At 72.6% G+C, this 55,407-nt stretch carries 55 protein-coding genes and 1 tRNA gene (1 of these 56 only partly in view); 35 read left to right on the top strand and 21 right to left on the bottom strand.

The window, feature by feature from the left end; genetic code table 11:
- Positions 1-96 precede the first annotated feature (96 nt).
- Positions 97-900, bottom strand: a complete 804-nt coding sequence (locus tag ACIBAD_RS26340) for a DUF6227 family protein (protein WP_398908861.1) — start codon at positions 898-900, stop codon at positions 97-99.
- A 192-nt stretch (positions 901-1,092) separates the two neighbouring features.
- Between ACIBAD_RS26340 and ACIBAD_RS26345 the strand changes: the two genes are divergently transcribed.
- Positions 1,093-1,734, top strand: coding sequence for a vitamin K epoxide reductase family protein (locus ACIBAD_RS26345; RefSeq protein WP_398908863.1), 642 nt, complete (start codon positions 1,093-1,095; stop codon positions 1,732-1,734).
- 107 nt (positions 1,735-1,841) lie between these two features.
- On the opposite strand, the gene ACIBAD_RS26350 is transcribed toward ACIBAD_RS26345, so the two are convergent.
- Positions 1,842-2,252: a rodlin gene (locus ACIBAD_RS26350; protein WP_134073608.1), complete on the bottom strand. Its 411-nt coding sequence runs from the start codon at positions 2,250-2,252 to the stop codon at positions 1,842-1,844.
- A gap of 271 nt (positions 2,253-2,523) precedes the next feature.
- Between ACIBAD_RS26350 and ACIBAD_RS26355 the strand changes: the two genes are divergently transcribed.
- A complete protein-coding gene (locus ACIBAD_RS26355) occupies positions 2,524-3,156 on the top strand; it encodes a hypothetical protein (RefSeq protein ID WP_134073610.1) in 633 nt (210 codons plus the stop codon).
- Between the two features lie 167 nt (positions 3,157-3,323).
- Positions 3,324-3,563 carry a chaplin gene (locus ACIBAD_RS26360; RefSeq protein ID WP_134073612.1) on the top strand — a complete coding sequence of 80 codons (240 nt, stop codon included), beginning with the start codon at positions 3,324-3,326 and terminating at the stop codon, positions 3,561-3,563.
- Between the two features lie 115 nt (positions 3,564-3,678).
- On the opposite strand, the gene ACIBAD_RS26365 is transcribed toward ACIBAD_RS26360, so the two are convergent.
- The 5 genes from ACIBAD_RS26365 to ACIBAD_RS26385 all read right to left on the bottom strand — a co-directional run bounded on the left by ACIBAD_RS26365 (position 3,679) and on the right by ACIBAD_RS26385 (position 6,691).
- Complete coding sequence (locus ACIBAD_RS26365) at positions 3,679-4,026, bottom strand: hypothetical protein (protein WP_134073614.1); 348 nt, start codon at positions 4,024-4,026, stop codon at positions 3,679-3,681.
- Positions 4,027-4,193: 167 nt separating this feature from the next.
- Positions 4,194-5,336 (bottom strand): chaplin, encoded by a 1,143-nt coding sequence (locus tag ACIBAD_RS26370; RefSeq protein WP_398908866.1) that lies wholly within the window; start codon positions 5,334-5,336, stop codon positions 4,194-4,196.
- Between the two features lie 118 nt (positions 5,337-5,454).
- On the bottom strand, positions 5,455-5,688 hold the full coding sequence (locus ACIBAD_RS26375; protein WP_134073616.1) for a chaplin: 234 nt from the start codon (positions 5,686-5,688) through the stop codon (positions 5,455-5,457).
- A gap of 219 nt (positions 5,689-5,907) precedes the next feature.
- A complete protein-coding gene (locus tag ACIBAD_RS26380; protein WP_134073618.1) occupies positions 5,908-6,318 on the bottom strand; it encodes a rodlin in 411 nt (136 codons plus the stop codon).
- 130 nt (positions 6,319-6,448) lie between these two features.
- A complete protein-coding gene (locus tag ACIBAD_RS26385) occupies positions 6,449-6,691 on the bottom strand; it encodes a chaplin (RefSeq protein WP_398908869.1) in 243 nt (80 codons plus the stop codon).
- Positions 6,692-6,793: 102 nt separating this feature from the next.
- On the opposite strand from ACIBAD_RS26385, the gene ACIBAD_RS26390 reads away from it, so the two are divergent.
- Genes ACIBAD_RS26390 through ACIBAD_RS26430 form a run of 9 tightly spaced genes read left to right on the top strand, consistent with a single transcriptional unit; the run spans position 6,794 to position 17,771 of the window.
- Complete coding sequence (locus ACIBAD_RS26390) at positions 6,794-7,990, top strand: DUF3344 domain-containing protein (RefSeq protein ID WP_134073622.1); 1,197 nt, start codon at positions 6,794-6,796, stop codon at positions 7,988-7,990.
- A 19-nt stretch (positions 7,991-8,009) separates the two neighbouring features.
- Positions 8,010-9,227 (top strand): glycosyltransferase, encoded by a 1,218-nt coding sequence (locus tag ACIBAD_RS26395; RefSeq protein WP_398908871.1) that lies wholly within the window; start codon positions 8,010-8,012, stop codon positions 9,225-9,227.
- Positions 9,224-10,741 carry an exopolysaccharide biosynthesis polyprenyl glycosylphosphotransferase gene (locus ACIBAD_RS26400; RefSeq protein ID WP_398908873.1) on the top strand — a complete coding sequence of 506 codons (1,518 nt, stop codon included), beginning with the start codon at positions 9,224-9,226 and terminating at the stop codon, positions 10,739-10,741. The genes ACIBAD_RS26395 and ACIBAD_RS26400 overlap by 4 nt, the downstream gene beginning before the upstream one ends.
- Complete coding sequence (locus ACIBAD_RS26405) at positions 10,741-12,153, top strand: O-antigen ligase family protein (RefSeq protein WP_134073626.1); 1,413 nt, start codon at positions 10,741-10,743, stop codon at positions 12,151-12,153. Before ACIBAD_RS26400 ends, ACIBAD_RS26405 begins: the two co-directional genes overlap by 1 nt.
- Positions 12,150-13,904 (top strand): murein biosynthesis integral membrane protein MurJ, encoded by a 1,755-nt coding sequence (gene murJ / locus ACIBAD_RS26410; protein ID WP_398908876.1) that lies wholly within the window; start codon positions 12,150-12,152, stop codon positions 13,902-13,904. Before ACIBAD_RS26405 ends, murJ begins: the two co-directional genes overlap by 4 nt.
- A complete protein-coding gene (locus ACIBAD_RS26415; protein ID WP_134073628.1) occupies positions 13,894-14,670 on the top strand; it encodes a polysaccharide deacetylase family protein in 777 nt (258 codons plus the stop codon). Before murJ ends, ACIBAD_RS26415 begins: the two co-directional genes overlap by 11 nt.
- Positions 14,671-14,675: 5 nt before the next feature.
- Entirely contained in the window at positions 14,676-15,905 is a 1,230-nt protein-coding gene (locus tag ACIBAD_RS26420) for a glycosyltransferase (RefSeq protein WP_398909015.1), read from the top strand.
- Positions 15,898-16,632 (top strand): lipopolysaccharide biosynthesis protein, encoded by a 735-nt coding sequence (locus tag ACIBAD_RS26425; RefSeq protein ID WP_398908878.1) that lies wholly within the window; start codon positions 15,898-15,900, stop codon positions 16,630-16,632. The genes ACIBAD_RS26420 and ACIBAD_RS26425 overlap by 8 nt, the downstream gene beginning before the upstream one ends.
- The gene (locus ACIBAD_RS26430) at positions 16,629-17,771 is read left to right on the top strand and encodes a GNAT family N-acetyltransferase (RefSeq protein ID WP_134073630.1); all 1,143 of its coding nucleotides are present in this window, start codon (positions 16,629-16,631) and stop codon (positions 17,769-17,771) included. Before ACIBAD_RS26425 ends, ACIBAD_RS26430 begins: the two co-directional genes overlap by 4 nt.
- A 5-nt stretch (positions 17,772-17,776) precedes the next feature.
- On the opposite strand, the gene ACIBAD_RS26435 is transcribed toward ACIBAD_RS26430, so the two are convergent.
- Entirely contained in the window at positions 17,777-19,399 is a 1,623-nt protein-coding gene (locus ACIBAD_RS26435; protein WP_134073632.1) for a glycosyl hydrolase, read from the bottom strand.
- Positions 19,400-19,693: 294 nt separating this feature from the next.
- On the opposite strand from ACIBAD_RS26435, the gene ACIBAD_RS26440 reads away from it, so the two are divergent.
- From ACIBAD_RS26440 to ACIBAD_RS26460, 5 genes are all read left to right on the top strand, one after another.
- Positions 19,694-21,037, top strand: coding sequence for an ATP-grasp domain-containing protein (locus ACIBAD_RS26440; protein WP_398908880.1), 1,344 nt, complete (start codon positions 19,694-19,696; stop codon positions 21,035-21,037).
- A gap of 91 nt (positions 21,038-21,128) precedes the next feature.
- Positions 21,129-22,403, top strand: a complete 1,275-nt coding sequence (locus ACIBAD_RS26445) for an NAD(P)-binding domain-containing protein (protein ID WP_398908882.1) — start codon at positions 21,129-21,131, stop codon at positions 22,401-22,403.
- A gap of 18 nt (positions 22,404-22,421) precedes the next feature.
- The gene (locus ACIBAD_RS26450) at positions 22,422-22,709 is read left to right on the top strand and encodes a hypothetical protein (protein WP_134073638.1); all 288 of its coding nucleotides are present in this window, start codon (positions 22,422-22,424) and stop codon (positions 22,707-22,709) included.
- 12 nt (positions 22,710-22,721) lie between these two features.
- Entirely contained in the window at positions 22,722-24,809 is a 2,088-nt protein-coding gene (locus ACIBAD_RS26455; protein WP_134073640.1) for a SpoIIE family protein phosphatase, read from the top strand.
- 107 nt (positions 24,810-24,916) lie between these two features.
- Positions 24,917-25,096: a hypothetical protein gene (locus ACIBAD_RS26460; RefSeq protein WP_134073642.1), complete on the top strand. Its 180-nt coding sequence runs from the start codon at positions 24,917-24,919 to the stop codon at positions 25,094-25,096.
- Positions 25,097-25,151: 55 nt separating this feature from the next.
- On the opposite strand, the gene ACIBAD_RS26465 is transcribed toward ACIBAD_RS26460, so the two are convergent.
- Entirely contained in the window at positions 25,152-25,592 is a 441-nt protein-coding gene (locus ACIBAD_RS26465) for a DUF6299 family protein (protein WP_134073644.1), read from the bottom strand.
- A 165-nt stretch (positions 25,593-25,757) separates the two neighbouring features.
- On the opposite strand from ACIBAD_RS26465, the gene ACIBAD_RS26470 reads away from it, so the two are divergent.
- Together ACIBAD_RS26470 and ACIBAD_RS26475 are read left to right on the top strand one after the other, a co-directional pair.
- On the top strand, positions 25,758-26,348 hold the full coding sequence (locus ACIBAD_RS26470) for a DUF4352 domain-containing protein (protein WP_134073646.1): 591 nt from the start codon (positions 25,758-25,760) through the stop codon (positions 26,346-26,348).
- Positions 26,349-26,404: 56 nt separating this feature from the next.
- Entirely contained in the window at positions 26,405-26,896 is a 492-nt protein-coding gene (locus tag ACIBAD_RS26475; RefSeq protein WP_134073648.1) for a DUF5949 family protein, read from the top strand.
- Between the two features lie 108 nt (positions 26,897-27,004).
- Here ACIBAD_RS26475 and ACIBAD_RS26480 read toward each other — a convergent pair whose 3' ends face one another.
- Positions 27,005-28,273, bottom strand: coding sequence for a cytochrome P450 (locus ACIBAD_RS26480; RefSeq protein WP_398908887.1), 1,269 nt, complete (start codon positions 28,271-28,273; stop codon positions 27,005-27,007).
- Between the two features lie 62 nt (positions 28,274-28,335).
- Positions 28,336-29,490 (bottom strand): low temperature requirement protein A, encoded by a 1,155-nt coding sequence (locus ACIBAD_RS26485; RefSeq protein WP_134073652.1) that lies wholly within the window; start codon positions 29,488-29,490, stop codon positions 28,336-28,338.
- 398 nt (positions 29,491-29,888) lie between these two features.
- Here ACIBAD_RS26485 and ACIBAD_RS26490 point away from each other — a divergent pair, with 398 nt between their 5' ends.
- Positions 29,889-30,122, top strand: a complete 234-nt coding sequence (locus ACIBAD_RS26490) for a hypothetical protein (protein WP_134073654.1) — start codon at positions 29,889-29,891, stop codon at positions 30,120-30,122.
- A 4-nt stretch (positions 30,123-30,126) separates the two neighbouring features.
- Here the strand turns inward: ACIBAD_RS26490 and mscL are convergent, their stop codons facing one another.
- The 6 genes from mscL to ACIBAD_RS26520 all read right to left on the bottom strand — a co-directional run bounded on the left by mscL (position 30,127) and on the right by ACIBAD_RS26520 (position 36,075).
- Positions 30,127-30,696 (bottom strand): large conductance mechanosensitive channel protein MscL, encoded by a 570-nt coding sequence (gene mscL / locus ACIBAD_RS26495; protein ID WP_134073656.1) that lies wholly within the window; start codon positions 30,694-30,696, stop codon positions 30,127-30,129.
- A gap of 123 nt (positions 30,697-30,819) precedes the next feature.
- Positions 30,820-31,278 carry a hypothetical protein gene (locus tag ACIBAD_RS26500; protein WP_398908890.1) on the bottom strand — a complete coding sequence of 153 codons (459 nt, stop codon included), beginning with the start codon at positions 31,276-31,278 and terminating at the stop codon, positions 30,820-30,822.
- Between the two features lie 279 nt (positions 31,279-31,557).
- A complete protein-coding gene (locus ACIBAD_RS26505) occupies positions 31,558-32,391 on the bottom strand; it encodes an S-methyl-5'-thioadenosine phosphorylase (protein ID WP_134073660.1) in 834 nt (277 codons plus the stop codon).
- An 84-nt stretch (positions 32,392-32,475) separates the two neighbouring features.
- Positions 32,476-32,775: an FmdB family zinc ribbon protein gene (locus tag ACIBAD_RS26510; RefSeq protein WP_134073662.1), complete on the bottom strand. Its 300-nt coding sequence runs from the start codon at positions 32,773-32,775 to the stop codon at positions 32,476-32,478.
- A 67-nt stretch (positions 32,776-32,842) separates the two neighbouring features.
- Complete coding sequence (locus ACIBAD_RS26515) at positions 32,843-34,177, bottom strand: MFS transporter (protein ID WP_398908894.1); 1,335 nt, start codon at positions 34,175-34,177, stop codon at positions 32,843-32,845.
- 440 nt (positions 34,178-34,617) lie between these two features.
- Positions 34,618-36,075 (bottom strand): potassium/proton antiporter, encoded by a 1,458-nt coding sequence (locus ACIBAD_RS26520; RefSeq protein WP_398908896.1) that lies wholly within the window; start codon positions 36,073-36,075, stop codon positions 34,618-34,620.
- Between the two features lie 289 nt (positions 36,076-36,364).
- On the opposite strand from ACIBAD_RS26520, the gene ACIBAD_RS26525 reads away from it, so the two are divergent.
- Complete coding sequence (locus tag ACIBAD_RS26525) at positions 36,365-39,217, top strand: penicillin acylase family protein (protein WP_134073668.1); 2,853 nt, start codon at positions 36,365-36,367, stop codon at positions 39,215-39,217.
- 7 nt (positions 39,218-39,224) lie between these two features.
- Here the strand turns inward: ACIBAD_RS26525 and ACIBAD_RS26530 are convergent, their stop codons facing one another.
- The gene (locus tag ACIBAD_RS26530) at positions 39,225-39,839 is read right to left on the bottom strand and encodes a 5-formyltetrahydrofolate cyclo-ligase (RefSeq protein ID WP_134073671.1); all 615 of its coding nucleotides are present in this window, start codon (positions 39,837-39,839) and stop codon (positions 39,225-39,227) included.
- Positions 39,840-39,935: 96 nt separating this feature from the next.
- On the opposite strand from ACIBAD_RS26530, the gene galU reads away from it, so the two are divergent.
- The 9 genes from galU to ACIBAD_RS26575 all read left to right on the top strand — a co-directional run bounded on the left by galU (position 39,936) and on the right by ACIBAD_RS26575 (position 47,487).
- Entirely contained in the window at positions 39,936-40,838 is a 903-nt protein-coding gene (gene galU / locus ACIBAD_RS26535; RefSeq protein ID WP_134073674.1) for a UTP--glucose-1-phosphate uridylyltransferase GalU, read from the top strand.
- Positions 40,839-40,842: 4 nt separating this feature from the next.
- On the top strand, positions 40,843-42,183 hold the full coding sequence (glp, locus tag ACIBAD_RS26540; protein ID WP_208329029.1) for a gephyrin-like molybdotransferase Glp: 1,341 nt from the start codon (positions 40,843-40,845) through the stop codon (positions 42,181-42,183).
- 74 nt (positions 42,184-42,257) lie between these two features.
- A complete protein-coding gene (gene moaC, locus ACIBAD_RS26545) occupies positions 42,258-42,737 on the top strand; it encodes a cyclic pyranopterin monophosphate synthase MoaC (protein ID WP_134073676.1) in 480 nt (159 codons plus the stop codon).
- Positions 42,734-43,354, top strand: coding sequence for a molybdenum cofactor biosynthesis protein B (locus ACIBAD_RS26550; RefSeq protein WP_398908900.1), 621 nt, complete (start codon positions 42,734-42,736; stop codon positions 43,352-43,354). Before moaC ends, ACIBAD_RS26550 begins: the two co-directional genes overlap by 4 nt.
- Before the next feature lie 17 nt (positions 43,355-43,371).
- Positions 43,372-43,962 (top strand): GNAT family N-acetyltransferase, encoded by a 591-nt coding sequence (locus tag ACIBAD_RS26555; protein WP_134073678.1) that lies wholly within the window; start codon positions 43,372-43,374, stop codon positions 43,960-43,962.
- A gap of 154 nt (positions 43,963-44,116) precedes the next feature.
- Positions 44,117-45,142, top strand: a complete 1,026-nt coding sequence (locus tag ACIBAD_RS26560; RefSeq protein WP_134073680.1) for a hypothetical protein — start codon at positions 44,117-44,119, stop codon at positions 45,140-45,142.
- A 76-nt stretch (positions 45,143-45,218) separates the two neighbouring features.
- Positions 45,219-45,292, top strand: a tRNA-Ala gene (locus ACIBAD_RS26565).
- Between the two features lie 446 nt (positions 45,293-45,738).
- The gene (locus ACIBAD_RS26570) at positions 45,739-46,620 is read left to right on the top strand and encodes a hypothetical protein (protein WP_398908902.1); all 882 of its coding nucleotides are present in this window, start codon (positions 45,739-45,741) and stop codon (positions 46,618-46,620) included.
- A gap of 30 nt (positions 46,621-46,650) precedes the next feature.
- Positions 46,651-47,487: a S1 RNA-binding domain-containing protein gene (locus ACIBAD_RS26575; protein WP_134073682.1), complete on the top strand. Its 837-nt coding sequence runs from the start codon at positions 46,651-46,653 to the stop codon at positions 47,485-47,487.
- 160 nt (positions 47,488-47,647) lie between these two features.
- Here the strand turns inward: ACIBAD_RS26575 and ACIBAD_RS26580 are convergent, their stop codons facing one another.
- Positions 47,648-48,145, bottom strand: coding sequence for a GNAT family N-acetyltransferase (locus ACIBAD_RS26580; protein WP_398908905.1), 498 nt, complete (start codon positions 48,143-48,145; stop codon positions 47,648-47,650).
- A gap of 38 nt (positions 48,146-48,183) precedes the next feature.
- On the opposite strand from ACIBAD_RS26580, the gene ACIBAD_RS26585 reads away from it, so the two are divergent.
- Positions 48,184-48,987, top strand: a complete 804-nt coding sequence (locus ACIBAD_RS26585) for an exodeoxyribonuclease III (RefSeq protein WP_134073686.1) — start codon at positions 48,184-48,186, stop codon at positions 48,985-48,987.
- On the opposite strand, the gene ACIBAD_RS26590 is transcribed toward ACIBAD_RS26585, so the two are convergent.
- Positions 48,969-49,664 carry a MerR family transcriptional regulator gene (locus ACIBAD_RS26590; protein WP_134073689.1) on the bottom strand — a complete coding sequence of 232 codons (696 nt, stop codon included), beginning with the start codon at positions 49,662-49,664 and terminating at the stop codon, positions 48,969-48,971. The two genes, ACIBAD_RS26585 and ACIBAD_RS26590, sit on opposite strands and share 19 nt — an antisense overlap.
- A gap of 148 nt (positions 49,665-49,812) precedes the next feature.
- Here ACIBAD_RS26590 and ACIBAD_RS26595 point away from each other — a divergent pair, with 148 nt between their 5' ends.
- The 4 genes from ACIBAD_RS26595 to ACIBAD_RS26610 all read left to right on the top strand — a co-directional run bounded on the left by ACIBAD_RS26595 (position 49,813) and on the right by ACIBAD_RS26610 (position 53,477).
- Positions 49,813-51,363, top strand: coding sequence for a flavin-containing monooxygenase (locus ACIBAD_RS26595; protein WP_398909017.1), 1,551 nt, complete (start codon positions 49,813-49,815; stop codon positions 51,361-51,363).
- The gene (locus ACIBAD_RS26600; protein WP_398908908.1) at positions 51,360-52,337 is read left to right on the top strand and encodes an alpha/beta fold hydrolase; all 978 of its coding nucleotides are present in this window, start codon (positions 51,360-51,362) and stop codon (positions 52,335-52,337) included. Before ACIBAD_RS26595 ends, ACIBAD_RS26600 begins: the two co-directional genes overlap by 4 nt.
- Positions 52,334-53,227 carry an SDR family oxidoreductase gene (locus ACIBAD_RS26605; protein ID WP_398908910.1) on the top strand — a complete coding sequence of 298 codons (894 nt, stop codon included), beginning with the start codon at positions 52,334-52,336 and terminating at the stop codon, positions 53,225-53,227. The genes ACIBAD_RS26600 and ACIBAD_RS26605 overlap by 4 nt, the downstream gene beginning before the upstream one ends.
- Before the next feature lie 76 nt (positions 53,228-53,303).
- Positions 53,304-53,477, top strand: a complete 174-nt coding sequence (locus ACIBAD_RS26610; protein WP_166682087.1) for a hypothetical protein — start codon at positions 53,304-53,306, stop codon at positions 53,475-53,477.
- Between the two features lie 81 nt (positions 53,478-53,558).
- Here the strand turns inward: ACIBAD_RS26610 and ACIBAD_RS26615 are convergent, their stop codons facing one another.
- Positions 53,559-55,407 carry the 3' portion of a S41 family peptidase gene (locus tag ACIBAD_RS26615; RefSeq protein WP_134073695.1) on the bottom strand. It continues 1,475 nt past the right edge of the window, so 1,849 of the gene's 3,324 nt are visible here — the last part of the coding sequence; its start codon lies off the right edge, out of view — the gene reads right to left on this strand; its stop codon occupies positions 53,559-53,561.

The raw sequence follows: 55,407 nt of genomic DNA on the forward strand, positions 1-55,407 counted from the left end.
CGCTCCTCGTCCGACAACGTCAATTCGGCCTTCGGCCGTCCCGTCCGTACCACAGGGCAAGCTTATACATCTGAACAGAATTCCCGACTCAGAAGGCTAGGGGGTGTCCGCGAAGTCCTGCCGGGCTCGCGCGCGCAGCTCCATCGCCCCGCGGGCGGCCGCCTCGCTCTCGTACACCTCGCACATGTGCCGCCCGTCCGGCGTCGCCGTGTGCTCGACCTCCCACAGGCTGAGCTCGTTCCCGTCCAGTAATACGAACGAGTGCTCGTACAGGTTGAACCCGGCGCCCCGCCCGTCCGCCGTGAACGGCCGACTGCCGAACGCCTGGGTGATCTGGTGCGCGTACGCCGACCTCAGCAGCCCCGCCGTCCCCTCGCCGGGCCGGTCCGGATTCTCCGCCCGCCGCAGCACCCGGCGGGCGTGGTCGGCGGACTCCTCCACCGCGTACTCCCGGCGTCGCCGCGCCGGCGTGCTGGCCGCGAACAGCGCGCTGAGCGCCGCCACACCGGTGTCCGGCTCCTCCTCGGCGGCGGCGAGCGCCGGATCCAGAGCCGGGTCGAAGGCCGCCTCCGCCGGGGCCTCGCCGAACAGCCGGGCCACGGCCAGACAGGCTTCCGCCTTGCTCACGAAGACCTCGTGCCGGATCGTCCGGTCGTCCACCAGTCGGTACACCAGCTCCCACAGAGACACCGAGCCGCCGTCGGCCAGCAGGTACGTGTGCCGGTGGGTCTCCCGCCACAGTCCCGCCGCCGGGCTGTGGTGGGTGGTGTACAGCGATGAGCTGTGGGCGAGCGCCGTGCCGAGGCGCTCGACCAACCGGTCCGGCAGGTCGAAAGAGTTGAGGGCGCGGCCCAGGAGTCGGCCGAGGTGCGCCTCGGTTGTCTCGTACGGATCGCTCAAGGTGGGTCTCCAGGCCGTCGCAGCTTGTGACTTCGCGGAAGCTCAACGTAGCCCCTGGCTCTGACATCACGTCCGGGGTTCGGTAAAACGTCCGGGAAGCATCAGGGGTTCCCGCCACCCCTTCAGGTCAACTTGCCCCGGGATGAGCATGGTTCGCCCGGGTCTGTGCCGGAGCGCGGGAACATGGCCCGTATGGCAACGAAAACAGTGGGCCTTCCCCGCCAGCAGGGGCTGCCCCACAGCAGACACGACGGCGAACCGGAGGCCGGCCCGCGGGCGTTGGCCTGGCTGCTGGCGCTCACCGGGGCCGCCGGGGTGCTGGCCTCCTGGGTGATCACCCTCGACAAGTTCCTCCTGCTGGAGGACCCGGACTTCAAGCCCGCCTGCAGTCTCAACCCGGTGGTCTCCTGCGGCAGCGTCATGAAGAGCGACCAGGCGGCGGCCTTCGGCTTCCCCAACCCCCTGCTGGGGCTCGTCGCGTTCGGGGCCGTCGTGTGCGTCGGCGCGGGTCTGCTGGCCGGCGCCCGCTACCGCGGCTGGTTCTGGCTGGGACTGGACGCCGGGATGCTCTTCGGGGTCGGCTTCTGCACCTGGCTGATGGTCCAGTCCCTGTACGAGATCAACGCGCTCTGCCTGTGGTGCTGCCTGACCTGGGCGGCCACCCTGCTGATGTTCTGGGCGGTCACCGCGCACAACGTCCGTACGGGTGCACTGCCCGCGCCCGGCCCCGTGCGGACCTTCTTCACCGAGTTCGGCTGGGCCCCACCCGCCCTGCACATCGGTGTGATCGGGATGCTGATCCTCACCCGGTGGTGGGAGTTCTGGACCGGGTGACGGCCCGGCGCGCGCGAGGGCCCCGGCAGCTGGAGGCTGCCGGGGCCCTCGTCACATCGCTTCACGGGCGGGGCGGGCCCGGACCGCGGAAGGCAGAGGAGCGGAGATCAGCTGCCGACGGCGCCGTTGCCCGACAGGACCGGGATGTTGTCCAGGATGTGCGAGAGAGCCTCGTCGCCCTTGGCCTGGGTGGAGTTCTCGGTGCACTGCTGGTTCTGCGGGTTGGACAGGACGTTGATGTCCTGGAGGCCGATCGGGACGGCGCCGATCAGCGACTGGACGTTCACCTTCACCGGCAGGGCGACGCAGGGCTTGTTGAGCGTGCCCTGAACCAGGCTGAGCTGCGGGCTCATGTCGCCTTCGGTCTTCTGGTTGCCGTAGATCTGCGAAGCGCCGTTGCCGTTGACGGTGTTGATCCCGTTGTCGTTGCCGATGGCCATGGCCGGGGCCGCAACAGCAGCGCCCGCGCCGACGGCGGCGGCGGTGACGGCGGCAGCAGTCATGATCTTCTTGAACATCATTGGTCCTTTTGTCGCACGAGTGCCCGCTAGTGGAGCGTCCTGGTCAACTGCCCTGCCGGGTGGTTGGTTCCGCGGCTTCACTCAAACGGCCGCTCGGACCGAGGTTTTTCGCCGCCCCGGGTGAGCCTTCTGCGGACGCGTGCGCGAAGCCCGCACGGCCGGCCCGGACGATCAAGCTCCGGTTGCGCTCCGTAGATGGTGTTCGCACGGTGGGTAAGGAGACGGATCACTCGGGTCCGCCTCTGTGCGACCACCGTAAGGAACCGCCATGCACCGCACGAAGCCGTCCCGCGTCCGCGTCCTCGTCCCGTCGGCCCTCGCCGTCGTCATACTCTCCGGCGCGGCCGCCCCCGCGGGCGCCGCGGACGGTGGTGCGGCCGCCGCCGGGAAACGAGTGGTGGCCGCCCAGCAGCAGATCGACCGCCGCGTGGCGGCGGCCGGCCCGGTCGACGACCTCCTCGCGCAGGTCGGCGCGATCCTCGACGGAGTCACCAAGTCCCTTGAGACGCTCCTGCCCGGGGTGACGCTCCCGCCGATCAAACTGCCGACCCTGCCGAACCTCCCGGCTGTCCCGGACATCCCGGCGCTGCCGATCCCCGCCATCCCCGAGATCCCTTCCGTCCCGGAGATCCCGGAGATCCCTGAGATCCCTGAGACCCCTTCCATCCCGGAGATCCCTGAGATCCCCGCGATTCCGGAGATCCCCGAGATCCCCGACGTCCCCGTCTCCAAGCCGGCCGCCCCTGTGCCCAAGCCGGCGGTTCCGGCGGTGCCCGCGGCGCCGGCCGTACCCGCAGCGCCCGCGGCGCCGGCCGTCCCGGCGAAGCCGGTGGTGGCCAAGCCGGCCGGCCCGGTCCTGACGCCGGTGGAGATCGTGCCGGAGGTCCCCGGCCTCCCTTAGCGGGCAGGTCCTATAGCAGAGGAGGGCCCGAAAACCCTGCGCGATTACGACAATTGAGCTGAACAGGTCTGATCGCGTGCGAGGCCGTGTCGTCCGGGAAGCTGGACCGTTTCGCTCGGTGTGAGCCCCGCGTCGGGGCAGAACATCGAACAGAAGGTGCACTTCCCATGAACTCTGCCAAGAAGGCCGCCCTGGTCCTGGCCTCCGCCGGTCTCGTTGCGGCCGGTGCCGCCGGCTCCGCCATGGCCGACTCGTCGGCCGAGGGCGCGGCCGTGGGCTCCCCCGGTGTCCTCTCGGGCAACCTGGTCCAGGTCCCGGTTCACATTCCGGTCAACCTCTGCGGCAACACCGTCAACGTGATCGCCCTGCTGAACCCCACGTTCGGCAACGTCTGCGTCAACGACTGACGTCAGTCGGCGTACCTGACCGTGGGCGCCACCGGCATCGCCGGTGGCGCCCACGTTTTTTGCTCCCACGGATCCCGCGGCTCCCGCCTGGGCGGGGGCGGGGGGCCCGACCGGCTCAGTGAGCCCCGCCGTTGAGCTTCACACCGCCGAGGAGCGGGGACGCCTGCGTGGCCCCGTCCGCCACCTTGAGCACCGCGCCCGGCGCGTCGTTGCGGACCCTGTTGACGCTCTGCGCGGTGTCCACGACCTTGGCGACGGTGTCGCCCTGCTCGGCCACCCCGTTGTTCAGGGTCTCCGGGAGCGACTCGGTGACCGGGGCGAGCGAGTTGACGGCTTCGGTGGCCCCGCCCGTGAGACTCATGGGCGGCATCGCGACCGGCGCGGCGGCGGCGAAGGCGGGAGCGGAGGCGCCGAGCGCGGCAACGGAGCCGGCGATGACCGCGGCGACCTTCGTGAGCTTCATTATCGAAATCCTCTTCTTTCGTGGACAGAGGCGTCGGCGGCGACCGTCGCGCCGCTTTCGCCCTGCGTAACGATTCCCCGCCGCTCCGGAAACGCGTACGGCAACGGCCGGAGAATCCGACGACGGATTCTCCGGCCGATGTTTCTTCCGATTACCGGCATTGCCGGTCAGGCGATCCGGGACCTCCGGTACAGAATGGCGCCGCCCAGGATCAGTGCCGAGGCGAGGGCCGCCGCCGCACCCGGCTGACCCGCGCCGGTCTCGGCGAGCGCCGGTGCCGACACCTGCGCGGGGGCGGGCAGCGGAGCGGGTACGGGTGCCGGGGCCGGCGGGGCCGCCGGGGCCGCCGGGGTCACCGGGAGGGGTGCCGGCGCCGGCGCCGGACCGAGGTGGATCGGGGTGTCACCGGCGGGGGCGGCCGGCGGCTGGTCGGCGGGACGGACGGCCTCGGGCGCCGGCGCGGGAGCCGGGTGCTCCACGAAGTGGCTGCCGTGCGGTGGCGCCGGTGCGGGGGCCTCCTCGGCGACCGGCGCGGGGGCCGGGAGCGGCCGGGGCGCCTCCTCCACCGGGGCGGGCAGCGGTACGGGCGCCTCGTGGACCGGAGCCGGCAGGGGCGCCGGCGCCGGGACCGGCGCGGGCTGCGGAGGCGCGTCGACCTCGTGGACCGGGGGCTTCGGGGCCGGGTGGGGGATGGGCTTCGGCGCGGGGTGGGGCCGTGGCTGCGGCCGCTCGGGCGCCGGGGGAGCGTGGTGGGCCACCGGCGCCGGGGCCGGGAGGGTGTGCGGATGGTCGTCGCACTCCTCCTCGTCCGAGCTTCCGGACCGGCTCGACCCGCTCGACTCGCCCGATCCGCCGTAGCCGCCCTCGTCGCGCGACTCCTCGTGCCGGGGGGCCGCGTGCCGGGGCGCAGGGCGGCGGGGCTCCTCGCGGCGCTCCTCCGGCATCGCGTGCCGGCCGCCCCGCTGCTCTTCGAGGTAGCGCTCGATGGCCTCGGAGTGCTCGGGGCTGAGGTAGCGCTCGTAGTCGCGGTCGGCGTGGTGCGCGTCCGAGCCGGTCGTGGTGGCGCAGGTGTTCCCCATCGCGGGGTTGAGCGCCGCACCGCCGTCCACGCTGTTGCCGCACACGTTCGGCGAGAGGGTGATCGGTACCGAGACGCTGTTGCCGGACAGCACGCCCGGCGAATGAGAGGCCTCGGCCATCGCCCCCGAGTGCGCGTAGGCCGCGCCGGTCGCGATCGACAGCAGGCTTGAGGCGGCCGCCGCCGTGAGCACCCCCTTGCCCAGTACCTGTCGGCTCAGTACCTGTCGCATGGGTCCTTCCCTGTCTACCGGCTCTCCCGCCGGTGCTGAATCGAAGGTGGCCTCGGAGTGCACCGCCGTGCACTCCGAGGCCACCCCGAGGAGGTTGCCCTTGCGGGCAGGCGCTTCGTCAGGCGTTGACGCAGACGTTGCCGAACGTGGGGTTCAGCGCTGCGATCACGTTGACGGTGTTGCCGCAGACGTTGACCGGGACGTGCACCGGAATCTGGAGCAGGTTGCCGGAGAGCACGCCGGGGGAGCCGATGGCCTTTCCGTCGGCGACCGCGTCGGCCATGGCGGGGGAGGCGGCACCGGCGGCCACGAGAACGCCGGCGGCCAGCACCACTGCCTTCTTGTACGTCATTTGTTTTCAATCCTTCCCGCAGGGGCGTGTCCACTGCAGAAATAACAACGAGTGGGTCCGGAAAAAGAAACCGCAGATTTTCGCGTGCGGCTCCGCAATTCACCCCAACGTACGCCGCCCAGAATTCTCGGCGGATTTACGCGGTATTTGCGGAGCCGGCAAGCGGCGAGGCCGCCGCGACCCGACCGGGTGCGACGGCCTCGCTGACGCCGGGTGCGATCAGCTGCCGGCGGAGAGGTTGCCCGAGAGGATCGGGATGTTGTCCAGGATGTGCGAGAGGGCCTCGTCGCCCTTGGCCTGGGTGGAGTTCTCGGTGCACTGCTGGTTCTGCGGGTTCGACAGGACGTTGATGTCCTGGATGCCGATCGGGACGGCGCCGAGCAGTGACTGGATGTTGGCCTTCGCGGGCAGGGCGATGCAGGGCTTGTTGAAGGAGCCCTGGATGAGCGCCATTTGGGGGCTCATGGTGCCGTAGGTGGCCTGGTTGCCGTAGATCTGCGAGGCGCCGTTGCCATTGACGGTGTTGACGCCGTTGTCGTTCCCGATGGCCATCGCCTGCGGGGCCATGGCGGCACCGATGCCCACGACCGAGGCTGCGGCAGCCGCAGTGGCCATCATCTTCTTGATCATTGTCGTCCCTTTTTTGCTGGATTGCCCGGTAGTGGAGCATCCGGATCAACGGCCGGGATCCGTCGCGGGTTGCGTGGATTCACCCGGATGCCGCCGTTTGGGGTGGCGCGGTTGACGATCCCGCTGACGGTCAGGCGTTGACGCAGGTGTTGCCGAACGCGGGGCTCAGGAGGGCGATCACGTTGACGGTGTTGCCGCAGACGTTCACGGGGACGTTGATCGGGACCTGGACCAGGTTGCCGCTCGCCACGCCGGGGGACCCCGCCGCGAGGCCCTCCGCCGCCGAGTCCGCGGAGGCGAGGCCCGCGCCGCCCATCACGGCCGCAGCGCCGGCGACCGCCAGGGTGGCGGCGCTGATCAGCCTCTTCTTCATCTCCGTTTTCCCTTTCGGTTCGAACGATGGTGCACCGCATAACGACCCGCCGCCTGCGAGGGTGCGTGTTATCGCCCAAAAGGCCGTACGAGCGAGTCCGGCGTGATTTCCGGCCTGATTTCTGACAAAGTTCACTCCTGTTTTGTCCCCTTGATCGAAAATGGAGACAGGGTCATGGGTTCGTCCCGCAGAATCCTCGGCACGCTCGGTCTGCTGTCCTGCCTCGTACTTTCGGCGAACGTCCCCACGGCTTCCGGGGCCGCGGCCGCTCCGCCGGGTCCGGCCGCTCCCGCCGCGCGGGAAATGGCCAAGATCCCGTTCACCCAGCGTTATCAGGCAGTCCAGCGCGGCGGGCTGGTCAGGGCCTCCAACTCCTCCATCGCCTGCCGCCGGGAGGAGGCGCCGGACGCCGAGCCGTGCGCCGAGGTCAAGCGGGGCGCGGCGGGGGTCAACAGCGATTTCGACATGTTCTACAGCGAGGTCGACAAGGACCCGGACACCTACAACTCCACCCGGGCCGAGCTCAAGGTCCCGCAAGGGGCGAAGGTCTCGTACGCCCGCCTGTACTGGGGCGGGAACCTGCGGGTGGGCGAGCAGAAGCCGCCGGAGGACAACGGCAGGGTGCTGGTCGCCGAGCCGGGCGGGGCCTACAAGGAGGTCCTCGCCGACACGGTGATCGGCCACCGGTCGGACGCGGGCAGCGATGCCTACCAGGCCTCCGCCGACGTGACCCCGCTCGTCCGCAAGGGCGGCGCCGGGATGTGGACGGTGGCCCAGCTGAACATCGCGATGGGCCACTCCGAGGTGGGTGCCTGGGGCGGCTGGACGCTGGTCGTGGCGTACGAGCACCCGCAGGAGCCGGTGCGCCGGATCTCGCTGTGGGACGGCTTCGAGTCGATCGCCGAGGGTACCGGCGCGGGGGCCGGCGAGACGGTCGAGATCGCCGGGCTGGACGTGGCCGCGGGGTCGGCCGGCAAGGTCGGGGTGGTCGCGTACGACGGGGACCGCGGGGTCCTCGGTGACTCACTCACCGTGACCTCCGACAGTGGCCGCCGGGTCGACATCAGCGATGCAGAAAATCCTTTTAATGATGTTATGAATTCCACGATCACGGAATTCGGGGATCCCTCGTTCGTGCGACAGCCCGAACATATGAATAATCTCGGATATGACGCGGACGTGTTCGACCTGAGTCCCGCCCTGTCCGGTGGTGCCCGCAGCCTGAGCTTCAGGTTCACGGGTGAAAGCCAGGGTCAATTCCTCGGTGTGCTCTTCGTTCAGACAGACGCGCGCCGCTGAACGTAGGAGACCACTCCGCGTGCCGACACAGCCTCCCCCTGCGCAGTCCTCCCCCGCGCAGGCTCCGATTCCCCGCCCCCTGTCCGTCCTGCACCTCGTCCAGCCCGTGGACGGCGGTGTCGCCCGCGTCGTCCTCGACCTCGTCCGCGCCCAGACGGCCGCCGGCCTGCGGACCGCCGTCGGCTGCCCGCGCGGCGGACAGCTCGCCGACGCCGCCCGCGAGGCCGGGGCCGAGGTGCTCACCTGGCGCGCCGGCCGGGCACCCGGGCCCGATCTGCCCGCCGAAGTCCTCGCCGCCCGGCGGATCGTCGGCCTGGTCGGGCCCGACGTCCTGCACGCCCACAGCGCCAAGGCGGGCCTCGCCGGGCGGCTCGCCGTGCGCGGGGCCGTGCCCACCGTCTTCCAGCCGCACGCCTGGTCCTTCGACGCCGTCGGCGGGGCCACCGCCGCGCTCGCGCTGCGCTGGGAGAGGTTCGGGGCGCGCTGGGCCGACCGGGTGCTCTGTGTCAGCGAGGCCGAACGCCGGGCCGGGGAGGCCGAGGGCATCGCCGCCCGCTGGTCGGTGATCCGCAACGGCGTGGACCTGGACCACTTCCGCCCGGGCGGCCCCGACCGCGAAACCGACCGGGCCCGGGCGCGTACCGAACTCCCTTTGCCCGCCGCCTTCCTGGGCGACGGGCCGCTCGCCGTCTGCGTGGGCAGGCTCTGCCAGCAGAAGGGCCAGGACATCCTGCTCCGAGCCTGGCGGGAGGTGCTCGGAAACGTCCCGGAAGCCCGTCTCGCGCTCGTCGGCGACGGCCCCGACGCCGAGCGGCTGCGGCGCAGCGCCCCGCCCGGGGTGCTCTTCGCGGGGGCCGCCCCCGACATCCGACCGTGGCTTCGGGCCGCCGATCTCGTTGTACTGCCGTCGCGGTGGGAGGGCATGGCGCTCGCCCCGCTCGAAGCCATGGCCTGCGGCCGACCGGTCCTGGTCTCCGACGTCAGCGGTGCCCGGGAGAGCCTGCCGCCCGGCCAGGGGCGGCTGTGCCTGGTACCGCCGGAGGACCCGACGGCCCTGGCCAAGGCCATGGGACGGCTGCTCGCGGAACCGCGGCTGCTCGCCGAACTCGGGGAGCAGGCCGGGCAGCACGCCCGGACCGACTTCGACGTACGGCGGACCACGGACGCGGTCACCGGCCTGTACCACGAACTGCTGGGCAGGCCCCGGCCCTTGAACCAGGAGCGCATCAGCCGATGACGATGGACAGCGCACCCGCCCGGCACACCGGGCAGGGCGGCACGGGGCCCGCCGGCGGCACCGCCGGCACCGCAGCCGTCCGACGGTCCGTGACCGCCATCCACCCCCCGAGGCGGCCCCGGGCCGACCCGGCCAGGCCCCTGGTGCGGCCACAGCGGGTCCGGCGCCGCGACGGGGTCCTCCCGCTGCTGACCGCCGATGCGCTGGCCGCCGTACTCACCACGACGGCCGTCTCCGCACCCGGGACGGCCGTGCCCGCCGGGGCGGCGGTCCCGATGGCCGTGCTGGCCGCCGCGCTGCACGCGCAGGCCGGGCTGTACCGGCCGCGGCTCGCGCCCTACGCGCTGCTGGAGCTGCCCGCGCTGGCCGGGCGGGCCGCCGCACTGTGGTGCGCCTTCGCCGCCGTCGTGGCCGCCGCGGCGCCGGGCCGGGCCCTGAGCTGGCCGGCCCTGCTGGGCGCCGTCTGTCTGCAGACCGTACTGACCTGCGCCGGGCGCGGGTTCGCCAACCAGCTCCGCCGCCGCGCGGCCCGCCGCCGGCCCGCCTCGGCCCTCGTCGTCGGCCCCGGCTCCGGGGCGAGCGCGGTCGCCGCGGCCCTGCACGGGCGCCCCGAGTACGGGCTGCGGCCCGTCGGGATCGCCGCCACCGCCGGCCCCGAGGAGGGCGGCGGCGCCGTACCGGTGCTCGCCACGCACGAGGACATCCGGCGCGCGGTCATCCAGAACTCGGTCCGGCACGCGGTGTTCACCCGTCCGCCGGAGGCCGACGAGCGCACCGCCGCCCTGGTCCGCCTCTTCCACGACCACGGCTGCCGGCTCTGGCTCGCCGACCCGGCCGGCACCGCCAAGGTGACCGGCATGCGGGTGGCCCGGCCCGCCGACCAGCTGTGGGGGTACGCCGTACAGCCGCTGCTGCCGCGCCCGTCCCGTCCGGTGGAGCGCTGGGTGAAGCGGGCCATCGACGGGCTGCTGGCCGCGCTCGCGCTGATCGCCGCAGCGCCCGTCATGGGCGTGTGCGCGCTGGCCGTCCGGATCTCCGACGGGCCCGGGGTGATCTTCCGGCAGGAGCGCGTCGGCCTGTACGGGCGCCCCTTCACCCTGCTGAAGTTCCGCACCCTGCGCGCCGACGAGCACGAGTCCGCCACCCGGTGGACGGTCTCGGGCGACAACCGTATGAGCCCGGTCGGCTCCTTCCTGCGCAAGTCCTCGCTGGACGAGCTGCCGCAGCTGTGGAACGTCGTACGGGGGGACATGAGCCTGGTCGGACCGCGGCCGGAACGGCCCTTCTTCGTCGCCAAGTTCAGCAGCGTGCACCCCGGCTACGAGGCCCGGCACCGGATGCCCGTGGGCATCACCGGGCTAGCCCAGATCAACGGCCTGCGCGGGGACACCTCGATCGAGGACCGGGCCCGCTTCGACAACCACTACATCGACACCTGGTCGCTGTGGCAGGACCTGTGGATCCTCGCCCGCACCGCGGCCTCCTTCTTCCGCTTCCGGCTGGGGGGCAGCTGATGAGTCTCGCCGTATCGCCGGTCGGCGTCCGGCCCGACACGGCGGGGCTGCTGCGGCGGCACTGGCCGCTGCTGCCGCTCGCCGCGACCGTCCTGCTGCTCCTCACCCCGATCGCGGCGGGCGACGCGAGCACCTCCGGCAAGGTCGGCCCGGCCGACGCCGCCTCGCTGGTGCTGGTGCTGGTCTGCGCGGTGCAGGCGCTGCGCGGCCGGGTGCGGGAGCTGACCCCGCTGGGCGTGCTGGCGCTCGGCGTGCCCGCCGTGGGGCTGGCGGTGGCGACCGCGACCGCCGGGGACCCGTACGCGGCGCTGCCCGGGTTCGTGCGCTACCTCCAGGTGTTCGTGCTGGTCCCGGCGGCGATCGTGCTGCTCGTGCGCGACGCCGGGGAGTTCCGGCTGGCCGCCGGGTGCTTCGTGGTGCTGGCGCTGGTGCAGGGCGCGGTGGGGGTCGTGCAGTTCGCGACCCACACCGGGGCCTCGTACCAGGGCGAGGACATCCGGGCCGTCGGCACCTTCGGGCCCGGCGACGTGATGGGCATGGCCACGGTGGTGGCGTACGGGCTGGTCGTGGCGACCGCGGTGGCGCTGGCTCCGGGACTGCCGGGCCGGGTACGGCGGATGGCGGGCGGTGCGGCCCTGGTGCTGGTGGTGCCGCTGGTGCTGTCGTTCAGCAGGGGCGCGTGGATCGCCACGGTGGGCGCGGCGGTGCTGGTGATGCTGCTCGCCGGGATCCGGCGGGCACTGAAGGTGCTGCTCGCGCTGGCCGCGGCCGGGGTGGTCCTGGTGGGCGGGCTCGGGGTCGGCTCCGAGATGGTCGCGGAGCGGCTTACCTCGATCACCCAGGTCTCCAGCGCCCCCGACCAGTCGGTGACCGACCGCTACACGATGTGGGCCGCCGCCGAGTCGATGTGGCGCGAGCGGCCGGCCGTCGGGGTGGGCCTCAAGGGCTTCCCGGCCAACCGGGACGGGCACTCCTCGCTGGGGCTCTCCTCCGGCAGCGACACCGGCGGCGCGGGCCAGGCGTACATCCGCCAGCCGCTGCTCTCCCCGCACAACATGTACCTGCTGGTGCTGAGCGAGCAGGGGCTGATCGGGCTGACCGCACTGGCGGGCGGCTGGGCGGCGCTGCTCGTCGCGGGTCTGAGGCGGTGCGTCACCGGCGGTTCCGCGCTGCGGGACTGCGGGCTGATCGCGATCGGGCTGTTCGTCTGGCAGCTGACCGACTTCCTGTACGCGGACATCGGCGGGCCGTCCACCGTCCTGACCGGGGTGATCATCGGCCTGGCGGCCTGGTGGGCGCTTCCGTCCCGTGCGGACGCCGGTCCGGACTCCGCCGGCCCCGCATCCGCCGCGGGCGGGCGCACCGGGCCCGCGGCCGGCCTGCGCGCCGTACCCGGTGCGGCCGGCCGGTGACGGACACGACGCCCTGGCGGCGGCCCGCGGCCGCGGCGACCGAAGTCGCCGCGGCTGCGGGCCGTCCGCCGCGCCCGGCCCCGGCACCCGCCGACCGCACCGGCCCCGCCGGGGCCCCCGACGGCGGCGGCTCGCCGGGCGGCGCCGGGCCGGCGCCGCTCGGCCGGTTCCTGGCCAAGGCCGCCGCCGTCACCGCCGGACTGACCGCCGCCGGAGCGGTGTTCGGGCTGTTCCGGGACCAGGCGATCGCGCACCTCTTCGGGGCCGGGCACGACAGCGACGCCTTCCTGATCGCCTGGACCGTGCCCGAGATGGCCTCGACACTGCTCATCGAGGACGCCATGGCGCTGCTGATGGTGCCCGCGTTCAGCCAGGCCCTGGCCCGGCGGGCGGCCGCGCGCGCCGGGCTCACCCGCAAGGAGGCCCGCACGCAGGACCCCGTACGGCTCCTCGTGGGCGCGACCCTGCCGCGGCTGACGGTGTTCCTGGCAGCCGTGGCCTCCCTGCTCGTCGTCGCCGCGCCGCTCGTCGTCGCCGTGCTCGCGCCCGGACTGCCCGACCCGGCGCTGGCCGTGGAGTGCACCCGGATGACGGCGCTGACCGTGCTGTCCTTCGGGATCGCGGGGTACTTCAGCGCCGCGCTGCGGGCACACCGCTCGTTCGTGCCGCCGGCCGCGATCTACGTTTCGTACAACGTCGGGATCATCGGGACGATGATCGCCCTGCACGCGGTGTGGGGGGTGCGGGCCGCCGCCGCCGGGGTCGCCGCGGGCGGGCTGCTGATGGTGCTCGTCCAACTGCCCGCGTTCATCCGGAACGTGGGCTTCGGGCCGTCCCGCGCCAAGGGCGCGCCGCGCAGCGAGCGCGACCGGGACCGGCCCACCCTCATCGCGTTCGGCCTGATCGCCCCGGTGATCTTCTTCGCGGTGTTCCGGCAGTCGCAGGTGCTGGTCGAGCGGTTCCTGGCCGCCTCGCTGCCGCCCGGGGCCATCTCGCACCTGAACTACGCGCAGAAGGTCGCGCAGATGCCGATGGTGCTGTCGCTGATGATCTGCACCGTCACCTTCCCCGTCGTCGCCCAGGCCATGGCCGGCGGAGAGCCCGAGAAGGCCCGGCGGCGCGTCGAACAGGACCTCGCGCTGGCCGCCCTCGCCGTCCTGGTGGGCAGCGCCCTCGTCATCGGGTACGCGCCCCAGATCATCCAGGTGCTCTTCGAACGCGGCGCGTTCACCCACCGCGACACCGCGGCCACCGCCTCCGTCATGCGGGTCTACGCCCTCGGACTCCTCGGCCACTGCCTCGTCGGGGCGCTGTCCCGGCCCTTCTTCTCGACCGCCCGGCCCACCTGGTTCCCGGCGCTCGCGATGGGTGCCGGGCTCCTCGTCAACATCGTGGCCGGAGCCTTGGCCGTCCGCTGGTGGGGCACGTACGGCATCGCCGCCGCCAACGCCGCCGGCATCTCCACCACCGCCGCCCTGCTGCTCACCGGGCTCGGCTCGCGGATCATCGCCATTCAAGTCCGGCGGGTCGCGCTCAGCATCGGCCGGCTCTCGGTCGCCGGAGTCGGCGCCTGCGGCACCGGCTGGATCGCCGGGCCGATGATCCCCGACCCGCTGCTCAGCACCGCGCTCGGCTGCCTGCTCGTCCCCGCCATGTTCGGCGCCTGCGGCATGGCCATACGGGCGATAGAGATCACCGCCATCCCCGCCCAGATCACCCAGATGACCCAGAGGTACCGCAATGCCCGCTGACACCCGCACGGCGCCCGCCGCCGCGACGGTCCCCGCCCGCCGGACCGCCTCGCCGTGGGTCCTGATGTACCACTCGGTCGCCGAGTTCACCGACCCCTCCGAGGACCCGTACGGCATCACCGTCACCCCGGGCACGCTGGAGGCGCAGCTGCTGTGGCTGCGCTCGCGGGGCCTGCGCGGGGTGTCCGTCGGCGAACTGCTCCGGGCCTGCGCGGCCGGGCGCGGCGCCGGGCTGGTCGGGCTGACCTTCGACGACGGCTACACCGACTACCTGACCCGGGCGCTGCCGCTGCTGCGCCGCCACGACTGCACCTCCACGCTGTTCGTGCTGCCGGGACGGCTCGGGGTGGACAACGTGTGGGACCCGCTGGGCCCGCGCAAGTCCCTGCTGAACGCCGAGGGCATCCGCGAAGTCGCCGCCGCGGGGCAGGAGATCGGCTCGCACGGCCTGCTCCACCAGGACCTCACCGCGACGGCCGACGACGTCCTCCAGCAGGAGCTGCGGGGCAGCCGGGAGCTGATCCGGGAGCTGACCGGGACCCTGCCCGAGGGGTTCTGCTACCCGTACGGGCACCTCGACACGCGGGTCGTCGCGGCGACGCGGGCCGCCGGGTACGGGTACGCGTGCGCCATCGACCCCGGCCCGCTGGCCGGGCCGCACGCCCTGCCGCGCACCCACGTCAGCCAGGCGGACGGGCCCGGGCGGCTGCGGATCAAGCAGCTGCGGTACCGGGTGCGGGAGCTGCGGCGGGCGGTGCGCCCGTGAAGTCGCTGCGGGCGCTGCACATCATCACCGGGCTCGGGGTCGGCGGCGCCGAGCAGCAGCTCCGGCTGCTGCTGCGGCACATGCCGATGCGCTGCGACGTGCTGACGCTGACCAACCCCGGGCCGGTGGCCGAGGGCCTGCGGGCCGACGGGGTCCGGGTGGTGCACCTGGGGATGCGCGGCAACCGGGACCTGGGGGCGCTGCCGAGGCTGGTGCGCTTCATCCGGCGCGAGCAGTACGACCTCGTGCACACCCACCTGTACCGGGCCTGCGTGTACGGGCGTCTCGCGGCCCGGCTCGCGGGGGTCGGGACCACCGTGGCCACCGAGCACTCGCTCGGCGACGGCGAGATCGAGGGCCGTCCGCTGACGGGCGGCGTACGGGCGCTGTACCTGGCCAGCGAACGGCTGGGCGCGGCGACCGTGGCCGTGTCGGAGACCGTGGCGGCGCGGCTGGAGGGCTGGGGGGTGCCGGCCGCGCGCGTGCACGTCGTACCGAACGGGATCGAAGCCGGCCGCTTCCGCTTCGACGAGGGGGTGCGCCGGGCCACCCGGGCCCGGACCGGGCTGCCGGAGCGGGCGTTCGTGGTCGGCGGGGTCGGCCGGCTGGTGCCGGGCAAGCGGTTCGACTCGCTGGTGCGGGCGGTGGCGGCGCTGCCGGGGGCGCACCTGCTGCTGGCCGGGGAGGGGCCGGAGCGGGCGGCGTTGCGGCGGCTGGCCGCCGAGCTGGGCGCGCAGAGCCGGATCCACCTGCTGGGGGAGCGGGACCCGCTGGGCGACAGCGCGGACGGGCGGACGCCCGGGATCCCGGCGCTGCTGGCCGCCATGGACGTGTTCGTGTCCCCGTCGCGGGAGGAGGCGTTCGGGCTGGCGGTGGTGGAGGCGCTGGCCGCGGGGCTGCCGGTGCTGCACGTCACCTGTCCGGCGATCGACGACCTCCCGGCCGCCCAGGCACCCGGAGCGCGGCGGATCGGGACCGGAACGGAGGAACTGGTCGCCGCCCTGCGCGGGCACATGGAGGCGGGGACCCGGCGCCTGCCCCAGCCCCCGGTGGCCCGCCGCTACGACATCGCGCGCAGCGCGGAGCGCCTCCTCGGGGTCTACGCACTGGCCCTGTCAGGGTCCCGCCCCGCCCCGACGCCGGGGGGCGCCTTGATCGAAGCACCACCGACGGGGTCCCCCGAGCAGGGGCCCGAAACCACTCCCATCCCTCCAGGAAGGCACGTACATGGCTGACACCGCCGATCAGAAGAAGGCCGAGAGGGCCGAGAAGAAGGCCGATCAGAGGAAGGCCGACCGCCGCCGTCGCAAGGTGCGGCTGCTGCCGCCGCCCGCTTGGTGGCCGTTGCCCGTGGCCGCCGTGCTGGGGCTGGCCGCGGGCGGGGCGTACGGGGTGCTGAAGGCCCCCGAGTACGCCGCCACCAGCTACGTCGTCGCCGTCCCGAACGAGACCACCGAGCCGGCCACGGCCCTCGGCTTCGCCCAGGCGTACGCCCGCATCGCCACCAGCAGTTCCACCCTCGCGTACGCCCAGCCGCGCGCGGGCATCAGCGCCGGCCGGCTCCGTACGCAGGTGCGCGCCGAGACCTCCCCCGAGTCGCCGATGATCGCCATCACGGGGACGTCGAAGAGCGCCGCCGAGGCCGCCGACATCGCCAACGCCGTCGCCGACGCGCTCTCGCTGAGCAGCAATCAGGCCGCCAAGAACACCGGCGTCCAGCTGCTGCTGTTCAACCAGGCCGTCGCGCCGAGCGAGCCCGCCTCGCCGTCCGCCGCCATCAGCGGGGCCGTCGGGCTGTGCGCCGGCGGACTGCTCGGCGGACTCTGGCTGCTCGCCCGGCCCGCCGGCCGCACTCGGCGGCCCGAGGAGCAGCCCGTCGCCGGGCCCGTCGTCGAGGAGTACGCCTCCCTGCCCGCGCAGGGCGACCACACCGAGACCAAGGAGAAGGAGTCCGTGCGATGACTACGGGCTCCACCGGGGCCCTGTCGGTGACGCTGTGCCGCGATCCCCGGCAGTTCGCCGCGCTGGAAGAGCCGTGGAACCGGCTCTTCCGGGCCTGTCCCACCGCCACCCCTTTCCAGAGCCACGCCTGGCTGCACTCCTGGTGGCTCTCGTACGGCCGGGACGGGCGGCTGCGGATCGTGCTCGTACGGCGGGGCGCGGAACTCGTCGGCGCGTGCGCGCTGATGCTCGTCCACCGGCCGCTGCCGCTCCTGGTGCCCCTCGGCGGCGGGATCACCGACTACTTCGACGTCCTGGTGGCGGCCGAGTACGCCGACCAGGTCGTCCCGGCGCTGGCCCGCGGCCTGCACCGGGCCGCCCGCGGCGCGGTCGTCGACCTGCGCGAGGTACGCCCCGGGGCCGCCGCCGAGGCGCTGTACGGCCAGTGGCCGGGGATCCGGAGCAAGCTCACGGACTCCACCTGCATGGAGCTGCCCGCGCTTCCCTTCGACGAGCTCGTGAAGCGGATGCCGGCCTCCGGGGCCCAGCGGGTCCGGGCCAAGCTGCGCAAGACCGACGCGGCCGGGATCGAGGAGCGCGAGGTCACCGAGCAGGAGGTGCCGCGCGCCGTACGGACGCTGCTGCAGCTCCACGAGAAGCAGTGGCGCGGGCGGGGGGTGACCCCGGAGCACCTGAGGCCCCGCTTCGCCGAGCACCTGACCCGGGCCACCCGGCGGATGGTGCGGGTCGGCGAGGGCCGGCTGACCGAGTTCCGGCTGGACGGGAACGTGGTGGCCGCCAACGTGACCCTGCTGTCGGGGGCGTTGAGCGGCGGCTACCTGTACGGGGCCGACCCGGACCTGCGCACCCGCAAGGTGGACGTGGCCACGCTGCTGCTGCGCTACGAGGCGGGCCGCGCCCTGGCGGAGGGCCGCCCGGTGGTGAGCTTCCTGCGCGGCAACGAGCCGTACAAGAACCACTGGCGGCCCGAGACCGTCGTGAACCAGCGGTTCCTGCTGGCCAGGACGGCGCTCGCGCCCCTGCTCCGCCTGCACCAATCGCAGGTGACGGGGCGCGAGCGGGCGGTGGACGCGCTGCGCGAGGCGCTGCCGGCCGCCAGGGACTGGCGGGCGCGGCTCAACGAACTGCGGGTCCGATGACGGCTCTACCAGGGCCAGAAGCCGGAGTCCTTGCCCCAGTCGATCTTGATGCAGAGCGACTGCCTGCCGACCAGCTTGGAGAGCCACTCGCCGAAGTTGACCGGCACGCACCACTCCGTGCTGTTGGCGGGCGGATCGGCCGGCTCGGGCTTCGGCACGGCAGGGACCGGGGGCAGCACCGGCGACGGCGACGGCTCCGGGACGGGCACGGGGGCCGGGACGGGGTCCGAACTCGGGCTCGGGGCCACCGGCGAGGGCACGGGGTCGGGAACCGGCGCGGGGGACGGGCTCTCGGGAGCCGGGACCTGCGGGCTCGGCTCGACCGGCTCCGGGGACACCGGGACGGGGACGGGGGCCGGGACCTCGGGCGACGGAACGGCAGGCGAAGGGACGGGCTCGGGCACGGGCACCGGCTCGGGGACGGGCACGGGGCTGGGGCTGGGGCTGGGGCTCGGAGTCTCGGGCGACGGGACCGGCACCGGGATCTGCGGGCTCGGGACCACCGGCGAGGGCACGGGGATCTCGGGAGTCGGGATCTCGGGCGTCGGGACCGACGGGGTCGGGATCACCGGCGTCGGGATGACCGGCGTCGGGATGACCGGCGTCGGGACCACCGGGGTCGGAATCACCGGGGTCGGGACCACCGGGCCCGGCCGCTCGGGTGCGAGCGCGGCCCGGAAGGCCTTCGCGGACCGGGGGTTCTGCTTGCACTGCCACACGCCGTGCGGGCAGTAGTCGGTGATGGTGTGGTAGAGCGGCTTGTGCTGCTCGATCCACTTCAGCATGCGCTGTACGTACACCGGGTTGTCCCCGTGGCGGAACAGCCCCCACTCCGGGTACGAGAATTCTTTGCCGTGCGCTTTCGCGAAGTCGACGTGCTGCTGGAGCCCGTACGGCTGGCTGACCATCTCGTCGAAGGTCTTGCCGGGAGCCTGGTCGTACGAATCCATGCCGACGACGTCGACCACGTCGTCGCCCGGGTAGCACTTGGTCCAGCCGATCGCGTCCGAACCGCGGTTGGGGGCGAAATCGAACTTGAACTCCTGTCCGGGAACGGAGCGCATCGTGTTGACGATGCGGTTCCAGTACTCCTTCCAGCCCTCCGGGTCCGGCGCGCAGCGGTGCGTGTAGGTGGCGCCGTTCATCTCCCAGCCGAGCACGATCACCGTGTCCGGGACGCCCAGCTCCACCAGCCGGTGGGCGAGCTTCTCGAAGTGGTGGTCGAACTTCCCCTCCGCGCCCGCCCGGATCAGCCGGGCCACCTCGCGGTCGGGGACGTGGTCCTCGTTGTGCTCCTGCATGGGCACGTTGAGGACGAAGAGCCGGTCCGGCTTGGCCCGGCGCCACTGCGCCCAGGCCTCCAGGAAGTCGGGGTTCTCGATGCGGGCCCACCGGTCTCCGGGCAGATAGGTGTGCCCGACCCGGATCTCCTTGCCGCCCAGCCAGCGCGACAGCTGCGGGATCCGGGCGACTCCGGTCTGGCCGGAGTCGAGAAACGCGCCCATGGCGATGTCGGAACCCTTGGGCTGCTCCTTCTCGGGGGCCGCGAGCGCGGCTCCGGTGGCGAGCAGCCCGGCCGTCACCGTACCGATGCAGGTGCTCGCCAGTCGGCGGTGTGGTCTGGGCATGGCGTCTCCCGAACTTTCCTGAATCGGTGTGCTTGTCAAAGACGTTAGGCATCACATCTGACGAATGGCCTGTCCGGTGACCGCCGCGTAGGCCATTCGCAGCTGCGTATCCTCCCCGCTTGCTCCGACTAGGTGAAAGACACCGTTCCCATGCACGCGTTCGACGGCCATGTGCCCGCAGTAGTGCTCAGACTCGATCGGAATCCGTTCCACCACGGAACCCTCGGCGCCGTCAGATCGCTCGGGCGCAGAGGCGTGGAGGTCCATGCCGTCGTCGAGGCCGGGGGAGGTCCCATGGGGCGCTCGCGCTACCTGCGCGCCGTACATCCCGGGCCGGCCGGGGGGTTGGACCCCGAGGCCCCAGAGACGCTGCTGGAGTGCCTCGTCGGGGTGTCGGAGCGGATCGGCCGGCCTGCGGTGCTCGTGGCGATGGACGACCTGAGCGCCATCGCCGTCGCGCGCATCGCGTCGATGCTCGACGGCCGGTTCCGGATCCCCCATCAGCCCGACGGGCTGCCGGCCCGGGTGGCGGACAAGGCGGAGCTGTCGCGGCTGTGCGCGCGCTGGGACATCCCGCACCCGGAGACGGTGATCCCGGAGAGCGGGGCCGAGGCGGCGGAGGCCGCGTGGCGGCTCGGCCTGCCGGTGGTGGCCAAGTGGAGCCGGCCCTGGCTGCTGCCCGCGGGCGCCGGACTGCGCAGCACCACGCTCGTGCACACCGCCGCCGAGGCGCGTCGGCTGTACGAGCGCACGGAGGAGGCCGGGAGCCGGCTGCTGCTCCAGCGGTTCCTGCCGGCCGGGACGGACACCGACTGGTTCTTCCACGGCGCGTTCGGCCGGGGCGGGCACCCGCTGCTCGCGGGGTCGGGCCGCAAGGAGCTGTCCTGGCCGGTGCGGACGGGGCTGACGGCGGTGGGGCGCTGGCTGCCGGACCCGGCGGTGGAGGAGGCGGGGCTGCGGCTCGCCCGGCGGCTCGGCTACCAGGGGATCCTGGACCTGGACTTCCGCCGGGACGAGGAGGGCTGCTTCCGGCTGGTGGACTTCAACCCCCGGCCGGGCGCGCAGTTCCGGCTGTTCACGGACGAGGGCGGGCTGGACGTCGTCCAGGCGATGTACCTGGACCTGACGGGTCAACGGGTCCCGGAGCCCGCGGGCGGTCCGGGCCGGGTGTTCGTCGCGGAGAACTACGCCCTGCTGGCGGCGGTCCGCGGCCGCCAACTCCCGTGGCGCTCCTCGGCGGGCGGCCGGGACGCCGTCCCCCCTCCGGCGCGGGCCGAGGGCACCGGGGCCGGGCAGGGCCGCACCGCGGGCGAGGGGTCCGGCGGCGAGGGGCCCGGCGGCGAGCGGCCCGGGTCCGTACGGGTGGCGCCGCGGGCTGAGCGGGGGCGGGTGGAGGCGGCCTGGTTCGCCGCCGACGACCCGATGCCGTTCTTCGCGATGCTCGCCGCGTTCCTCGGCCGGGGCGCGGGGAAGGGCGCGCGCGCCCTGCGCGGTGTCCCGGCGCACGGCCGGCGCACGGCCCGCGCCGTGGTGCGCGCCCCGCGCCAGCGCGCCCGCGATCTGACGCCGCCGGCCGCCCCGGCCGCGCCGAACCACCCGGCCGCCCCCGCCGAACCGGACGAGCTGGTGACCCGATGACGCCCCGCCACCGGCCTCCGCCCCCGCCCACCGCTGGAGGCCCGGGCAGGGGCGCGGGGCCCACGAGACTCGAGGGACAGCGGTGACGCGGATGGACGATCTGGTCGTGGTCGGCGCCGGGCCGTACGGGCTGTCGATCGCCGCGCACGCGGCGGCGGCCGGGCTCGGCGTACGGGTGCTCGGACGGCCCATGGCCTCGTGGCGGGACCACATGCCCGAGGGCATGTACCTGAAATCGGAGCCCTGGTCCTCCAACCTGTCCGCGCCCGACGGCCGGCACACCCTCGCCGCGTACTGCGCCGGCCGCGGCATGGCGGCCGAGCACGGCAGCCCGCTGCCGATCGACGTGTTCAGCTCGTACGGCCTGTGGTTCGCCCGGCACGCCGTGCCCGAGGTGGAGGAGGTGACGGTCACCGAGGTCTCCCCGCAGGGCGAGGGATTCCTCGTCCGCACCGCCGAGGGGCCGCCGCTGCTCGCCCGGACGGTCGCGCTCGCCGTCGGGGTGATGCCGTTCGTCCACCTCCCCGGGCCGCTGCGGGAGCTGCCGCCCGGGCACTGCTCGCACAGCAGCGGCCACCGCGACCTGGCCCGGTTCGCCGGCCGGGAGGTCGCCGTGATCGGGGCCGGGCAGGCGGCGCTGGAGACCGCCGCCCTGCTGGCGGAGAACGGGGCCCGGCCCTGCCTGGTCGCCCGCCGGTCCCGGCTGAACTGGAACACCGTGCCCCAGCCGCTGGAGCGACCGGTGCTGCGCGCCCTGCGCGATCCGCACAGCGGCCTCGGCACCGGCTGGCGCAGCTGGGTGTGGTCGGAGCTGCCCTGGGCGGTGCGCCGGCTCCCCGCGCCGACCCGGGAGCGGATCGCGGCGACCGCGCTCGGGCCCGCCGGGGCCTGGTGGCTGCGGGACCGCTTCGAGCGGAGCGTCCCAGTGCTGCTGGGCCACCGGCTGCACCGGGCGGTGGCGGTGGGCGGGCGGACCCGGCTCGGGCTGACGACCGCGGCCGGGGAGTCCGTCGTACTGGACGTCGCGCACGTCGTCGCGGCCACCGGGTTCACCCCGCACCTGGGGCGCCTGGAGCTGCTCGACGCCAGGCTGCGGGCCGCCCTGGACACCGTCGGGGACGGCGGCACCCCGGAGCTGAGCGCCGGGTTCGAGTCCTCGTGGCCGGGACTGTTCTTCGCGGGGCTGCTGACGGCTCCCTCATTCGGCCCTTCCATGCGATTCGTGCACGGTGCGGGGTTCACGGCGGGGAGACTGGTTGCAGGAGTCCGAAAGCGCCTCGGCGCCCGGGGCAGGCCGGCGGCCTCCACCGGGACCGTACGGCCCGACCGGGCCGGTGCCGGGCATCCGAAGACGTCTCTGCGGTGAGGTCGAGAGGGGACCGCGATGAGTGCGGAGCAGCGAGCACAGGGTGGCCGCGGCTGGGTGCGCATTCCCGCGAGCCGGGCGGAGCAGCCCGGGGCGGCCAGGCCCGGGCCGAGGGCCGCGGCCAGGCCCGCCGCCTCGCCGTACGCCCCTCCCGCGCACACCCCTGCCGGGCACGCGGCACCGGACCAGCCGACGATCTACTTCTTCCTCGTCAAGCGCTGGCAGGAGGCCGGGCGCACCCTTCCGGGGCATCCTGACGAGGAGTGGGAGCGGTTGATCTCCCAGCCGTGCTGGCCCGGCCGTTAGGTGGTGTGTCTCGTGGCAGCGGCGGAGCGCGACAGATCCGGGCAGGGCAGCCGGGAGCCGGTGACGGGGCCCGGCGAGCGGCTCGCGCTGAACGGCATGGGCAGCTTCGAGTGGGACCTGGCCGCCGGGACGCTGATGCTCGACGAGTCCGGGCTCGTGGTCTTCGACCTGGAGCGGGAGGAGTTCGACGACACCCCGGAGGCGCTGGGGCTGCGGATCCCGGCCGACGACGGCGCCCGGCTGGCGGAGTCCACGCAGGCGGCCCTGGACGGCGGCATGGAGACGTACGGCTCGTACTTCACCGTGCAGCGGCGCGACGGCGTCGACCAGTGGACGCACACGCAGGGCCGGATCCTGCGCGACGCCGACGGCAGGGCCCTGCGGATCGTCGGGATCGTACGGGACGCGACGGCCGAGCTGGCGCACGCCACCGTGCTGCGGAAGCTGGAGTCGGCGCGGGCCCAGCAGGCCACGATCGTGCAGCGGACGACGGAGGCCCTGTCGCGGGCGGTGACGGTCGACGACGTCACGGCCACGCTGACCGGGGCGGGGGCGCTGGAGCGGCTCGGTGCGGACGGGCTGGCCCTGGGGCTGGTCGAGAACGGCGCCATCAAGATCATCGCGCTGAGCGGGGAGTCGCTGGAGATCCTCAGCGAGCGGCGGTTCACCCGGCTGGACGGCTCGCTGCCGCTGTCGCAGGCGGTGCTCACCCGCAAGGCGCGGTTCGTCACCTCCCTCACCGAGCTCGCGGGCGAGTTCCCGCTGCTCGCTGACTACCTGCGCCGCATCCGCTTCGACGCCGCCGCCTATCTGCCGCTGATCGCGCAGGCCAAGGCGATCGGCGGGCTCGTGCTGTTCTACCGGCGGCGCAGCGAGTTCAGCCCGGAGGAGCGCAACCTGTGCCTGGGCCTGGCCGGCATCGTGGCGCAGTCCCTCCAGCGGGCGCTCCTGTTCGACCAGGAGCGGGAGTTCGCCACGGGCCTGCAGGCCTCGATGCTGCCGCGCCGGATCCCCGAGATCAGCGGCGGGGAGATCGCGGTGCGCTACCACTCCGCGTGGAGCGGGCGGGAGGTCGGCGGGGACTGGTACGACGTGATCGCGCTGCCCCGCGACCGGGTCGGCATCGTCGTGGGCGACGTACAGGGCCACGACACGCACGCGGCGGCGATCATGGGCCAGCTGCGGATCGCGCTGCGGGCGTACGCGGGGGAGGGCCATCCGCCGTCCACCGTCTTGGCCCGGGCCTCCCGCTTCCTGGCCGAACTGGACACCGAGCGCTTCGCGACCTGCATGTACGCACAGGTGGACCTGGAGACCGGCGGCGTACGGGCGGTCCGCGCGGGCCATCTCGGGCCGCTGATCCGGCACACGGACGGGCGTACGGGCTGGCCCAACGTACGGGGCGGCCTGCCCCTCGGGCTGGCCTCGGTCTTCGAGCAGGAGGAGTTCCCCGAGACCCGGCTCGACCTGGTCCCGGGGGAGACGCTGGTGCTGTGCACCGACGGCCTGGTCGAGGAGCCCGGCACCGCCATCACCCAGGGCATGGAGGCCCTCGCCCACGCCGTGCGCAGCGGTCCGCAGGAGGCGGGCGCGCTCGCCGACCACCTCTCGGACCGGCTCTGGGAGCGCTGGGGATCCGGGGACGACGTGGCCCTGCTGGTGCTGCGCCGGGCCCCCGACCCGGGCACCCACCGGGCCCCGCGGATCCACCAGTACATCCACCAGGCGGACCCGGAGGGCCTCTCGGAGGCCCGCTACGCCCTGCGCCAGGCCCTGCGCGACTGGGGCATGCCCGAGCTCGCCGACGACGTGGAACTGGCCGCCGGGGAACTGCTGGTCAACGCCCTGCTGCACACGGACGGCGGGGCGGTGCTGACCATGGAGGTGCTGCCGGAGCCGGTCCGGCGGATCCGGCTGTGGGTCAAGGACCGCTCCAGCGTCTGGCCGCGCCGGCGCACCCCGGGGGAGGCCGCCACCACCGGGCGCGGGCTGCTGCTGGTGGACGCGCTGGCCACGCACTGGGGCGTGGAGTCCCGGGGCGACGGCAAGGCGGTGTGGTGCGAGTTCGACGTCGCGGGCACGACGCGGAGCGTCGGGTGACCGCATACCGGAAGGTGACCGGGCCGTCACGCCGAGTTGCGGCATGCGGGGGTCGGAGTGATGATGCGGTCCATGGAACGGACGACCACACGGACCGGGACCCCGCCGTGCACCGGCTGAACAAGCGGCCGGGCAGGGGGGCCGCGACCGCCCTCCTCGCGCTGCTCCTGCTGGCCGTCGGCGTACCGGAGGCCGTGCACCGTACGGCCGGGAGTCCGCACGCGGATCCCGGTTGCCGGACCGTCGCGTTCATGTCGATGACCGGCGTGGCCCCCGCCTGCCGGTAGCGGCGGCTACCGGCCGCGGGAGGTCCGGTCGGTCCGGCGGTGGCCCGGCCGCGGCTCAGCGCTGCTTCTCCTCCAGCCAGACGTCCCGCTCGGCCTGCGCCAGGTAGGACACGCGCACGCTGAACCCGGAGTGCAGGCTCGCCGACTGGAGCTTGGCCTCCGCAGCGGCCGCCCCCGGGTGCACGGTCACCAGTTTCAGCGAGGTGGACGCGGACCAGTCGTGCTGCTGTCCGTCGCAGGCGGCCTCCTCGCCGCCGAAGCCCAGGCGGGTCGAATCCTGGGCGAGCGTGACCTGGATTTGCACTCCACGGGGTGACGAGGGCTCGCACCTGTAGGTCCCGAAAAGGGTGACGCGGCCGTCTTCGGAAATGTGACCGACTTCCTGTACGGAAATCTCATTGCCGTGGGAGCGGGCGTCGGCAGGGGCGGTGAGCGCGGTGGCGGCGGCCAGTGCGGAAAGCGCCGTCACGGCCACGCGACGGGTGGAAACTCGCATGAATCCTCCATGGGGGGTGGGGTCGGCACAAAAGCGCCGAAACGCATTGTGCTGGCAGATGGCGGGCAACTCCTTCCGCACACTCGTGTCGGTGTGTGCAATTGCCCGCTCGGGCGCGTGAGACTGGCCGAAATACCTCACCGAAGGTCCCCGAAGGGATCATGTATGCGCCAGTCCGCTTCCGTTCTCGCCGCCGCCCTCCTGCCCCTCCTGCTGTTCGGTGCCACGGCCTGCTCCGGTGCCCCCGAAGGGGCCGCGCTCGCCCCCGCCGCGGCGCCGGCCGTCCCGGTGGACGACGGCGCGCCCGGAGCCGGGGAGGATCCGGCGGCCCGGGCCGCTTCGAAGGACGCCCATGTGGGCGACGCCGTACGGGTGCGCGGGCGCCAGGTGGGCCGGCACCTGCAGGCCGTGCTCAACGCGTACGTCGACCCGGCGGTCAGCGTGGAGAAGGACTACGCCCCGCCCGCGGGCAAGCGCTGGGTGGCCGCCTCCATGTCGTTCGCCAACGTCGGCGGGGACTCGTACGGGGACCTCGGGCAGATGTGGGCGTACGACAGCGCGGGCGGTCGCCACCCGGTGGTTCCGACCGGTGAACTGACCACCGGCAAACCCCTCGTCTTCGATTCCCTCGCCGTCGGACAGCGGGCCGAGGGATGGGTGGTGTTCGAAATCCCGGAAAAGGCCAGCATCGTGCGGCTCCAGTACCAGGACGCGAACATGCAGGCGAATTCCGGAGAGGGATTCTGGGTCGTGTAGCCCGCGCGGGTGAAAGGCCGAAAAGGCGCGGCGGAGAGAGCACTAGGGTGCGGCGCATGACTTCAACTCAAGCCGAAATCGACCGGTCCCACCTCGGCACCCTTTCCGTGCTCGCCTGGATCGGTGACCCCTCCGAGGGCCACGACATCCCCTACCTGCTCGCCTACAGCCTCGGCGACGGGCCGCAGGGGCGGGAGGCCGGCGAGAAGGCCGCCCGCGGGCTGCTGGAGGAGATCGGTCTGCCCATCGGTGACGTGGTCATGGACGGCACCCGCAACCCGACCGGCTTCCCCGTGCAGATCGTGCTCGCGGACAACCAGGTCGCGCTGACCATGCCGGGACTGAACGCGACCTGCACCGCCCCGAACGAGTGGGTCGCCGCGGCCGTCGAGAGCGGCCAGGCCTACTTCCTGTTCGCCACGCGCGCCTGGCCCGAGGCCGTCCCGGGCCAGCCGGTGGACCCGAAGACCCTCCAGGAGTTCGCGGGCGACGAGTCCGTGCTCACGAGCAGCGCCCACTGCGTACTGGCGGTGCGGCGCCTCCAGTAGGGCGCTCCCGGGATCCGCTCCGGGGATCCGCTCCCGGGATCCCCGGGGGCCCGCCCCCCCTCGCCGGCCGCCGGGCTCCCAGCCCGCCCGGTGGCCGGCCGCGTCCCCTCAGGGGCGCTCGAAGGCGAACTTGAGCGAGCGGACCCGGTTGTCGAAGTTCGAGCCCGCCAGGTCCGGCAGCCCCACCGCCCGCAGCCCCACCGGCCGGGTCAGCAGTTCGCGGAACAGGGCCTTCATCTCCACCCGGGCCAGGTGCGCGCCCAGGCAGAAGTGCGGGCCGCCGCCGCCGAAGCCCAGGTGCGGATTGGGCGAGCGGGTGATGTCGAAGGCGTCGGGGTCGGGGAAGACCGCCTCGTCGCGGTTGGCGGAGGCGTAGTACAGCACCACCTTGTCCCCGGGCCGGAACAAGTGCCCGCCCAGGGTGTGTTCGGCGGCCACCGTCCGGCGGAACTGGATGATCGGCGTCGAGTGGCGGATCATCTCGTCCACCGCGCCGTCCGCGTACGCCTCGAAGTCCCCGAGCAGCAGGTCCCGTTGGGCGGGGTGGTCGGTCAGCAGGGTCAGCCCGTGGGTGATCGCGTTGCGGGTGGTCTCCACCCCGGCCACCATCAGCAGCGAGAAGAACGCGCCGAGCTGGCGGGCGTTCAGCGCCTGCCCGTCCACGTCCGCGGTGACCAGGGCCGAGATCAGGTCACCGGTGGGGTTCTTGCGCCGCTCCCGGCCGATGCCCGCGACCATCCGCTGCATCTTGGCCAGGGCCCGCAGCCCGCGCCCGGGCATCCGCAGCCGCGAGGCCAGGCCCCGCTCGACGCCGATGTTCTCCGAGGCGTGGTTGACGCGGTCGGCGATCTCGGCGCGGTAGCGCTCCGGGATCCCCATCATGTTGCAGATGACCTCCAGCGGCAGCCGGGACGCCACGGCCGTGACGAACTCGTCGGGCTCCTGCGCCAGTACGTCGTCCACGATCCGGGCGGCCACCGCGTGGACGTCCGCCTCGGCCGCCGCCAGCAGCCGCGGAGTGAACGCCCGCTGCACGATCTTGCGCAGCCGGGCGTGGTCCGCACCGTCCAGGTTGACCATCGAGTCCCCGAACAGCGCCCGCACCCACCGGGCCGGCTCGGGCGTGGTCACCCCGGGCGCGCTGGCGAACACCTTGGGCAGCCGGCTCGCCTCCTGCACGTCCGCGTGCCGTACGAGGGCCCAGTGCCCGCGGCCCTTGCCCTCGGGTACGTAGACCGGGGAGTCCAGGGCCCGCAGCCGGGCGAACGCCGCCAGCCGCGCCGCCGGGGGCTGCTGCCAGAACGCCGGGTCGGCGAGCTCCCCGTACTCCGCCACCGCCGCGCCCGTGTCCGCGTACCGCTGTACCGGGACCTTCATCGTTTCTTCTCCTGTCCCTGGCGTGCTCGCCGTGGCCGCCGCGGCCGTGCCGCCCGCCGTCCTCACGCACCAGAACGCTCCCGGTCGGCCAAGGTCACGCCCACCGCGACGGCGGCCGCGGCGACCAGCCCGGCCCACAGCACCGCCCGCGCGCCGGTCCACGCGCAGGCGAGGATCGCCAACGCCGTGAGCGGCAGCACCAGCTGCTGGGCCGTACCGCGCTTGAAGTGGCGGGAGTGCAGGAGCCAGACGAAGGCCAGGAAGAGCGCAGCCGGGATGCACACCGCGAGGTTGGCGGACAGGGCCGAGACGTGGGCCTTGCCGACCGCGTGCTCGATCGCCACTTCGATGCCGGCTCCGATGGCCGCGGCCGACGCGAAGATCACGAAATGCCCGTACCCCCACGGGATGGCCTCGCGGTTGCTCCGCAGCCGGTCGTGCGCGGGTACCGCGAAGTAGATCCACCAGGCCGCGAAGACCAGCAGCAGCCCGCCGGCGGCGATCGGCAGCAGCTCGCCCGGCGCCTCGTGCTCGTCGATCGCCGACTGGACCGCGACGGTGCTGGCGGCGATGGTCTCGCCGAGCACGATGATGGTGAACAGGCCGTACCGCTCGGCGATGTGGTGCGGATGCCAGTGGGTCTGGTAGCTGCGCTCGGCGAGCACCGGAACCAGCAGCTCGATCATCACGAGCACCAGGAACAGCCATCTGCGGGACTGCTCGGGTGCCGCGAGCAGCGCCACCCAGCCGGCCTGGCAGAGCAGCAGCCCCGCCGCGTACGTGAGCGCCGTGCGCCGGGCCGGGCCCTGCTCCCCGGCGGCGGCGCGCAGCCACTGCACGGTGAGCGCGAGCCGCATCACCACGTAGCCGAGGACGGCGATGGTCCAGTCGTTGTCGTTGAAGGCGCGCGGGATCCCCGCCGCGTAGATGAGCACACCGGCGATCTGCACCAGGGTCGCGATCCGGTACGGCACGTCGTCGACGTCGTAGGCGGACGCGAACCAGGTGAAGTTCATCCAGGCCCACCACACCCCGAAGAACACGAAGAGGAAGCCGGCGATGCCGTCGCCGACATGTCCCTCGGCGAGCGCGTGGACGAGCTGGCGGCCGGCCTGCGCCACGGCGACGACGAAGCAGAGGTCGAAGAACAGCTCCAGCGGGGTCGAGGCCCGGTGGCCCTCGTCCCGGCTGCGGGAGGTCATCGGTACGTACGTCATACCGCACAGGACAGCAGCCGTACGCCGGTCGGCAGGCGAGGCGCGCGGCGCCGGCGGGGCAGCGGACACCCCTGACCTACGCGCCGTGAGCGTGGGGACTTCGTCCTTGCCGCCCACGCGACGCCTCTCCTTTGATGCCGGAGGGCGGGAGGGCGGAGCCTGGAGGGGACAGGACCCTCAGGAGTCTTCTCCAACCCCCAGGACGTGTCATGAGTTCCGCCACGCAGGATCTGCGCACGGAGACGGTCCGCCGCGTGCAGGCGCCCGATCCGGCGCAGTACCGCACCGGCCGCACCAGCACGGCCTGGTCGCCGGAGGGTCCGCGGTCGCCGACTGACCCCGGGCCGGGGCCGCGGCGGGCGCAGGGTCGGGGGCCGGGGCGGCCGTACCCTGGAGGCATGAGCAGCGCCCCCGCCTCCGACCCGCAGCCCTCGCAGCCCGAGGCCGCCCCCGAGCCCCGGCCCGAGGCCGCCCCCGCGGCGCGGCCCAAGCCCCGGCTCGTCTTCGACGACCCGCTGGACCAGCAGTCCTCGGACGACACCGACCGCGGGTGGGGCGAGCGGCCGACCTCCGCCGGGAGCGCGGCCGACCTGGCCCGCTTCCTCGACGAGAAGCCGCCGCACCACGTCTGACCCGCTAGTAGCCCTGACCGGGGTTGCCGTACGGGCCGCTCTGACCGCCGTACCCGCCCTGGCCGCTCTGACCGCCGTACCCGCCCTGGCCGCCCCCCTGGCCGCTGCCCTGGCCGTTTCGGCTGCGCTGGGCGACCAGCTCGTCCCGGATCTCCTTGAGCACCACCAGCTCGGTGATCTCCATGGTCTCCTGGACGCCCTCCCTGGCCCGGCGGCGCTGCTCCATCCTGGCCAGGTACTTCGCCATCGGCAGCACCATCAGGAAGTAGACGACCGCGGCGGTGATCAGGAAGGTCAGGGCGGCGTTCAGCACCGAGCCCCAGAGGATGTTCACGCCGATGGCATCCCCCTTCGCGTCGATGCCGCAGGGGCCCTTCAGACAGGACGTGTAACCGTCCAGGCTCTTCGTGCCGACGGCGCCGACCACCGGGCTGATGATCCCCTTCACCACCGAGTTCACGATGTTCGTGAACGCGGCGCCGATGACGACCGCCACCGCCAGGTCGACTACGTTGCCGCGCATCAGGAAGGCCTTGAAGCCTGCCAGGACGCTCTCCTTCTTCTGCTCGCTCACCACTGAGCCTCTCTTCGAATCCGCCGAACATGGAGCCAACGGTTCCGAAAGCTACGGCAGTCCGGGCACGCCGTGTCCCATCGGGGCCCGTCTTGTGGTGACTTGGCGGCACGCCGGTCCGGTTCAGCACAATGTCACCGCCAGTCGTGCCACCGCGCCCGCCCCGACGAGGGTCCGCGCGGTCTCCCGGGGCACCGACAGGACCACCAGCGCCCCGGCGTCCCCCACGCCCTTCTCCGGATCGGGCACTTCGGCCACGCGGGCGCCGGCGGCCACCACCCGGGGCGGGCCCGCGCGCTCCGCCGCGACCACGTCCACCCGGTCGCCGGGCCGCAACAGCCGCACCGTCGCCGCGTCCGCGATGCGCACCGGCGCCGACACCCACCGCACCACCGCCGGGGGTTTCACCTCGGGCGGCGCGGCCGCGCCCCGTGAGGCCTGAGCGGCCTCCGCCCCGCCCACCACCGCCAGCGCGGCCGCCAGCACGGCCAGACCGGCCGAAGCGGCCCGCCGCCGACGCCGAACGGCCCGGCGCAGCCGGTCCCCGCCCCGCCCGACGCGAAGCGGGGGAAAGGAGGGCACGGGGCGCGCGGGGGGACACGGAGAAGGGGTGGAGGAGGCGGAGAAGCACGAGGACTTGGACATGACGGCCACCACCGGCGAATCGGGTTCCGATGCCCGGACCCTGCGCCCGGACACCCCTCACGATCCGCCGCGCCGCGAAATCCCGCTCACGCCTGTGGACGATCCCCAGCCTGTGGACAACGCCGCCACCCCTAGGGATGGGTCGGCGTCAGACGTCCAGAGGGATCCCCGTGGCGGCGGACCGCGCCGCGCGGTCGCCGGGGGCCTCCTCGTTGATCACGGCAGTTCGATGCCCAGGTCCCAGCCGTCGTGGGCGTGGGTGCACAGGCAGGCGCGGGATTCCGTCGCCGGGAGGGCCGACACCGCGTCGAAGAGGACCTCGCGCAGGCGGCCGACGTTCTCGCCGAACACCTTCAGGACCTCCGTGTGCGACACGCCCTCGCCCGTCTCCGCGCCCGCGTCCAGGTCGGTGACCAGGGCCATCGACGTGTAGCAGAGCCCCAGCTCGCGCGCGAGGACCGCCTCCGGGTGGCCCGTCATGCCGACGACCGACCAGCCCATCGCCGCGTGCCACTTCGACTCGGCGCGGGTCGAGAAGCGGGGGCCCTCGACCACGACCATCGTGCCGCCGTCCACCGGCTCCCACGCACGGCCGCGCGCCGCCGACAGCGCCACCGACCGGCCCACCGGGCAGTACGGGTCGGCGAAGGTGGTGTGCACGACGTTCGGCACCGTCCCGTCGGGCAGCGGCTCACCGTCGAAGAAGGTCTGGGCGCGGGACTTCGTACGGTCGACCAGCTGGTCGGGAACGAGCAGTGTGCCCGGACCGTACTCGGTGCGCAGGCCGCCGACCGCGCACGGGCCGAGCACCTGGCGCACGCCCATCGAGCGCAGCGCCCACAGGTTGGCGCGGTAGTTGATCTTGTGGGGCGGGACCTTGTGGCTGCGGCCGTGGCGCGGGAGGAAGGCGACCTGGCGCCCGGCCAGTTCGCCGATGAAGAGGGAGTCGCTCGGGGGCCCGTACGGGGTGTCCACCCGGACCTCGGAGACGTCGTCCAGGAAGGAGTAGAAGCCCGAGCCGCCGATGACACCGATCTCTGCGTTAGCCATGCGGCCACCCTAACCGGGCATGCGCAAGGCCCCGCCGCCCGGACGGGGCTGCGGGGCCTTACGGAAAGCAGATGAGATCAGAGGTCAGGCAGCCGACGTGGAGCTGGACCCGGTGCTCGTGCTCGACGTCGAGGACGTCGACGAAGCGGCCGGGGCGGCGGCAGGCGTCGACGGCTTCGAGGAGGCAGGGGTGCTGCTCGACGAAGCGCCGCGGCTGTCGTTCCGGTAGAAACCGGAACCCTTGAAGACGATGCCGACCGCGGAGAACACCTTCTTCAGGCGTCCGTGGCAGTTCGGGCACTCGGTCAGTGCGTCATCGGTGAACTTCTGCACGGCCTCAAGGCCCTCACCGCACTCGGTGCACTGGTACTGGTAGGTCGGCACGAATTTCCTCCTGGCACTCTGACTCGATGAGTGCTAACGACGTTCCATGGTGACGTATTCCGGCCGATCAGTCCACCGTCACCGGCACGCGGTGACCGACACCACGCTCGTTCACCCGCGCAGCAGGGGCCTCCGCAGCAGCAGCGGCAGGCGATCCCGTCGACGAGTTGATGATCCGGCTCGGGGCCTTCGGGGCCAGGCTCGACCGCAGCGCGAGCAGGGTCGCCAGCGCCAGCATGGTGCCCGCCATGGGCACCAGGAAGCCGTACGAGGACCCGTGCGCGTCCGTCAGGCGGCCGGCCAGGGTCACGGCAGTGGCCTGACCGAAGGCGACGGCGCCGGTCAGCCAGGTGAAGGCCTCGGTCCGGGCGTTCGCCGGGATCAGGGACTCGATCATCGTGTAGCCGGTGATCAGGGCCGGGGCGATGCACAGGCCGACGACCAGGCCGAGCGCGCCGAGCAGGACCATCGAGTGCGCGGTCCACAGGACCGAGGCGGCGACGGTGAGGCCGGCGTAGCCGAGCAGCAGCCGGCGGCGCGGGCCGATCTTCCAGGCGATGGCGCCGCAGGCGATGCCCGCGGTCATGTTGCCGGCCGCGAAGACGCCGTACAGCAGGCCGTTCGCGCCCGGGTTGCCGATCTCGTTCGAGAAGGCGGCCAGCGAGACCTGCATGCCGCCGAAGACGGCGCCGATGCCGAGGAAGGCCACGATCAGGACGCGCAGGCCCGGGAAGGACAGTGCGGAAGCGTGCTTCTCGCCCCCGGCCGGGACGGCGTGCGGCTTCGGCTGGGTGGCGCGCTGCGCGGCGAAGACCAGACCGCCGGCCAGCGTGAGCGCGGCCTCGGTGATCAGGCCGGCGGCCGGGTGGACGCCGGTGCACAGCGCGGTGGCCAGCACCGGGCCGACGACGAAGGTGAACTCGTCGGTGACGGACTCGAACGCGGCGGCCGTCGGCAGCAGCGGGGAGCCTTCCAGCTTGGCGGCCCAGCGGGCCCGGACCATCGGCCCGACCTGCGGGACGGAGGCGCCGGCCGGGACGGCGGCCAGGGCCAGCGCCCACACGGGAGCGCCCAGCAGCGCGAGCGCCACGAGGGTGCTGACGGCGGCGGAGTGCATGAGGACGACGGGGACCAGGACGGCGCTCTGGCCGCGGCGGTCGGTGAGCTTGCCCATCACCGGGGCGGACAGCGCCATCGAGACGCCGGTGACGGCGGCCACGATGCCTGCGCTGCCGTAGGAGCCGGTGGTGTGCTGGACGAGCAGCAGGATGCTGATGGTCAGCATGCCGAAGGGGAGCCGGGCGGCGAATCCCGGGAGGACGAAGCCGATGGCGCCGGGCGTGCGCAGGAGCTGCCCGTAACCGGGGCGGGCGGACTTGTCGGTCGTGACCGCGGATGTCACGGCCTGGCCTTTCCGCTGCCTGGTAGAGCGTCCCCGTCTGCGGACGGTGGGCCGCCTCGTGAGCGACCGCACCCGTACATGTGGGAGCCCCGAGAGCTGTCCTCTTGCGCAGAACCGAGTGATACCTGGGCGCCCACTGCGGGAGGGAGCCACGGCCGCTTTGCGGTCGCGCCAGCTCTGCGTCAGGCAGAGTTGGTTCGATGTGGTGTGCCTTAATCGTACAGGCAGACCGGGTGTGTGTCCTGTGATTCCGGCGACATCTGATGTCTTCACCTGCGATTAACTGGAAGTTCGCATTCCGGGGCCCGTGAAAGCGGGGTGAAACGGCCCGCAAACCCTGAAAACACAGAATTAGAACGACACTCTAACGCTCTGTTGAAGTCAGGTGCGGGCCGTGCTCGGGCCGCGAGGGCCCCGATCGGCCCCTGCTCAGCCCCTGCTCAGCCCCCGTTCGAGCCCGTCCCGAGCCAACCGGCCAGCTTGCCGCCCCGCGCCACGGCCCGCAGCCGGGCCTCCGCCGCGTCCCGCACCGGATCCGTGGCCACCACCAGCAGCTCGTCCCCGCGCCGCAGCACCGTGGACGGCAGCGGTACGAAGCTCTTCGCGTCCCGGACCACCAGCGTCACCGAGGCCCCCGGCGGCAGCCGCAGCTCGCTCACCTCGACGCCGTGCATCCGCGAGGCCTCCGGGATGGCGAAGGACAGCAGGTGCCCGCGCAGCTTCTCCAGCGGCGCCGACTCGATCCCCAGGTCGGCGGCGCCCGCGTCGGTGTCGCCGAGCTCCAGCTTGCGCGCGAGCCAGGGCAGGGTCGGCCCCTGGACCAGGGTGTAGACGACGACCAGGACGAAGACGATGTTGAAGACGCGGTCGCTGCCCTCGATCCCGGTCACCATCGGGATGGTCGCCAGGATGATGGGCACGGCTCCGCGCAGCCCCGCCCACGACATCAGGGCCTGCTCCTGCCACGGGATCCGGAACGGCAGCAGGCTGAGGAAGACCTCCAGCGGCCGCGCCACCATGGTCAGCACCAGCCCGATGATCACGGCCGGCCAGAAGTCCTGGGCCAGCTCGTGCGGGGTGACCAGGAGCCCGAGCAGGACGAACATGCCGATCTGGGCGATCCAGCCGAGCCCGTCCGCGAAGCCCCGGGTCGCCGGCCAGTGCGGGAGCTTCGCGTTCCCGAGCACCATGGCCGCCAGGTACACGGCGAGGAAGCCGGAGCCGTGCGCCATCGCGCCGGCCGCGTACGCCGACACGGCGATCGCCATCACGGCGATCGGGTAGAGGCCGGAGGCGGGCAGGGCCACGTGCCGCAGGCCGTACGCCCCCAGGAAGCCGACCGACAGGCCGATCGCGACGCCGATCGCCAGCTCAAGGGCGATCTTGCCGACCAGGACGTACCCCGGGTCCACCGGGCCGACGGTCGCGAAGGCGACGACCAGGATGACGACGGGAGCGTCGTTGAAGCCCGACTCGGCCTCCAGCACACCCGTGATCCGCGAGGGCAGCGGCACCTTGCGCAGGACGGAGAAGACGGCCGCGGCGTCGGTCGAGGAGACGACCGCGCCGATCAGCAGCGCCTGCCGCCAGTCCAGCCCGACCAGGTAGTGCGCACCCGCGGCCGTGACGCCGACACTGATCGCGACGCCGATCAGCGACAGCACGATCGCGGCCGGCAGAGCCGGTCTGATCTGTTTCCACTTGGTGCCCAGACCGCCCTCGGCGAGGATCACGACGAGCGCGGCGTAGCCGATGACCTGGGTCAGCTCGGCATTGTCGAAAACGACGTTGCCTATGCCGTCCTGGCCTATCGCTACGCCTATGCCGAGGTAGATGAGCAGGCTGGGGAGGCCGCTGCGTGAAGAGATGCGTACCGCCGCGACGGCGACGAGCAGCACGAGCGAGCAGACCAGCAGGAGCTCATTGAGCGTGTGGACGGTCAGCGGGCGGCCCTTTCCTCAAGGCGCCCGGTGGAACGTTCCTCCAGGCGACAAGTCCGGCAAGATCGGCAGGTACTTCGTTACCTTACCTAATATTTGACGTGCCCTTTACGTGATAACCACATTGTGAAACGCGTGTTCGCCCCTGTCCTCGCCACCTCGACCCCTGGCGGATCAACGGACCCGGTCCTGCGCCTATGGTTGCTCCCAGCACTCCCAGGACCACCCTGCCCCTCTAAGGACAGCGATGCCCGCCAACGAAACCGCTCCTCCCGCCAAGAAGAGGGGACGACGCGCCCGTCTGATCGTGCTCGTGCTGGTCCTGGCGCTCCTCACGGGCTTCGGCTACGGGACGTACTGGAGCATGGACAACGTCCGCGCCTCGTTCCCCCAGGCCACCGGCACCCTCAAGGTCCCCGGCCTGACGGGCACCGTCGAGGTCAAGCGCGACTCCCACGGCATTCCCCAGCTCTACGCCGACAACGACGACGACCTCTTCCGCGCGCAGGGCTTCGTGCACGCCCAGGACCGCTTCTGGGAGATGGACGTCCGCCGCCACATGACCTCCGGCCGGCTCTCCGAGATGTTCGGGCCCGACCAGGTCGAGACCGACGCCTTCCTGCGCACGCTCGGCTGGCGCCAGGTCGCGCAGGCGGAGTACGACACGAAGCTCTCGGCCGAGACGAAGAAGTACCTCCAGGCCTACGCCGACGGGGTCAACGCGTACCTGAAGGGGAAGTCCGGCAAGGACCTCTCCGTCGAGCACTCCGCCCTCAAGCTCAGCGACGACTACCAGCCCGAGCAGTGGACGCCGGTGGACTCGGTGGCCTGGCTCAAGGCGATGGCCTGGGACCTGCGCGGCAACATGCAGGACGAGATCGACCGCGCGCTGATGTCCAACAAGCTCACGCAGGCGCAGATCGACGAGCTCTACCCGCCGTACCCGTTCGACCGCAACAAGCCGATCGTGGACGCGGGCAAGATCGACGGCGGCAAGTACGCCCCCCAGGGCGCGGCCGCGGGCTCCACGGGCTCCGGCTCCGGCAAGGGCTCCGGCGGCAGCACCACCGGCTCGCAGGCCTCGACCGGCGCGCAGGGCTCCACGGCCCCCGCCAACCCCACCGGCCTCGCGGACGACGCCACCGCCCAGGGCGCCACCGTCGGGCTGCGCAACTCGCTGACCTCCCTCGCCAAGACCCTGGACAAGGTCCCGGCGATCCTCGGCCCCAACGGCAGCGGCATCGGCTCGAACTCCTGGGTCGTCTCCGGCCAGTACACGACCACCGGCAAGCCGCTGCTCGCGAACGACCCGCACCTGTCCCCGCAGCTGCCCTCGGTCTGGTACCAGATGGGCCTGCACTGCCGTGCGGTCTCCAACCAGTGCAAGTACGACGTCGCCGGCTACACCTTCTCGGGCATGCCCGGCGTGGTCATCGGCCACAACGCCGACATCGCCTGGGGCATGACCAACCTCGGCGCCGACGTCACCGACCTCTACCTGGAGCAGGTCAAGCCCGAGGGCTACGTCTACGACAACAAGGTGGTCCCCTTCACGACCCGTGAAGAGGTCATCAAGATCGCGGGCGGCAAGAGCAAGAAGATCACCGTCCGCACCACCAACAACGGCCCGCTGATCTCCGACCGCAGCGACGAGCTCGGCACGGTCGGCAGCCGCGCCCCCGTCCCCAGCTCGGCCCCCGACCGCGGCAACGGCTACGCCATCGCCCTGCGCTGGACCGCCCTGGACCCCGGCAAGTCGATGGACGCGGTCTTCAACCTCGACCGGGCCAAGGACTTCGCGGGCTTCCGCGCCGCCGCCCGCGACTTCGAGGTGCCGTCGCAGAACCTGATCTACGCCGACAACAAGGGCCCCTCCGGCAACATCGGCTACCAGGCCCCCGGACGCATCCCGCTGCGCGGCGCCGGCGACGGCCGCATGCCGGCCCCCGGCTGGGACTCCAAGTACGCCTGGAAGGGCGGCAAGGACGGCAACGCGGGCTACATCCCGCAGGACGAGATGCCGTACGACTACAACCCGGCGCGCGGCTACATCGTCACCGCGAACCAGGCGGTCGTGGAGAGCGGGACCGGCGCGGGCAAGTACCCGTACGTGCTGACCACCGACTGGGGCTACGGCGCCCGCAGCCAGCGGATCAACGACCTCATCGAGGCGAAGACCAAGGACAACGGCAAGATCTCCACCGACGACATGCGCGCCATGCAGATGGACAACAGCAGCGAGATCGCCGCGCTGCTCACCCCGATGCTGGCCAAGATCGAGGTCTCGGACCCCGACGTGCGCTCCGCGCAGAAGCTGCTGGAGGGCTGGAACTACACGCAGGAGCCCGACTCGGCGGCGGCCGCGTACTTCAACGCGGTCTGGCGCAACATCCTCAAGCTGTCCTTCGGCGACAAGATGCCGAAGGAGCTGCGGATCGAGGGCAGCTGCATGAACGTCCAGGAGGAGACCAGCGGTCCGGTCGACGACCTGGCCAAGACGGTCCGCGAGTGCGGTACGCGCGGCCCCGACTCGGCGCAGCCAGACGGCGGCGACCGCTGGTTCGAGGTGGTCCGCCGCCTGGTCAAGGACGAGAAGTCGGCGTGGTGGCAGACGCCGGCCGCCCGCAACCAGCCGGCGACCGCCACCCGCGACCAGCTGTTCGCGCGGGCCATGAAGGACGCCCGCTGGGAGCTGACCGCCAAGCTCGGCAAGGACCAGTCCACCTGGACCTGGGGCCGCCTGCACCAGCTGACTCTGAAGAACCAGACCATCGGCACCGCGGGCCCGGGCTTCATGCAGTGGCTCCTCAATCGCGGCCCGTGGAACCTGGGCGGCGGCGAGGCCACCGTGAACGCGACCGGCTGGAACGCCTCCAGCGGGTACGGGGTCACCTGGGTCCCGTCGATGCGGATGGTCGTGAACCTCAACGACCTGGACAAGTCGCGCTGGATAAACCTGACCGGCGCCTCGGGCCACGCGTACCACGACAACTACACGGACCAGACGACGATGTGGGCCAAGGGCGAGCTGCTGGACTGGCCCTTCGGCAAGGAGGCCGTGGACAAGGCGACGGTGGAGACGCTGACGCTCAAGCCGTGAGCGGCCCTCAAGCCGTGAATCTGACCACCCCCGACGGGGTGGCCACCGCCTGAACGGGGTGGTCGTGCGGTTCCTCCGGGACCCGCGCGACCACCTCTTCGTCGTAGAGGAGCACGACCAGCGCGGGATGCGCCCCGGCGCGCGCCAGGCGCGCCAGCACCCGGTCGTACGAGCCGCCGCCGCGCCCCAGACGCATCCCGCGACCGTCGACGGCCAGCCCGGGCAGCAGGACGGCGTCGGCGCCGGTGACCGCGTCCGGCCCGAGCCGCGGCCCGGCCGGCTCCAGCAGGCGCATCTTGCCGGGGTGGGCGGCCTCGGCCAGACTGCCCGGGCCCTCGTACGCGGCCCAGTCGAGGTCGTTGTCGGGCAGCAGGACGGGCAGCAGCACCCGCTTCCCGGCCGCGCGCAGGGCGTCCAGCAGATCGCGGGTGCCGGGTTCGGACCCGACCGAGACGTACGCCGCCACCGTCTGCGCGTCGGCCAGCTCGGGCAGCGCACAGGCGGAGCGGGAGAGGGCGCGGGCCGACGTACGCAGGGAATCGGGGGACAGGGCCCGGCGGGCGGCGAGGAGTTCCCGGCGCAGCCGGGACTTTTCGGACGGGTGGGGCTGGTTCTCTACCACGGCGGGCTCTGTTTTCCTTTCAAAACGGGGCAATGTCGGATCTATTCACCGGAATCAAACCCGGAGGGGTCTGCGTGACCCACTATCGTTCTGCCCATGACTCAGTTGCACCCTGTGATCAAGAAGGCCGTGATCCCGGCCGCAGGTCTCGGTACCCGCTTCCTCCCGGCGACGAAGGCGACGCCCAAGGAAATGCTCCCCGTCGTGGACAAGCCGGCCATCCAGTACGTGGTCGAGGAGGCCGTATCGGCGGGCCTGGACGACGTCCTGATGATCACAGGACGTAACAAGCGCGCCCTCGAAGACCACTTCGACCGCAACTACGAGCTGGAATCGGCCCTCATCGCCAAGGGCGACGACGACCGGCTCAAGAAGGTCCAGGAGTCCAGCGACCTGGCCACCATGCACTACGTCCGCCAGGGCGACCCGCGCGGCCTCGGCCACGCCGTCCTGTGCGCCGAGCCGCACGTCGGCGACGAGCCCTTCGCCGTCCTCCTCGGCGACGACCTGATCGACCCGCGCGACCCGCTGCTGCGCCAGATGACCGACGTCCACGCCCGCAGCGGAGGCACGGTCATCGCCCTCATGGAGGTCGACCCCGCCAACGTCCACCTGTACGGCTGCGCCGCCGTCGAGGCCACGGACGACGAGGACGTCGTCCGGATCACCGGGCTCGTCGAGAAGCCCGACCCGCAGGACGCGCCCAGCAATTACGCCGTCATCGGACGGTACGTCCTCGACCCCGCGATCTTCGACATACTGCGGGAGACCGAGCCGGGCCGCGGCGGGGAGATCCAGCTCACCGACGGCCTGCAGAAGCTGGCCGCCGACGAGACCGTGGGCGGCCCGGTGCACGGCGTGGTCTTCCGGGGCCGCCGCTACGACACCGGGGACCGCGGGGACTACCTGCGGGCCATCGTCCGCCTCGCGTGCGAGCGTGATGACCTGGGCCCGGAGTTCCGCACCTGGCTTCACCGTTACGTCACGGAGGAGATGTAGGACCTTGAGCAGCCGCGCACCGCAGGACTCCGGCCACGGCACCCAGCGCCTGTGGTCGGTCGACGAGCACCTCGCGGACGTCCTCGCCGCGATCCGGCCGCTGGAGCCCATCGAGCTCCAGCTGCTCGACGCCCAGGGCTGTGTCCTGGTCGAGGACGTCACCGTGCCCGTCGCCCTCCCGCCCTTCGACAACAGCTCCATGGACGGGTACGCCGTCCGCACGGCCGATGTCCAGGGCGCGAGCGAGGAGTTCCCCGCGGTGCTGACGGTGATCGGGGACGTGGCGGCGGGCAGCGGCGCGCTGCCCACCGTCGGCCCCGGCCAGGCCGCCCGCGTCATGACCGGCGCCCCGCTGCCGCCGGGCGCGGAGGCCGTCGTACCGGTCGAGTGGACCGACGGCGGCACGGGAGGCGGCGCGGCGGCCGGCATGACCCCGGCCAGCGCGGCCCCCGAGGGCGCGGGCGGCGAGGTGCGGGTGCACCGGGCCGCCGAGGCGCGGGCCCACGTCCGCGCGCGCGGCAGCGACGTCCAGGCGGGGGACCTCGCGCTGGCCGCGGGCACCGTGCTCGGGCCGCCGCAGATCGCGCTGCTCGCCGCCATCGGGCGGGGCACCGTACGGGTGCGGCCGCGCCCGCGCGTGGTCGTGCTGTCCACCGGCAGCGAGCTGGTCCAGCCGGGCGAGTCGCTGGCCGCGGGGACGATCTACGACTCGAACAGCTTCGCGCTGGCCGCGGCCGCGCGTGACGCCGGGGCGATCGCCTACCGGGTCGGGGCCGTGGCCGACGACGCCGAGACCCTGCGCTCCACCATCGAGGACCAGTTGATCCGGGCGGACCTGCTGGTCACCACGGGCGGCGTGAGCGTCGGCGCGTACGACGTGGTCAAGGAGGCGCTGTCCTCGGTGGGCAGTACGGACGAGGAGGCCGACGGCGGGCGGATGGACTTCCGCAAGCTCGCGATGCAGCCCGGCAAGCCGCAGGGCTTCGGCACGATCGGCCCGGACCACACCCCCCTGCTGGCCCTGCCCGGCAACCCGGTGTCCTCGTACGTCTCCTTCGAACTGTTCGTGCGTCCCGCGATCCGCGCGCTCATGGGCCTGGCGGACGTCAGCCGGCCCAGCGTGCGGGCCGCCCTGAAGGCCGACAAGGCGCTGGGCTCCCCGGCCGGCCGCCGCCAGTTCCTGCGCGGCAAGTACGACGCGGAGAGCGGCACGGTCAGCCCGGTCGGCGGTTCCGGCTCCCACCTGATCGCGGCACTGGCCCACGCCGACTCCCTGATGGTCGTGCCGGAGGACGTCACCTCGGTGGAGCCGGGGGCCGAGCTCGAAGTGGTCCTGCTCGGCTGAAGTACGGCCGGTGCGGGTAGCGTGTTGCACCACACAGGCCCTTGCGGGGCCCGGAGCGGGAGCGGCACGAACCTATGAGCACGCACAGCAGGCTGACGCACATCGACGAGGCCGGCGCGGCCCGGATGGTGGACGTCTCGGAGAAGGACGTCACGACGCGGACGGCACGGGCCAGCGGGCGCGTGCTCGTCTCCGCGCGGGTGGTCGAGCTGCTGCGCGGCGAGGGCGTGCCCAAGGGCGACGCCCTCGCCACCGCGCGGATCGCCGGGATCATGGGCGCGAAGAGGACCCCCGACCTGATCCCGCTCTGCCACCCGCTCGCCGTGTCCGGCGTGAAGGTGGACCTGTCGGTCGCCGACGACGCCGTCGAGATCCTCGCCACCGTCAAGACGACCGACCGCACAGGCGTCGAGATGGAGGCGCTGACGGCCGTCGCGGTCGCCGGGCTCACCGTGATCGACATGGTGAAGGCCGTCGACAAGGGCGCCGTCATCACGGACGTCCGGGTGGAGGAGAAGACCGGCGGGAAGTCCGGCGACTGGACCCGCGCGTGAACGCCCCGCGCGGCGGCGACGCCTTCAGCCACGTGCCCGTACCGGCCGGCGGGAGCGGGCCGGCCGGCTCCGCGGAACCGGACGCGGCGGGCGGGGTGCGGGAGCCCGGGCGGGCTCCGCGCGGGCTCGTGGTCACCGCCTCGAACCGTGCCTCGGCGGGCGTGTACGCCGACCGGGGCGGGCCGTTGCTGGCCGAGGGGCTGGAGAAGCTCGGCTTCGCGGTGGACGGACCGCGGGTCGTCCCCGACGGGGATCCGGTCGAGCGGGCGCTGCGCGAGGGCGTGGCCGCCGGGTACGACGTCATCCTGACCACCGGCGGCACCGGCATCTCGCCGACCGACCGCACCCCGGACGCCACGGCGCGGGTGCTGGACTACGAGGTCCCGGGCATTCCGCAGGCCATCCGCGCGGAGGGCCTGGCGAAGGTGCCGACCGCGGCCCTGTCCCGGGGGCTGGCGGGCGTGGCCGGGCACACCCTGATCGTGAACCTGCCGGGCTCGACGGGCGGGGTGCGCGACGGCCTCGCCGTCCTGGCCCGGATCCTGCCGCACGCCGTGGAGCAGATCCGGGGCGGCGACCACCCCAGACCGGCGGATCCTCACGGGAGCGCGAGCTGAACGGACCCTCCTGGCCGGTGGTGCTCACCGACGGCGGTGTCACGCTCCGGCCGATAAAACTCCGGGACCAGAGCGCCTGGCGCGAGGTCAACCGGCGCAACCGCGACTGGCTCCGGCCGTGGGAGGCGACGATCCCGCCGCCGGCGCCCTGGGGGCCGGTGATCCACCGGCCGACGTACCGGCAGATGGTCCGCCACCTGCGGGCCGAGGCGAACGCGGGGCGGATGCTGCCCTTCGTCATCGAGTACCAGGGGCGGCTGGTCGGCCAGCTGACGGTCGCCGGGATCACCTGGGGCTCGATGTGCGCGGGCCACGTCGGCTACTGGGTGGACCGCGAGGTGGCGGGGCGGGGCGTGATGCCCACGGCGGTGGCGCTCGCCGTGGACCACTGCTTCACGAAGGTCGGGCTGCACCGGATCGAGGTGTGCATCCGCCCGGAGAACGGGCCGAGCCGACGGGTCGTGGAGAAGCTGGGCTTCCGCGAGGAGGGGCTGCGGCCGCGCTACCTCCACATCGACGGCGCGTGGCGCGATCATCTCGTGTACGCGCTGACGGCGGAGGAGGTCCCGGAGGGGCTGCTGCGCCGCTGGCACCGGGCTCGCGCATAAACGAATAACTGTTCGAATTATCGGGGGCCGGAACCGATTCGCCCATAACCTGATCCGAAGAATCACAAAAAAAGTCCGTGATATCAGCCGGTTCGCGCGACACACCGGCCCAATTGGCGGATCCGCCCGGCCGCGCCCCTCTACGGTGTGAGGTGTGAGCAGCAGCGGCCTCATCTACGCAGTCATTGTCGGGGCCTGGGCCGCCTACTTGGTGCCCATGTGGCTCCGGAGGCAGGACGAGCTGAACGAAGCCCGTCCGACGGAACGCTTCTCCACTGCCATTCGGCTGCTTTCCGGCCGGGCGGGAATGGAGCGCCGTTACGCCAAGGGGCTGCGTGAACGCGGCGACCAGGAGGCCGGTCCCCAGCACCGCGCGGACCCGGACGCCGCGACGGAAACGGTGAATTCCGTGGACGCCGACGCCCGGGCCCTCGTCGTACCCCCGACCAGGGCGGAGCCGAGGTCGGCCCTGGCGGAGCGGCACCGGCGCGAGCAGCGCCTCCAGGTGCTCGCGCGCCGCCGGCGCACCACGGCGCTCCTCTTCCTGATCTTCACGCTCGGCGCGATCGTGGCCGCGGTCGGCGGCCTGGGCTACCTCTGGGCCCCCGCCGTGCCGGCCCTGCTGCTGAGCGCGTACATCGTGCACCTGCGGGTCCAGGAGCGGCGCCGCTACGAGTTCACGATGGACCGGCGGCGCGCCGAGGCCGCCGCCCGGCAGCTGCGCGAGAACCGCCCGCGCCGCCGCGAGCCGGAGGCGGCCGCAGGCTCCGAACCGGACCCCGCGCCACCGGTCTCCCCGCAGGAGGCGGGCCGGCGCGCGCTGGTCGAGCAGACCGACCACGCGGAGTGGGTGGACCAGCAGCGCGAGCGCGAACGCGGCCCCGCCCGCGGTGACAGCTGGGAGCCGGTACCGGTCCCGCTGCCGACGTACGTGACGGCCCCGGTCGCCCCGCGCGCCACCGGCCCGGCGACCCCGGACGCCTGGAGCGCGACCCGCTCCAGCGCGGCCGAGCCGACGGACCCCCGGCTGCGGGCGCAGCCCTCGCCGCCCGCGAAGCCCGAGGCGAAGCCGGACCAGAAGCCGCTCCCGAACGCCCGCCCGCGCGGCCAGGGACGCGGCCGCACGCCGCTGTTCGACCAGTACGAGAGCGACGACCGCCCCCGCGCCGCGAACGAGTGAGCGGACCTGCGCGGACGCTCCCCGGTATCGGTTTTGGAGCACCACCGCGGGGATGCTAATGTTTCACACGTCGCAAGGGCCTGTGGCGCAGTCTGGTAGCGCACCTCGTTCGCATCGAGGGGGTCTGGGGTTCAAATCCCCACAGGTCCACAAACGACAGTTCGCGGGTAGCTCCCGAGAACGTCATGAGATCCCGTCCGGTCGAAAGACCGGGCGGGATCTCGGCGTTTCCGGGGTGTGTTCGAGACGGTGTCCGATTTGGAGTGGTGTCGATCCCGACGTCGCCTCGCCAGCCGCGGAAGAGGCCGCGCTGTTGGGCGAGGTGAACAGTGACCAGGACCAACCGGTCGCTGATCTCCTGCAGCACCCGCCGACGGCGGACCTGCTCAACGCCTGCCCCCTCCTCCCAGGCCGCGAGCACATGCAGGGCCTCGATCGTTGGCAGGCGGCGTCTACGGTCGCAGCGATGGGGGTCCAGGGCAGTGGTGAGCCGGTCGAACGCGCGGTAGACCCGGCGGGTGAAGGCGTGCCGGCCCGCCTTGCGCTCGCACCTCTTCGCCAGACGACAACTCCCGTCCGAGTCGTAGGCTCAGCACATGCCGACCGAAGACAGCCTGCAGAGCACCGTCAAGCACTGGCAGGAGTGCACAGACGTGTACGACCTCCTGGAGCAGATCCGCCTCCGCCCCGGCATGTGGCTGCCCGGTGGTTCGTTGATCCAGCTGGAGTCGATCCTCGTCGGCTACCGAGTCGCACTGGGCGTGCACTCCATCGACGAGCCCTTCGCCTTCTGGCCCGAGGACCACTTCACCCAATGGCTGCATGAGCGCCACGGCATGTCCAGCTCCCTCGGTTGGGCCGCAGAGATCGAACGCACCACGCCTCCGGACTCGCCCCCTGTCGAGGCGTTCTTCCGACTGCTGGACCAGTACCGCGTGGAGCAGCCCCGGCGATCATTTCGCCCGCAGGTATCTTCCGAGCATCCGGGCATGCAGGCCGTCCGCATCGAAATATCCAGGCACGATTGGGGTGGTCTGCGCTGTGGCTGCGATGAGACAGCCGCCCACCTGCCCTCCGACCTTCTGAACCTGATCACTGCCCAGACGCCCGGTGAAGCGACCCTGACGGCGATCGACAACCACGTCATGATCCAGTCCAACCTCATGGATCCGGCCCCGGCCACTACCGCCGTCGTCCTCGCAGCCCTGGCGGACCCCAGCCTCACGACGCCCGATGCCCGGGAAGCCCTGCTCGAACTCCTGCTGTACCTGGGGTGCGGCGACACCCTCCAGCAAGAGGAATGTGAAGCGACCATTCGTGGCGCCATCTGGATCCTCTACCGGGAGCTCACCACACACCCTTCGAGTGTCGCCCGAGCGCACGCCTACGAGACTCTCCACAACCTCGAGACCGAGAGTGACCGGCTCACAGCCTTCCAGCACATCGTCCGAGACAGCCTGCCCGCAGACCTGCGCTGAGTACCTCCTGGTCCCCGTAGGGTCACGAGCGTGACCGAATCCAAGTCGACCGATGCGTTGAAGAACTTTCTGAACACGCTGCGGGCCGGGGAAGCCCGCACCGGCCGCGTCATGAGCGTCGAGGATCGGGAGGCGCTCGTCGAACTCGACGGGTTCTCTGGCCCGGGGAAGGCGCTGGGACGTATCCCTCGCGGGGATCTGACCCGCAAGGCCATCGGGCATCCGTCCGAAGCTGTGAGCATCGGGCAGCGGCTCACCTTCGAAGTGATAGGCGTCGACTGGCAGCAGGAGCACGTCTGGGCCTCTGCTTCAGCGTGTGAGGACCCGGCCCTGCGAGCCTTCCTTCTTGGCCTTCAGCTCTGCACAACACACCAAGGTCGGGTGCAGAGCGTCCACAACTTCGGTGTGTTCGTGAACCTCGACGGCGAACCGGCCGATCAGTGCACCGGTTTCATCAGGGGCCCCGAACTGAGCTGGCGGCGGATCGACCATCCCGCAGACGCCGTCACGGCTGGCCAGCGGGTCGTCGGCGAGATCATCGACGTTGACACCCGGCGTGGACAGGTCCAGCTGTCGCTGAAGGCACTCCATGAGAACCCGTTCGTTCCCTTCGCGGACCAGGCGGGCCTCGTCACGGCCGGTCAGGTCACCAAGCTGATCCCATTCGGAGCCTTCGTCCGCATCGCCGACGGTGTTGAGGGCCTCGTGCACAACACCGAGTTCCGTGACGAGCCCGTCGAGCACCCCGGCCATATCGTGAGCGAGGGCGACGAGATCACCGTACGGATCGTCGAAGTCGACCTCGTACGCCACCGCGTCACCCTGTCCGCCAGGAATCTGCCTCAGAACGGGAAACGATCTTCCTGAAAACGGGAAACGATCTCCAGGTGCCCTGTATCGCACCAGGTCATCGCCACTCGTGAACAGCCGACAAACGACAGTTCGCGGGTAGCTCCCGAGAACGTCATGAGATCCCGTCCGGTCGAAAGACCGGGCGGGATCTCGGCGTTTCCGGGGCCGGTTGGGGTCAGGACGTGTGGAGGGGCTTGGCCATGCAGCGGCTGGAGTCGTACTCGCGGTAGTGGCCGAACTTCCTGGAGAGGGCGTAGCCCGAGGAGAAGTAGAGGGCTATCGCCTCCGGTTGCCGGTCTCCCGTTTCCAGGACCATGCGGGTGCGGCCCGCCGTGCGGGCGTCGGCCTCCAGTTCGGCCAGGATGCGGCGGGCGAGGCCCAGGCCGCGGGCCTCGGGTATGACGTACATGCGCTTCAGCTCGGCGTCGCCGTCCGAGTAGCCCTCGTCGTTCTCCTCCTGGCTGCGCCAGCCGCCGCTGGCCACCGGCGAACCCGAGGCGTCGTACGCCAGCAGGTACAACCCGTTCGGCGGGGCGAACATCGCCGGGTCGAGCGGTGTGACGTCGCCCTCACCGCCGTAGCGCGCCTGGTACTCAAGCTGGACCTGGTCGTTGAGTTTGAGCGCGTCCGGGTGGTCGTACGGCACGATGCGGAGCTGGATCCCGTGAGACATCGGAACATCGTACGGAACGCTCCCGTTAGGGTGCGGGGATGCTCACCGTGACCTCCGTGAATGTGAATGGGATCCGCGCCGCAGCCAAGAAGGGCTTCTCCCCGTGGCTGGCCGGGTCGGACGCCGACGTGGTCTGCCTGCAGGAGGTGCGGGCCGAGGAGGGGCAGATTCCGGAGGAGGTCCGCAAGCCCGACGGCTGGCACACCGTGTTCGCGCCGGCCGCCGCCAAGGGGCGGGCCGGGGTCGCGCTCTACACGCGCCGCGAGCCCGAGCGGGTGCAGGTGGGGTTCGGGAGCGAGGAGTTCGACGCGAGCGGGCGCTACCTGGAGGTCGATCTTCCCGGTGTCACCGTCGCCAGCCTCTACCTGCCCTCCGGCGAGGCCGGGACCGAGAAGCAGGACGAGAAGTACCGGTTCATGGGTGAGTTCCTGCCCTACCTGAGCGCTTTGAGGGCGCGGGCCGCCGGGGACGGGCGGGAGGTCGTCGTGTGTGGCGACTGGAACATCTGCCACCAGGAGGCCGACCTCAGGAACTGGAAGACCAACCGGAAGAACGCCGGCTTCCTGCCCGAGGAACGGGAGTGGCTCGGGCAGGTGTACGACGCCGCGGGGTACGTGGACGTCGTACGGAGCCTGCACCCCGACACCGAGGGGCCGTACTCCTGGTGGTCCTACCGGGGGCGGGCCTTCGACAACGACGCCGGGTGGCGCATCGACCTCCAGGTGGCGACCCCGGGGCTGGCCGGCAGGGCCGTGAAGGCATTCGTCGAGCGGGCCGAGACGCATCCGGAGCGCTGGTCCGACCACGCGCCCGTGACCGTGGTCTACGAGCTGGGGTCCTGAGCCCCCGCCCGGGTCCCCGAGGCCAGGAGGCGGTCCATCGCCATGGTGAGCTCCGCCTCCACCACGCTCTTGGCGAGGGGGCGCAGCCGCGGCAGCGCCTCCTCCCTCAGGTGGGTCGAGATCAGCTCCGTGAACAGGGCCGCCATCGCGTCCGCGTGCTCGCGGACCCGGCGGCCCGTCTCCAGCACCGCCGAGAGCGGGACCCCCTCGCGGACCAGCGCCGAGGAGACGTCCAGCAGGCGGCGGCTGACGTGCACGATCTCGTCGCCGTCGGTGGCGAGGTAGCCGAGGTCCAGGGAGGCCGCCAGGTTCTCCGGGGTGACCTCCCCCTCGAAGTAGTCGGCGAGGGCCTCCGGCGTCAGCCGTACGGGGGTTTCCTCGGACCAGCCGATCCCGAGCAGTTCGCCGAGCTGGCTCACGTCGCGCCCGTTCTCGAAGGCGGCGGTCAGCTCGGCGATGCCGCCGAGGGTGTGGCCGCGCTCCAGCAGGGCCGCGATGGTGCGCAGCCGGGCCAGGTGGTGGTCGTCGTACCAGGCGATCCGGCCCTCGCGGCGCGGCGGCGGGAGGAGCTTGCGCTCGCGGTAGAAGCGCAGGGTGCGGACGGGGATGCCGGCCGCCTCGGCCAGTTCCTCCGTACGGTATTCGCGCACTGTCGTCCCCGCTTCCGTGTCTTCCACAGGCGCAGCCTATGGCGTACCGACAGTAACTTTCCGGGCGCGACCTCTACCCATGAGTACGGAGCTGCTCTAGTCTCCCGATTGTGCCAGTGATTGCTGGCAGTGTTGCGCTGTGGGGCTGCGGAAGGCGGCGGGCATGAGCGGTGGCATGGGCGGGCGCGAGCACGTACGAGTGGCGGTGATCGGGTCCGGGTTCGGCGGGCTGGGCGCGGCCGTACGGCTGCGGCGCGAGGGGATCACGGACTTCGTCGTCCTGGAACGGGCCGGTTCCGTGGGCGGGACCTGGCGCGACAACAGCTATCCCGGGTGCGCGTGCGACGTCCCCTCCCATCTCTATTCGTTCTCCTTCGCGCCCAATCCCGACTGGCCGCGGACCTTCTCCGGGCAGCCGGCCATCCGCGCGTACCTGGAGCACGTCGCCGACACCTTCGGGCTGCGCCCGCACGTCCGGCTGAACTCCGAGGTCCGGCTGATGCGCTGGGACGCCGACCGGCTGAGGTGGGAGATCGAGACCTCGGCCGGGGAGCTCACCGCCGACGTCGTGGTCTCCGCCACCGGGCCGCTGTCCGACCCCAAGACGCCGGACGTCCCGGGGCTCGCCGAGTTCCCCGGCAAGGTCTTCCACTCCGCGCGCTGGGACCACGACTACGACCTGCGCGGCAAGCGCGTCGCCATGATCGGCACCGGCGCCTCGGCCATCCAGATCGTGCCGGCCATCGCGCCCGACGTGCGGCGCCTCACGCTGTTCCAGCGGACCCCGCCGTGGGTGATGCCGCGCACCGACCGGGCCATCAGCGGCGCGGAGCGCTGGCTGCACCGCCAGCTGCCGTTCACCCGGGCGGCCCGCCGGGGGCTGCTGTGGGGGATCCGGGAGCTCCAGGTCAGCGCCTTCACCAAGCGACCGAACCAGCTCGGGCTCATCGAGTCGCTCGCCAAGGCCAACATGGCGCGTTCGATCAAGGACCCGGCGCTGCTGGCCAAGCTGACCCCCTCGTACCGGATCGGCTGCAAGCGGATCCTGCTCTCCAGCGACTACTACCCGGCGCTGGCCCGGCCCAATGTGGACCTGGTCGCCTCCGGGCTCCGGGAGATCCGGGGCAGCACGCTGGTGGCCGCCGACGGGACGGAGACCGAGGCCGACGCGATCGTCTTCGGCACCGGCTTCCACGTCACGGACATGCCGATCGCGGACCGGGTGGTCGGCGCGGACGGACGGACGCTGGCGGACCACTGGAAGGACGGGATGCAGTCGCTGCGCGGGGCGACGGCGGCCGGCTTCCCGAACTGGATGACGATCATCGGGCCGAACACCGGGCTCGGCAACAGCTCGATGATCCTGATGATCGAGTCGCAGCTGAACTACATGGCGGACTACCTGCGCCAGCTCCACGTGCTCGGCGGGCAGGTCGCGCTCGCGGCCCGGCCCTCGGCCGTGAACCAGTGGAACCGGCGGGTCCAGAGCCGCATGGAGCGCACCGTCTGGAACACCGGCGGCTGCACCAGCTGGTACCTGGACGCGCAGGGGCGCAACACGACGGTCTGGCCGGGCACGACCGGCGAGTTCCGGAAGGAGACGCGGAGCGTGGACCTGTCCGAGTACGAGGTCATCCGGCTCCGCGACACCGAGCGCGACACCGACCGCGACACCGAGCGCGACGCCGTCCCCGGCGCGGTCGCACACGCGGAGGGCGCCGCGTGAGCCGGCCCGCGTACGTCACCTCCGGGCGGTACGCCCCGCCCGCCGCCCGGCGCGAGCTGGTCGCGGTCTCGGCCGACGGGGCCCGGCTGCACGTGGAGGAGCACGGGGAAGAAGGCGCTCCGGCCGTGGTGCTGGCGCACGGCTGGACCTGCTCCACCGCGTTCTGGGCCGCGCAGATCCGGGAGCTCGCCAAGGACCACCGGGTCATCGCGTACGACCAGCGCGGGCACGGGCGCAGCCCCGCCGCCTCCCGCTACGGCACCGACGCCCTCGCCGACGACCTCGTCGCGGTCCTCGGGTCCACCCTCGCCGCCGGCGAGCGGGCGGTCGTCGCGGGGCACTCCATGGGCGGGATGACGGTCATGGCCGCGGCCGGGCGGCCGGAGTTCGCCCAGCACGCCGCCGCCGCGCTGCTGTGCAGCACCGGCAGCGCCCGGCTGGTCTCGGAGGCACTGGTCGTGCCCCTGCGCCCCGGGCGTGTACGGACCCGCATCACCGGCGCGGTCCTCGGAGCGCGCGCCCCCCTCGGGCCCGTCACGCCGGTCGCGAAGCGGGTGCTGAAGTACGCCACCATGGGCCCCGGTTCCGCGCCCGACGAGGTCGAGGCGTGCGCCCGTATCGTGCACGCGTGCCCCACCGGCGTCCGGTACGCCTGGTCCGAGGTGCTGGCCGGGCTGGACCTGGAGGCGAACCTCGCGGCGCTCACCGTGCCCACCGCCGTGATCGGCGGCACGAACGACCGGCTCACCCCGATCGTGCACGCCCGGGGCCTGGCCGCCGCGCTGCCGCACTGCGTGGGGCTGACCGAGCTGACCGGCATGGGGCACATGACCCCGATCGAGGCCCCCGAGGCCGTCACCAACGCCGTACGCGAGCTGACCGCCCACCTGGCGGGCCCGACGAACCCGATTGACCCGACGAACCCGACGAGCCGGCCGAACCCGACGAACGAGCTGAAGGAGAAGACGCCGTGAGCGCGAGCAGGAGTCTGGAAGGCCAGGTCGCCGTCGTCACCGGTGCGGCACGCGGGGTCGGCGAGCTCCTCGCCCGCAAGCTGTCCGCGCGCGGCGCGAAGGTGGCGCTGGTGGGCCTGGAGCCCGAAGCCCTCAAGGAGGTCTCCGAGCGGCTGCACACCGACAGCGACCACTGGCACGCCGACGTCACCGACCACGCGGCCATGGCCCGCGTCGCCGAGGAGGTCGAGCAGCGCTTCGGCAAGGTCGACGTCGTCGTCGCCAACGCGGGCGTCGCCGCCGGCGGGCCGTTCGCCGACTCGGACCCCGAGGCGTGGCGCCGGGTGATCGAGGTCAACCTGATCGGCGGCGCCGTCACCGCCCGCGCCTTCCTCCCCGTACTGGCCCAGAGCCGCGGCTACTTCCTCCAGATCGCCTCGCTCGCCGCCATCACGCCGGCGCCGATGATGAGCGCGTACTGCGCCTCCAAGTCCGGTGTCGAGGCCTTCGCGCACTGCCTGCGCGCCGAAGTCGGCCACAAGGGCGTCAAGGTGGGAGTCGGCTACCTCTCCTGGACCGACACCGACATGGTGCGCGGGGCGGACCAGGACGAGGTCATGCGGGAGCTGCGCCGGCGGCTGCCGTGGCCGGCGAACCGCACGTACCCGCTGGGCCCGGCCGTGGACCGGATCGTCGCCGGCATCGAGCGGCGCTCGCCGCACGTGTACGCGCAGTGGTGGCTGCGCGGGATGCAGGGCGTGCGCGGCTACCTGCCCGGGATCATCGCGACGGTCGGGCAGCGGGAGATGCGGCGCTTCGAGCCCAGGCTGACGAGCGTCTCCCGGGGACTGGTGGGGGCCGGGGGCGCCGCCGACGAGAAGGAGCGGACGCTGGGCACGGAGCGTCACTGATCGAAATGCGAGCTTTGTCCGCTCGTGCAAATCTGGTCGCAGCCCGGTCCCCTACACCCCTCCAGGAGTGAACAGCATGGGCATCAAGGACCAGTTCCAGGACAAGGCGCGCGAGCTCAAGGACAAGACCGACGAGGCCGGCAGGAGCGCGAAGGACGAGGCGCCCCAGCGCGGTGCGCACGCCTCCGAGCCGGCCAGGAAGAAGAAGGAGAAGGTCCACGACGAGCTCGACGACAACTGGGACTTCTGACGCCCGGAGTTCGTCACGGATGTGAGGAAGGGGCGCGGCCCGTGCAGTGCACAGGCCGCGCCCCTTCCCCGTGCCGCTGCCCTACGGCCTCGGCGGCAGCTTCGGACGCCGCAGGTCCGGTACGTCCGCGTACCCCGGCGGCACCGCGGCCGGCTCCTGCTCCAGCAGCTCCACCGCCAGGAACACGGCGTCGTCCAGCTGCGCGTGCCGACCCTCCGCCCAGTCGAGCGGGGTCCGCAGGATCGCCAGGTCCGGTTCCACGCCGTGGTTCTCCACCGACCAGCCGTACTCCGGGAACCAGGCGGCGTTCATCGGAACCGTGATCACCGTGCCGTCGCCCAGGGTGTGCCGACCGGTCATCCCGACCACCCCGCCCCAGGTGCGCTGGCCGACCACCGGGCCGAGCCCGAGCAGTTTGAAGGCCGCAGTGATCATGTCCCCGTCCGAGGAGGTCGCCTCGTCCGCCAGCGCCACGATCGGACCGCGCGGTGCGTTGGAGGCGTAACTGACCGGCTGGGCGCCCCGCGTAAGGTCCCAGCCGAGGATCGAGCGGGTCAGCTTCTCCACCACCAGCTCGCTGATGTGCCCGCCCGCGTTGCCGCGCACGTCCACGATCAGCGCCGGCCGGGACATCTCCATCCGCAGGTCCCGGTTGAACTGCGCCCAGCCCGAGCCGCCCATGTCGGGGATGTGCAGGTAGCCGCACTTGCCGCCGCTGAGCTCCCGGACCACCGCGCGCCGCTTGGACACCCAGTCCTGGTAGCGCAGCGGCCGCTCGTCGATCAGCGGCACGATCGCCACCCGCCGGGCCCGGCCGGAGCCCTCGGCGGGCTTGAAGGTCAGCTCGACCGTGGTGCCGCCGGCCGCCGCGAGCAGGGGATAGGGCCCGGCCACCGGGTCCACCGGCCGCCCGTCGATGTGGGTGAGCACGGCGCCCTCCCGGATGCCGGTGCCGGCGAGCGGGGAGCGGGCCTTGGAGTCGGAGGACTCGCCGGGCAGGATCCGGGCGAGCATCCAGCCCTCATCGCGGGGCACGAAGTTGGCGCCGAGCAGGCCGATGGGGCGGTGGTAGTGCGGCGGGCCCTCGTTGCGGCGCGCGGGGGAGACGTACGCGTGTGAGGTGCCGAGCTCGCCGAGCACCTCGCGCAGCAGGTCCGCGAACTCGTCGGGCGAGGCGACCCGTTCGACCAGGGGGCGGTACTGGCGCAGCACCCCGTCCCAGTCGATGTTGCACATGCCCGGCTCCCAGAAGTACGCGCGGATCAGCCTGCCGGCCTCCTCGAAGGCCTGGCGCCACTCGGCGGCGGGGTCCACCTCGTGCAGGATGCGCCGCAGGTCCAGGTAGACGGTGGAGTCGCTGTCGCCGGACTCGGTCGACGGGACCGCGCGCAGGTCGCCGTCGTCGTAGACGACGAGCCGGGTGCCGTCGCCGCTGACCGCGAACCAGTCCAGCCCGGAGGCCAGTTCGCTCTTGCGGGCCTTGGTGATCTCGAAGTGCTCCAGCGTGGGCTTGCCGCTGGTGTCGGTCGGATTGGCGAAGGTCTCGCCGAGCGCGCCCGAGATCGGCCAGCGCAGCCACACCAGCCCGCCGCCGCTGACCGGGTACAGGGCCGAGTACTTCGACGCCGCCACCGGGAACGGGGTGACGCGGCTCTCCAGCCCCTCCACCTCCACCATGACGGCGCCCTCGCCCTCGGTGGACTCGCCCTCGCCCGGGTCGAGTCCGCCCGCCGCCGGGCGCCCGTCGGGGGTGAACGCGAACGGCGAGGGGGTCGCCGAGGACAGCGGCACCAGGTACGGGCGGCAGCCCAGCGGGAAGGACAGGTCGCCGGTGTGCACGTCGTAGACCGGGTCGAAACCGCGCCACGAGAGGAAGGCCAGGTAGCGGCCGTCGCGGGTGAAGACCGGGTTCTCGTCCTCGAAGCGGCCG

The organism is Streptomyces sp. NPDC051109 (assembly GCF_044455885.1).
GTDB lineage: Bacteria > Actinomycetota > Actinomycetes > Streptomycetales > Streptomycetaceae > Streptomyces.

Bases quoted from the DNA above. Each gene is read 5' to 3' on its own strand.
- ACIBAD_RS26350 (WP_134073608.1), bottom strand. From the start codon at position 2,252: ATGTTCAAGAAGATCATGACTGCTGCCGCCGTCACCGCCGCCGCCGTC.
- ACIBAD_RS26610 (WP_166682087.1), top strand. From the start codon at position 53,304: ATGGGCATCAAGGACCAGTTCCAGGACAAGGCGCGCGAGCTCAAGGAC.
- ACIBAD_RS26355 (WP_134073610.1), top strand. From the start codon at position 2,524: ATGCACCGCACGAAGCCGTCCCGCGTCCGCGTCCTCGTCCCGTCGGCC.
- ACIBAD_RS26480 (WP_398908887.1), bottom strand. From the start codon at position 28,273: ATGAAGGTCCCGGTACAGCGGTACGCGGACACGGGCGCGGCGGTGGCG.
- ACIBAD_RS26525 (WP_134073668.1), top strand. From the start codon at position 36,365: ATGCCCGCCAACGAAACCGCTCCTCCCGCCAAGAAGAGGGGACGACGC.
- ACIBAD_RS26490 (WP_134073654.1), top strand. From the start codon at position 29,889: ATGAGCAGCGCCCCCGCCTCCGACCCGCAGCCCTCGCAGCCCGAGGCC.
- ACIBAD_RS26595 (WP_398909017.1), top strand. From the start codon at position 49,813: ATGGGCGGGCGCGAGCACGTACGAGTGGCGGTGATCGGGTCCGGGTTC.
- ACIBAD_RS26475 (WP_134073648.1), top strand. From the start codon at position 26,405: ATGACTTCAACTCAAGCCGAAATCGACCGGTCCCACCTCGGCACCCTT.
- ACIBAD_RS26450 (WP_134073638.1), top strand. From the start codon at position 22,422: ATGAGTGCGGAGCAGCGAGCACAGGGTGGCCGCGGCTGGGTGCGCATT.
- ACIBAD_RS26360 (WP_134073612.1), top strand. From the start codon at position 3,324: ATGAACTCTGCCAAGAAGGCCGCCCTGGTCCTGGCCTCCGCCGGTCTC.
- ACIBAD_RS26505 (WP_134073660.1), bottom strand. From the start codon at position 32,391: ATGGCTAACGCAGAGATCGGTGTCATCGGCGGCTCGGGCTTCTACTCC.
- ACIBAD_RS26470 (WP_134073646.1), top strand. From the start codon at position 25,758: ATGCGCCAGTCCGCTTCCGTTCTCGCCGCCGCCCTCCTGCCCCTCCTG.
- galU (WP_134073674.1), top strand. From the start codon at position 39,936: ATGACTCAGTTGCACCCTGTGATCAAGAAGGCCGTGATCCCGGCCGCA.
- ACIBAD_RS26385 (WP_398908869.1), bottom strand. From the start codon at position 6,691: ATGAAGAAGAGGCTGATCAGCGCCGCCACCCTGGCGGTCGCCGGCGCT.
- ACIBAD_RS26435 (WP_134073632.1), bottom strand. From the start codon at position 19,399: ATGCCCAGACCACACCGCCGACTGGCGAGCACCTGCATCGGTACGGTG.
- ACIBAD_RS26415 (WP_134073628.1), top strand. From the start codon at position 13,894: ATGCCCGCTGACACCCGCACGGCGCCCGCCGCCGCGACGGTCCCCGCC.
- ACIBAD_RS26375 (WP_134073616.1), bottom strand. From the start codon at position 5,688: ATGACGTACAAGAAGGCAGTGGTGCTGGCCGCCGGCGTTCTCGTGGCC.
- ACIBAD_RS26485 (WP_134073652.1), bottom strand. From the start codon at position 29,490: ATGACGTACGTACCGATGACCTCCCGCAGCCGGGACGAGGGCCACCGG.
- ACIBAD_RS26425 (WP_398908878.1), top strand. From the start codon at position 15,898: ATGGCTGACACCGCCGATCAGAAGAAGGCCGAGAGGGCCGAGAAGAAG.
- ACIBAD_RS26405 (WP_134073626.1), top strand. From the start codon at position 10,741: ATGAGTCTCGCCGTATCGCCGGTCGGCGTCCGGCCCGACACGGCGGGG.
- ACIBAD_RS26465 (WP_134073644.1), bottom strand. From the start codon at position 25,592: ATGCGAGTTTCCACCCGTCGCGTGGCCGTGACGGCGCTTTCCGCACTG.
- ACIBAD_RS26580 (WP_398908905.1), bottom strand. From the start codon at position 48,145: ATGTCTCACGGGATCCAGCTCCGCATCGTGCCGTACGACCACCCGGAC.
- ACIBAD_RS26345 (WP_398908863.1), top strand. From the start codon at position 1,093: ATGGCAACGAAAACAGTGGGCCTTCCCCGCCAGCAGGGGCTGCCCCAC.
- ACIBAD_RS26445 (WP_398908882.1), top strand. From the start codon at position 21,129: ATGGACGATCTGGTCGTGGTCGGCGCCGGGCCGTACGGGCTGTCGATC.
- moaC (WP_134073676.1), top strand. From the start codon at position 42,258: ATGAGCACGCACAGCAGGCTGACGCACATCGACGAGGCCGGCGCGGCC.
- ACIBAD_RS26585 (WP_134073686.1), top strand. From the start codon at position 48,184: ATGCTCACCGTGACCTCCGTGAATGTGAATGGGATCCGCGCCGCAGCC.
- ACIBAD_RS26365 (WP_134073614.1), bottom strand. From the start codon at position 4,026: ATGAAGCTCACGAAGGTCGCCGCGGTCATCGCCGGCTCCGTTGCCGCG.
- ACIBAD_RS26430 (WP_134073630.1), top strand. From the start codon at position 16,629: ATGACTACGGGCTCCACCGGGGCCCTGTCGGTGACGCTGTGCCGCGAT.
- ACIBAD_RS26370 (WP_398908866.1), bottom strand. From the start codon at position 5,336: ATGCGACAGGTACTGAGCCGACAGGTACTGGGCAAGGGGGTGCTCACG.
- ACIBAD_RS26440 (WP_398908880.1), top strand. From the start codon at position 19,694: ATGGGGCGCTCGCGCTACCTGCGCGCCGTACATCCCGGGCCGGCCGGG.
- ACIBAD_RS26570 (WP_398908902.1), top strand. From the start codon at position 45,739: ATGCCGACCGAAGACAGCCTGCAGAGCACCGTCAAGCACTGGCAGGAG.
- ACIBAD_RS26400 (WP_398908873.1), top strand. From the start codon at position 9,224: ATGACGATGGACAGCGCACCCGCCCGGCACACCGGGCAGGGCGGCACG.
- ACIBAD_RS26380 (WP_134073618.1), bottom strand. From the start codon at position 6,318: ATGATCAAGAAGATGATGGCCACTGCGGCTGCCGCAGCCTCGGTCGTG.